Genomic DNA, 57277 nt, shown 5'->3' with positions numbered 1-57277 from the left:
CCGGCAGTTCGGTCAGGAAGCGCGACGGCGGGTTGTACGACGGCGCGCCCCACGCGCTGCGCATCTTCGCCAGCGTGACGTAGAGCCGCTCGCGGGCGCGGGTGATGCCCACGTAGGCCAGCCGGCGCTCCTCCTCCAGCTCCTTTGCGTCGCCGAGCGAGCGCATGTGCGGGAAGACGCCGTCCTCCAGGCCGGTGAGGAACACCGTGGGGAACTCCAGGCCCTTGGCGGTGTGCAGGGTCATCAGGGTGACCACGCCGCCGTCCTCGGCGTCGGTGGGGATCTGGTCGGAGTCGGCCACGAGCGAGACCCGCTCCAGGAAGTCGGCGAGCGTGCCCGAGCCGCCCTCCTGCGCCTGGGCCTGCTCGAACTCCAGTGCCACCGCCGCGAGTTCCTGAAGGTTCTCGATCCGGGTCTCGTCCTGCGGGTCGCTGGACGCCTGCAACTCGGCGAGGTAGCCGCTTTGTTCCAGGATCGCCTCCAGGACGGTCGCGGGACCCGCGCCGCCGTCCACCACCGCGGTGAGGTCGTCCAGGAGCCGGACGAATCCCTTGACCGCGTTGGCCGAGCGCTTGGCCAGGCCCGGCGCGTCGTCGGCGCGGCGCAGCGCCTGGGCGAACGGGATGCGGTCGCGGGTCGCGAGCACGTCCAGGCACGCTTCGGCCCGGTCGCCGATGCCGCGCTTGGGCACGTTCAGGATCCGACGCAGCGAGACGGTGTCGTCGGGGTTGGCCAGCAGGCGCAGGTAGGCGAGCACGTCGCGGACCTCGCGGCGCTCGTAGAAGCGCACGCCGCCGACGACCTTGTACGGCAGGCCGACCCGGATGAAGACTTCCTCGAAGACGCGGGACTGGGCGTTGGTCCGGTAGAACACCGCGACCTGTCCCGGCTTGGTGTGGCCCGCGTCGGTGAGGCGGTCCACCTCGTCGGCGACGAACTGCGCCTCGTCGTGCTCGTCGTCCGCGACGTAGCCGACGATGGGAGTGCCGGCGCCGGCGTCGGTCCACAGGTTCTTCGCGCGTCGGTTGCTGTTGCGCTCGATCACCGCGTTGGCCGCGCTCAGGATGGTCTGCGTGGAGCGGTAGTTCTGCTCCAGCAGGATCGTGGTGGCGTTCGGGTAGTCGGCCTCGAAGTCGAGGATGTTGCGGATGGTCGCGCCGCGGAACGCGTAGATCGACTGGTCCGCGTCGCCGACCACACACAACTCGGCCGGTTCGAGCCCGACGAGCCCGGCCTCGGCGGGGTTGACCAACTCGCCGTCCACCGTCAGGCGCGGGCCGCTGCCGGCCGCGCCGCCGACCAGTTCGCGCACCAGCGTGTACTGCGCGTGGTTGGTGTCCTGGTACTCGTCCACCAGCACGTGCCGGAAGCGTCGCCGGTAGTGCTCCGCGACGTCCGGGAACGCCTGGAGCAGGTGCACCGTGGTCATGATCAGGTCGTCGAAGTCGAGCGCGTTGGCCTGGCGCAGCCGCTCCTGGTACATCGTGTAGGCCTGCGCCAGTATGCGCTCGGACTCGTTGATCGCCTTGGCCGCGAAGTCCTCGTGGTCGATCAGTTCGTTCTTGAGGTTGGACACCTGCGCGTTGAACTTGCGCGGCGGGAACTTCTTCGGGTCCAGATCCAGGTCGCGGCAGACCATTGCCATCAGCCGCTGCTGGTCGGCCGAGTCGTAGATGGAGAACGAGGAGCTCATGCCGAGCTTCTTGTACTGCTGCCGCAGGATGCGTACGCAGGCCGAGTGGAAGGTGGATACCCACATCGCCTTGGTGCGCGGCCCGACCAGCGCCTCGACCCGCTCGCGCATCTCGGCGGCGGCCTTGTTGGTGAAGGTGATCGCCAGGATCTCGCCGGGGTGTACGTGGCGGGAGGCGAGCAGGTGGGCGATGCGGTGGGTCAGCACGCGGGTCTTGCCGGAGCCCGCGCCCGCCACGATGAGCAGCGGGGACCCCTCGTGCACGACCGCGGCGCGCTGTTGCGGGTTCATCCCGTCGAGCAGCCGGGCCGGGTCCACCACGGGGCGCGGGGCGCCGTTGCGGTAGTAGGCGTCGCGTGGCTCGGGCGGCGGTGCGTACTGCCCCTCGTACAGGTCGTCCGGATAGTCCTCCGGCAGGCCGTACACGTGGTTCTCGTCCGGCTCGGGCGGCAGCGGGATCTCGTCCGCGGAGCCGGCGGGGGACTTCTTGGCCGCGGTGTCGAAACCGGGCAGGGGGATGTCGTCGAAGAGGCTGCTCATCGTTCCCCGAGTCTAGGTGGGTGTCGGGCGGGTCGTGCCCGGGCCGTTGTCGCGGGCAGGGATCATTGCGCCGACAACCATCTTCGCCCCGTCGGACATCGGGTCGACCGTCAAGGGAGTACATCGTGCTGGACGATCGCGACGTGGAGCGGATCCTGGTGCTGGCCGCGCACCCGGACGACATCGACTTCGGGGCGGCGGGGACGGTCGCCACGTGGACCGAGGCGGGCATCGAGGTGAGCTACTGCCTGGTCACCGACGGGGACGCGGGCGGGTTCGATCCGGCGGTGCCCCGGTCGGAGATCGGCGGGATCCGGCGGGCCGAGCAGAGCGCGGCGGCGGCGCATGTGGGGGTGCGGCAGCTGTACTGGCTGGGGTATCCGGACGGGCGCGTGGCGGCCTCCATGGAACTGCGGCGCGACATCAGCCGGGTGATCCGACAGGTGCGCCCGCAGCGCATGGTGATCCCGAGTCCGGAGCGGGACTGGGCCCGGCTGGCGCCCAGCCACCCCGATCACCTGGAGGCCGGCGAGGCGGCGATGCGGGCGATCTATCCGGACGCGCGCAACCCGTTCGCCCACCCCGAGCTGCTGGAGGCGGAGGGGCTGAAGGAGTGGACGGTGCCGGAGACCTGGCTGTCGCCGACCGCGGCGCCGAACCACGCGGTGGACGTGACGGAGGTGTTCGAGCGCAAGATCGCGGCGCTGCTGTCGCACGAGAGCCAGACGGGCCATCTGCCGGAGCTGCGCGAGCACGTGGTGTCGATGCTGGAGGGCAACGCGGCGCGGTTCGAACTGGGCGCCGGGCGTATGGCCGAGGTGTTCCGGGTGGTGGACACCCGCTAGCGGCGGGACCGGCGGCTCAGGTCCACATCACGGCGATGGCGATGTTCGCCACGGTCAGCAGGCCGATCGCGCCGAGGACGCGTGCGGACACCCGGTCCGCGGCGCGGTTGCCCCACACCAGCAACAGGATGACCAGCAGGATCCCGAGCTTGGTGCCGATCTTGGCGGTGTCCACGTCGCGGTCCAGGCCGGACTGCACCACGCCCACCAGGGCCAGGCCGGTGACGAGCATGGTCAGCGCGCCGTGCGTCATCGCCGGCACGATCCGTACGTCGCCGGTACGCAGCGCGGACATCTGGGTGAGGAAGCCGCCGAGCAGGGCCGCGATGCCCACGATGTGCAGCACCAGCAGGATCTGCCGCAGAACGTCCACGTCGTACAACCCCTCGTCGATCATCGCCCCGGCGGGCATCCGGCCGGCGTTCTCGGCGCCCATGCCGGAGTCCCGCCGCCGTCCGGCAGCCTAGCCGGCGGCGATCCACGCCTCTCCATCGGTCGAATGCCATTAAAGATCGCCAAAAGGGATCAAGATCGACTTTAGGGAATTCGGGCGCTTTTCCCGTGATACGCGGAGATGGAAACGGTGACATTGGTAAAGTTTTGGCAATGTGAAGGCCGATGGTGATGGTCCTGACACGCGTGTGACTAGTGTTCTGCGGCAGGCGATCGGCTCGAGGTCGGCCACCCGGTCGACACGATCGCCTCCGCCGAATTCGGTGACGGGTTTCGGTGACGGTGGGCAACCACGGTCGTCGCGACGCGAAGCCGGAACCGGGGACCCTCGCAGTCCCTTGGGGTGAATCGGTGCTCCGGCACCGTAGGGCGCCTTCTTCCGCCCGAACCCGTCAGCTAACCCGGTAGGCGGCCGAGGAAGGAGACCCGCCACCAGTGGCGTCCCAACGTCGACCCGGGCAACACCGCAAGCCCAAGCCGCGTACCGCCGTGCGTACCGCCGCGACCGTGGTCACGGCCGCCGCGACGATGACCGGTGTGATGACCTTCGCCGGCACCGCGAGCGCGGACCCCGCGCAGTCGTTCCAGCAGACCAAGGACCGCGTCAACCAGCTGCACAGTGACGTGATCAAGGCCACCGACGCCGCCAACGGCGTCGAGGAGCAGATCGAGAAGCAGCAGGGCACCGCGAACCAGACCCAGGCCCGGATCACCGAGGAACAGGCCGCGCTGAACGCCCTGCGCGACCAGATCGGCGTCTTGGCGGCCAACCAGTACCGCAGCGGCGGCCTCCCGCCGTCCCTCTCGCTCGCGCTCAGCGGCGACCCCGAGGGATACCTGCAGAAGTCGCAGATGATGTCCCAGCTCGACGGCCAGCAGGCCGCCAAGCTGAAGCAGATCGCGGCGCAGGCCCGAGTTCTCCAGCAGGACCGCACCGAGGCCTCCTCGCAGCTCGCGGAACTGGAGAAGCTGCGCACCGACCTGAACAAGAACAAGACCGACATCCAGGCCAAGCTCACCGAGGCACAGCGCCTGCTGAACACGCTCACCGCGCAGCAGCAGAAGGAAGTCCTCGACTCGGACGAGCACGCGAACGACACGCGTGCCAACGACCGCAGTTCGCGGGACAAGCAGGACACCACGCCGACGACCAACGTGCCGGCCTCCGGCCGGGCCGCGGCGGCGATCGCGTTCGCGCGGTCCCAGATCGGCAAGCCGTACGTCTCCGGCGCCGAGGGCCCCGGCTCCTACGACTGCTCGGGCCTGACCCAGGCGTCCTGGAAGGCCGCGGGCGTGCGCCTGACCCGGACGACCTGGACCCAGGTCAACGACGGTCCGCGCGTCGCCAAGGGCTCGCTCCAGCCGGGCGACCTGGTGTTCTTCTACTCGGACAACCGGCACGTGGGCCTGTACATCGGCAACGGCAAGATCATCCACGCCCCGCGTCCCGGCAAGACCGTGACCGAGGCGCCGGTCGACTCGATGCCGTTCTACGCGGCCATCCGACCCGGCTAGGCCCGGCGGACCCCGTCACACGTACGAAGGCGCCCTCCCGTCGCGGGAGGGCGCCTTCGCGCGTGTCGCCGGTCGCCCGGCTCAGACCAGTCGCCGGTCCGTCGCCCAGCGGGTCAGCTCGTGCCGGTTGGACAACTGCAACTTGCGCAGCACGGCGGAGACATGGGTCTCCACCGTCTTGACCGAGATGACCAGTCGGCGGGCGATCTCCTTGTAGGCGTAGCCGCGCGCGATCAGCCGCAGCACCTCGCGCTCGCGCTGGGTGAGCCGGTCCAGGTCCTCGTCGATCGGCGGCACGTCGGTGGCCGCGAACGCGTCCAGTACGAAGCCCGCCAGGCGCGGCGAGAACACCGCGTCGCCCTCGCCGACCCGGCCGATCGCGCGGATCAGTTCGTCGCCGGTGATCGACTTGGTCACATAGCCCCGGGCGCCGCCCCGGATCACCCCGATCACGTCCTCCGCGGCGTCGGACACGGACAGCGCCAGGAAGCGCACCGCCGGGATCAGCGACGCGCACCGGCGCAACACCTCGACCCCGCCGCCGCCGGGCAGGTGCACGTCGAGCAGGACCACCTCGGGGCGGGTCTCGGTGACCACGGCCACCGCGCTCGCCACGTCGTCGGCCTCGCCGACCACCTCGACCGCCTCGCCGATCTCGGCACGCACGCCGGTGCGGAACATCCGGTGGTCGTCGACGAGGACCACCCGGGTGCGGGGCGTGCCCTCGACGGGTGCGCTACTCGTCTCGGTGGTGTTCACGTGTTCGTCCTTCCCACAGCGGACCGGCCGGCGTCGGCGCGGCGCATCTCCAGCTCGACCTCGGTGCCCTCGCCGGGTTCGCTGCGGATGTTCGCGGCGCCCCCGTTGCGGCGCATGCGCCCGAGCACGGACTCTCGCACACCCAGCCGGTCGGCGGGTACGGAGTCGGGGTCGAAACCGGGTCCGCGGTCGCGGACGAACACCGTGACCGTGTCCTCGTCGGCCTCGCCGAACACCGAGATCGCCGCGCCGCCCGCGTACTTCGCCGCGTTCACCATCGCCTCGCGCGCGGCGGCGATCAGTGCGGAGAGCCGGTCGTCGACCGGGCAGTCGCCCACGCACACGATCTCGATCGACACCCCGTGCGCGTCCTCCACCTCGGCGGCGACCCCGCGCAGTGCGGCGGCGAAGGTGCGGTCCGGCTCCTCGCCGTCGGGGCGGTACAACCAGGCCCGCAACTCGCGCTCCTGCGCCCGGGCCAGCCGGGCCACCTCGCGCGGGTCCTCCACCTGGCGCTGGATCAGGGTCAGCGTGTGCAGCACCGAGTCGTGCACGTGCGCGGCCACCTCCGCCCGCTCCTGGGCCCGGATGCGGGCCCGGCGCTCGGCGCCCAGCTCGCGGGTCTGCCGCAGCAGATACGGGCCGAAGATGACCAGTAGGCCGACCAGGAGCAGGCCCGCCCCGCGCATCGCGGCCAGCGCGTCGCCGATACCGCCGCGGCCGAGCGAGAAGAAGATCAGGCCCGCGACCACCAGCGTGGCGCCGATCAGGGCGCGCAGCCAACCCCCCACCCGGCTGCGCCCGTCCAGCGAGAACCAGCGCTGCCGCTGCGACTCGTCGGCCTGACGCCACAGCAGGATCACCCCGGGCCCGGCCACGAGCAGCGGCCACAACCAGTCGCCGGAACCGGTGTCGGTGTCGGTCCCGAGCCCGGTGAGCATGGTCGCCGCGATCAGCACGATGATCAGCGCGAGCGCTTGATGCCGCTCCCGGCCGCGCTCGCGGCTCGGCGGGGCGGCGTCGGTCACGCTCTGCGGTACGAAGATCCAAAAGGCCGCGTACAGGACCACGCCCAGGCCCGCGAAGAACGCGAGCGCGACGAAGGCGACGCGCAGCACCACCACCTCGACGCCGAGGTGCTCGGCCAGGCCGCGCGCGACGCCGCCGGCGAACCGGTGGGACGCGGCGCGGCGGAGCTTCGGCGTCGGGTACGCGGGCCGGTTCGGCGCGGCGGGGGGCGGATATACGGCGGTCACACGACCGATCGTCACACGCCGGCAAGTCCGGGCGCATCAGGGCCCGACCCTGATTCCCCCTCAGGGTCGGACCAGGGGTCGACCAGGGCGGAGCCCGATGGGAACGGGGCCGCGTGCACGCCACGATGGACCCATGAACGACGACATGAAACCCGGTGTCTCGGCCGGCGACCGGGCCGGCGACGTCCCGGGCGGCCCTCCGGGGTCGTCCGCGGCGCCCACGACGACGACCACTCGACCCCAGCTCCTGCGCAGCGTCGACGACCGCATGGTCTCCGGCGTGTGCGGCGGGCTCGGCGAGCATTTCGGCCTCGATCCGGTGATCTTCCGCATCGTCTTCGCGGTGCTGTCGCTCTTCGGCGGGGTGGGCGTACTGGTGTACAGCCTGGGCTGGCTGTTGATCCCGGCCCGTGGAGAGGAGCAGCCGGTGCTGCGCCGGGTGCTCTCCGGGAAGTTCGACCGCGGGGCGACGGCCGCCACCGTGGTCGCCGTGATGGGGGTCGCCTTGTTCTTCACGTACCTGGACTCGGGCTTCGGCCCGTCGGTCCCGCTGATGATGATCACCGCCGTGGTCCTGTTCATGGTCTGGACCGACACGAAACGCAGGTCCGAGGCCGCCGCGCGGACGGCGGGGGTCGCGGCGATGGCGAGCGCTCCCGCGCCGGTCGACACCGCCCCCGCCGGCGACACCGCGCCGGGACCGCCGATGTGGTGGCAGGTGCCCGGTGGCGGCTCGGCGCCGGAGGGTGGGCGGCCGCCCGCGAAGCCGGTCGCGGCCGAGCCGGGCAGGCCCGCGAAGCGTCCGCGCTCGTACGTGGCGCTGGCCACGCTGTCCGTGGCCACGATGGTCGGCGGCCTGCTGTGGGTGCTCAACCGCACCGACGCGGTCGACGTGACGTTCACCGTCGCGGTGGCCATCGTGCTCGGCGTCGTCGGTCTGGGTCTGCTCGCGGGTACCTGGTTCGGCCGGGCGCGGCTGCTGATCCTGCCCGCCCTCGCGCTCACCGCGCTGCTTGCCGGGCTGACCGCGATCACCGTGCCGCTGACCGGGCCGTGGGGGGAGCGCACGTACACCCCGACCTCGGTCGCGGCGCTGCCCGCGTCGTACCACCTCGGCGGCGGCGACATGGACCTGGACCTGCGCACCCTGGACCTGGGGCCGGCCCGCGCGGCGACGGTCAAGGCCACGGTGGGCGCCGGGCAGATCCAGGTGTGGGTGCCCAAGGACGTCAGGGTGGTGTTCAAGGGCCGCTCCGACGTCGGCGACGTGCGCACGATGAGCGGTCGCGACGACGGCTGGCGGCCGGACCGGAGCGAGACGCTGGAGCCGATCTCCCAGCCGGAGCGCGGCACGATCACGCTGGACCTGAAGGTCGGCGTGGGCCAGGTGGAACTGCTGTACGACGACCACGGACGGCTGCCGCGATGAACACGACACCGAGGAACGGCGTGACCCGGATGGAGGGCGAATCCCGATGAGGACGAACAGGCAGCGCTTCGACCCGATGGCCCTGATCGCGGGTGTGGTGTTCACCGGCATCGCGATCGCGTATCTGCTGCGGGCGGGCGGTCACGCGCTGATGAGCCCCGAATGGTCGCTGGCCACCGCGGCGATCGGGGTGGGCCTGGCGGGCCTCGCCGGGGCCCTGTGGTCGATGTTGCCGACCGGCCGCTCCGCTGCGCCCGCGCCCGCGCCGCCGGCCGGGTTCTTCGCGCCGGTGGCGCCGCCGGAGTCGGGCGACATGGCGTTCGTGGGCCGAGCCGGGCACGACGAACACGTCGGCGCACGCGGCGAGAACACCGGGACGAACCCGACCCCGAAAACCGGATCCGAGCCCGGGCCGGCAGTCGACCCCGGGGCCGCCACGGTGCCGGGGACGGACGTCGAGCCCGGCGCCAAGGCCGGAACCGCCTCCGTGACCGACGCCGAGACCAGGGCCGACCTCGGGACTGGCGCCGAGATCGGCCCCCGGTCCGGGACCGACGCCGAGTCCGACATCGCGGCCGGGGCCGCCCTCGGGACGGATATCGAGTCCAACGTCGAGACCGGCGTCGAGACCGGAACCGGCGTCGAGGCCACGTCCCGTGCCGGGGCCGGGAGCCGTGCCGAGGTCGAGGCGGAAAACGAGACAGAGATCATGGCCGTGATCGAAGCGCCGGCCGAGCCGGACTCACCGGCCGGATCCTCGGCCGCGCCGGCGGCTGCCTCCTCGGACGCATCCGACGACGACCCGGACGACACCCCGCCGGCCGTCGACCCGGCCAAGTAGCCGTCGCGGTTGGCCGATATGACGAGGGGGTGGGTGGGCTGTCAACCCACCCGCCCCCTCGCGCGTACGCGCCCCCGCGCCGCGCCGCGTCCGTGGGTGTGCTCAGCCGCGGTCGTGTGGGGTGTGCCACAGGTCCGGGTCGGGGCCCTTCGGGACGATTCCGGTCGGGTTGATCGCGTCGTGTGTGACGTAGTAGTGGCGCTTGATGTGGTCGAAGTCGACCGTGTCCCCGAAGCCTTCGGTCTGGAACAGGTCGCGGGCGTAGGCCCACAGGACCGGGTACTCGGTCAGCTTGCGCAGGTTGGTCTTGAAGTGGCCGTGGTAGACCGCGTCGAACCGGACCAGCGTGGTGAACAGCCGGATGTCCGCCTCGGTGATCGACTCGCCGACCAGGAAGCGTTGCCCGCCGAGCCGCTTCTCCAGCAGGTCCAGCCGGGCGAACAACGCGTCGAACGCCTCCTCGTAGGCGTCCTGCGAGGTGGCGAACCCGCACCGGTACACGCCGTTGTTCACGTCCCGGAACACGTCCGCGTTGATCGCGTCGATCTCCGCGCGCAGGTGCTCGGGGTACAGGTCGGGCGCGCCGGCCCGGTGCAGCGCGGTCCAGCGGGTGGAGAGGTCGAGGGTGATCTGCGGATAGTCGTTGGTGACCACGTGCCCGGTGGTCAGGTCGATGATCGCGGGTACGGTCACCCGACCGGCGTACGTGGGGTCACTGGCCCGATAGGCGTCGGCGAGGAACGCCAGCCCCGTCGCCGGGTCGCGTCCGTCGGGGTGGTTGGTGAACCGCCACCCGCGCTCGTCCCGGATCGGGTCCACCACGGACAGGCCCAGTGCGTCGTCGAGCCCGAGCAGCCGACGGACGATGATCGCCCGATGCGCCCACGGGCAGGCCAGGGACACCACCAGCTGATATCGCCCGCGCTCCGGCTCCGGCTGCCCGGTGAACCGGTTGGCCTGTCGCACGAATTCGCCACGGTTGCCGGTCTCGGCGGTGAACTGCGCCTCGGATGAGCTCATCCGTCCACGATAGGTCCCGGATCCGCGACGCGCGTCGGGCTCAGGTCGGGTCGAGGCCGTTCGCCCGCAGCCAGGGCAGCGGGTTGATCGGGGCGCCGCCGCCGGGGCGGACCTCGAAGTGCAGGTGGGGGCCGGTGCTGTTGCCGGTGTCGCCGCTGTAGGCGATCACGTCGCCCGCCTTGACCGGACCGGAGCGGATCTTGGCCCGGGTCAGGTGGCAGTACCAGGTCTCGGTGCCGTCCTTGCCGGTCAGGATCACCATGTTCCCGTACGCCGTGTTCACCTGCGTGCGCACCACGCCGTCCATCACCGCGAGCACCGGGGTGCCCAGGTCCACCGGGAAGTCGATGCCGGTGTGGGTGTGCGCCCAGCGCGAGCCCGAGGAGCCGAAATAGGCGCTGAGGCCCTTCTGGGCGACCGGGAGCACGTACTTGGGCCTGAGGGACTCCCGGCGCTTGCGCTCGGCTTCCTGGTCCTGCTGGGCCTGTTCCTGGCGCTCCTGGAGCGAGACCCGGGTCTGCGCGCGACTGGCGCGCTCGGCGAAGTCCTCGGCGCCGACCTGGAGATCCACCAGTTGTTTGTCCATCGGCGACATCAGCGGCAGGTCCTCGCCGCCGGCCACCGGGTCCGCGTCCTTGGTCTCGGCGCCCGCGGTGTGCAGGCCGCCGACCGCCGCGACGGCCATCGCCGCCGCGCCCATCACCGCGAGCGGGGCGCCGGCGGTGAGCGGGAACGCGCGTTTGCGCTTCACCCGGGCCTTGTCGGCGGACTCCTTGGCCTCCTTGGCCTCCTTGGCCTCCTTGGCGGCCTTGGCCTTCGGCTTCCCGGCCGACTCGACCCGCCGCTCGTCGCGCGCGTCGTCCGCGTCGGCCTCGGTGTCGGTGCGGGCCGGCACGCTGAGGTCATGGTCGTCGACATCGAACGCGGGCTCGACCGGCGCACGCGTGCCGCCGTCGTCGAACAGGTCCGTCGTCGAGCGATTGCCGCCCGACCACTTGTCGGCGTCGTCGCGCACCGGGACGGGGGAGTACCAGGTGTCGGACTCCCACGCGGCGGTGTCCGAAGCGGCGTACCACATACCGGTGTTCGAGCCGCCGTCCCACGCGGGGTCGACGTACGGGGCCGGCGCCGGATCCTGTACCGCGGTGTCGGTGACCGCCCAGGTCTGCGTCTGCGTGCCGTAGCCGGTGTCCTGGACCGCGGGGTAGCCGTAGGCGCCGGTCGCGGCATGGTCGCCGGAGGCGTCGTAGGACCCGGTGTAGCCGTCCGACGAGCCGTAGCCGTCGTGGCCCGGCGCCTGGACGTATCCCGAGGCGTCGTAGGCGGGTTGGTATCCCGAGGCGTCGTAGCCGCCCGAGGCTTGGCCCGTCGTGTCGTAGCCGACGGCGGAGTACTGCGTGCCGGAGTGGTCCACGGCGGCGTACCCGCCGGATGCGTAGTCGGCCGCGGCGGGGTAGCCGGTGCCGGTGTCGTATCCGTCGTACGAGGGTGCCGGTACACCCCAGCCACCCGATGCGTCGACCGCGGGCCAACCGCCGCTCGGGTCGGCCGAGTAGGCGTTCGCGCCGTACCCGTAGCCCTGGTCGTAGCCGCCGTGGGCCGGGTCGGACGAGCCGTAGGGGGAATACGCACCCTCGGTGTCCGACCCGTGGCGAGCCTGCTGCTCCGCACTCGGGTAGCGAACGTCCGTCACCTACGTCGCCTTACGTCTCGGGGGCCGGTCGGAAACGGACTGTAGCTCTCTTGACGTTCACAGGACAATCCTCGCGATCGGAACCGCAGGTCAGACGGCCGGGCGGGTGATGCGGTCCGCCTCGGCGGCACCCGTCCGGGCGGACGCCGTCGACCGCCGCCCGTGCGCCGACCGAGCGGGGGTTACGCTCCGGGCGAGGGCTTCGCTATGTACATGGAGGCAGTGATGGGTGTTCCCGGACCGATCAGGATCGTCGTGGCCAAGCCCGGGCTCGACGGACACGATCGTGGGGTCAAGGTGGTCGCGCGCGCACTGCGCGACGCGGGCTTCGAGGTGGTGTACACCGGGCTGCACCAGACCCCGGTGCAGATCGTCGAGACGGCCATCCAGGAGGACGCCGACGCGATCGGTCTGTCGGTGCTCTCCGGCGCGCACATGACGCTCTTCGCCAAGGTGATCGAACTGCTCAAGGAGCGCGAGGCCGAGGACATCCTGGTGTTCGGCGGCGGGATCATCCCGGAGGAGGACGTCCCCGAGCTGCGGCGGATCGGTGTCGCGGCGGTGTTCACCCCGGGCGCGCCGACCACCGACATCGTCGACTGGGTACGCGCACACGTGGCGACCACCGCCGCCTGACCGGGTACTTCGCTCGGATCCGGACATTCGGCCCGCCGCTCTCCGCGGGTTCGACGGGCTCGCACACACGTGTCGGTGCGGGCCCGTACCGTGGCCGTCATGCAGCAACGGTGGACCGCGGAACGGGTGTTGGCACTGGCCCCCGACGCCGCAGCACGCACGGCCGGGAGCGCCCTCGCGAGACCGGAGTCGTGGTCGGCCACCGGTGCCTCGACGGCCGCGGGCGGCCCGATCTGGGGGTCGGGCGGCGGCACGACGGCCTACCGCACGGTGGTCGATCCCGCCGGTCCCACGGGGCGATGTTCGTGTCCCGGACCGGGCTTTCCCTGCGTACACGCCCTCGGCCTGCTGCTCCTGTGGGCGAACGATCCGGCCGCGGTGCCGGTCGGGGCGAGCGTGCCCGACTGGGTCGACGCCCCGGCGGCCGGGCGGCGGGAGCGGGCCGGCCTGGCCGATCCCGCCGCGGCCCGACGGCGGGCCGAGCGGCGGGCGGCCGAAGTCGCCGAGGGCACCGAGCGGTTGCGCCGGTGGTTGGCCGATCGGGTGCACCAGGGCCTGGCGGGCACCGAGCGTGAGGGATACGCGATGTGGGACGGCATCGCGGAGCGTATGGTCGACGCCAAGGCTCCGGGCCTGGCCGCCCGGTTGCGCGCGGCGGGCGCGATACCCGCGTCCGGGGCGGAGGGCTGGCCGGGCCGACTGCTGGAGGACTACGCCGAGTTGTGGCTGCTCCTGCGCGCCCACGAACACGCCGACGACCTGGATCCGTCCCTGGTGTCCGGACTGCGGGCGCGCATCGGCTGGACCGTCGACGCGGAGGACGTGCTGCGGGCGGCGCGGGCCCAGGGCACCGCGGTGCACGATCGGTGGCTGGTGCTCGGCAGTCGGGACAGCGTCGACGGCGGACTGACCGAGCGGCGGATCTGGTTGCGCGGCACCGGGTCGGGCCGGCCCGCACTGGTGCTGGCCTTCGGGCCGCAGGGGCGCGCGCCGCAGTTGGCCCTGCCCGTGGGGCGCACCATCGAGGCCGACGCGGCCTTCCACGACGACGCGGTGCCGCTGCGGGTGGCACTGGGCGAGCGGACCGGTGAGCCGGCCGCCGGTGCGGAGCCGGCCGGCGTGGGGCCCGAGGAGGCGACCCTGGCCTATGCCGAGGCGCTGCGCCGCGAGCCCTGGCTGGAGGCGTGGCCGGTGGTGCTCGCCGACGTGGTCGCGGTGCCGGAGCCGATGGGGTGGCGGATCGCCGGCGCGGACGGGTTCTGGTTGCCGGTGGACCGGGCCCGGACCGGCGAACAGGCGCTGTGGCGGTTGTCCGCGATGTCCGGTGGCACGGGGCTGACCGTGTTCGGCGAGTACGGCGCGCGCGGATTCGTCCCGGTGACCGCGTGGCACGAGGGCCAAGCCGTGCCGCTGTAGTCGGACCGCGGTAGCCGGTCCGCTGTCGACGGCTCGCTGTAGCCGCCTTGCTGTCATCGGTCCGCCGCCAACCGGCCCGATCGGGCGGGAGGATCGACGCCGTCGCCGACCTTCGGCGGGCTGATCGCCATGAGTGGAAGGGGAGTTCGGATGCGGGTCGCGGATCCGGTGTGGGACGACCTGGTGTCGGCGGCACTGGTGGGCACCGGGCGGCGCAGGGCCGCGGAATGGCCCGCCGAGGGCGCGCTGGGCGAGTTGGCCGCGCGCGTGGACCGGACCGACGAGGCGGTGCGCCTGCTCGACTTGGCGGCGATCGTGATGGTGCATCGGCGGGCGGGCCGACGCGCCCCCGCGGGCGCGCCGCCGGAGCCGTGCGCAGAGGTGGACCCGCGACCGTCCGTGCCGGAGCCGGCCCGGGTGCGGTTGCGGATCCTGCTCGAAGGCGACGGGATGGACTTCCTGCCGGAATGGCTCGCCCTGGCCCGGACGGCCGGCCTGCGGGCGCCCGAGTCCGAACTGCCGGGCCTGTTGACCGCGGCCCGCTCGCGCACCGACCTGCGGCCGATCGTGGCCGAACTCGCCGGTCCGAGGGGGCGTTGGCTGGCCGGGCTCAACCCGGAGTGGGCCTGGCTGACCCGGATCGCGGCCGGGGATCCCGACGACCCGATCGATCTGTGGCGGCACGGCCGGTTCGGCGAACGGCTGGCCGCGTTCGCGGTGTTGCGGGCGGCGGACCCGGACGGCGCCAGGGAGTTGCTGGCCCGGACCTGGCGGGCCGAACCGGCCGAGGACCGCGCGGTGTTCGTCGACGCGCTGGCCACCGGGGCGACGGCGGGCGACGAGGCGTTCCTGGAGGCGGCGTTGGACGATCGGGCCAAGGTGGTCCGGGTGGCCGCGGCGCGACGCCTCGGCGCGCTGCCCGGATCGGCATTCGTGGCCCGGATGAGCGCACGGGGCCGGGCCTGCCTGCGGCCCGACGGCGCGGGGCGGATCCTGGTGGTGCCGCCGGGCGAGTGCGACGAGGCGATGGTGCGGGACGGCATCGACCGGTCCTCGCCGACCGGACGCGAGGACCACTCGTGGTGGCTGGGCGAGGTCGTCGCGGCCACGCCGCTGTCGGTGTGGCGGGAGGTGTTCGGGGCGAGCCCCGAGCAGATCGCGGCCCGTGCGCTGCCACGCCGGTTCGCCGAGGACGTCCGCGAGGGGTGGGCCCGCGCGGCGGTGCTCCAGCGCGACGTCGACTGGGCCCGGGCGCTGGCCGGCCGCGGTGCGCCCACCCGCCTGCTCACCGTGCTGCCGCCGGCCGAGTGCGCCGACCACGTGGCCCGCCACATCGCCGCGCACGGCCTGTCCGAGGCCCTGCAACTGCTCACCAACTGCCCGACCCCGTGGCCGCTCCCCCTGGGCGACGCGGTCCTGGACGCCTTCGCCGCGGCGGCCGAGTCCGGCGCGTACCCCTGGAGCTTCAGCGGCGCCCGAGACGTGGCCGGCCGCGGCCTGGACCCGTCACTGGTCACCCGCGTCGACACCCTCGCCCAAGGCGACGGCGAATGGCCCAAGGCCTTCCGCACCCTCGCCGAAACCCTCCGCTATCGCGCCCGGATGCGCCGGGAAATCCTTGACGGTGAGCCCCGTTCCGCTCAGTGAGCCAACGCGGCCACATTCACCACGACCGTGAACGGCACATCGAGTTTCACGGCGGCACGATGCACGCCGGTCGGGACATAGGTACGCGTCGCGGGATCGAGCCGGTGGACGTGGACGGTCGGGTCCCCCATGTCCTGCTCGACGCGCCAGAAGTATGGGATGCCGCTCCGTGCGTACAGCGCGGGCTTGATCCCTCGATCGCGTGCCAGTGTGTCGGGGGAGACCACTTCGACGACCAATCGCACGTCGGCCGGCTGAAACATGGTCGGATCCGGGTTGGTGGTGGAGTCGGTGCGCACGACCAACACATCCGCCTCCGGCCGGGATCGCGGCCCGACGCGTACCGTCATGCGACGGACCACGGTGAGCGCCGCCGGGGCCTGCGCGTCGAGGGATCGGAACAGGTGGCCGACCATCTCCGAATGGTGCAACGACTGCGGCGACCGCACGACGAGCATCCCGTCGAGCAGTTCCACCCGGGGCGGGGCGCCGGGCGGAAGCCGATCGAGATCCTGGGCCGTCCAACCACCTTCGGGCTCGATGGATGACCAGGGCAACGAAGGTCGAGAGCGCACCGGTGTCCTCCCCGCGTTGTCGATCAAACCTGCGACGATAGTGGACGTTCGACTCGGAGTGTCGGATCTCGTCGGATTCCACTCATCCGTGAGCGGCCGACGCGGATCGAATGCCGGAATCCACCAATATCGAAGGGAGATTTCCCAGCACAAGATCAGGGAGCAGGCATGCAATTGAAGGTTCGCGAACCCGTGACAATTCGTGGGCCCCTGCCACGAGAGGATCACCTTGTGAGTGACGAAGGCACCGAGACGGACCCACTGGCGAAGTGGCGCCTGGCTGCCCTGCGGATACTGCGTGCATCCGACGAGTTTCCCGAGGCTGTGCGCTGGGAGGCGTCACCGTCCGGCCTGGTCATGCAGGCGTCACCCGACTGGGAGCACGCCCGGATCGTCACGGGCCTGCGCCACCTGCTCGAACCGCTGCTGCCGGCCGAGGTCGTCGTGCTGGAAGGCGTTGCCTTTCTGGTGGGAATCGGCACCGAACGTACGCCCGACCTCGTCGTCGTCGATACCCGCAAGACAGCCGAATTTCGCGATGGGCACGCGACTTCCGCGTCCGGCGTCTGGATGTTCGTCGAGGTGACCTCGAACAGCACACGTCGTGTCGACCTGCGGGAAAAGCCCCATGAGTTCGCGCGGGCCGACGTGCCGGTGATGCTGACGGTCGACCGGCGGGAGCACGACGTCATCGTGCGCTTCGGGCCGGTCGACGGGCGTTACACCTTCACGGAACGGGTGAAGGCCGGGGCGACCGTGATGTTGCCCGAGCCGTTCGACGCGACCGTCGAGACCGGGTTTTTGCTCGATCACCTCTGACCCGTTCGGCGCGTCGGCGTGTCGGACCCGACCGGCAGACTTGTCCCTGTTCGGGTTTGTTCGAGCGCTGGGGGAGCCGTGGTGGGCGTGTCTGCCGAATCGGGTGCGCGGGTCGATCAGGGTGTGCTTCGGGCGCATGCCGAGGACGCGTTCGCCGGGGAGTTGGCCGCGCTCGCCGCCGCCGACGAGCGGCCCCGGCCGCCGCGGTGGAGGTTGTCGCCGTGGGCGGTGGCCACCTACCTGCTCGGCGGCACGTTGCCCGACGGCACGGTGATCTCGCCCAAGTACATCGGGCCGCGCCGGATCGTCGAGGTCGCCGTCACCACGCTGGCCACCGACCGCGCGCTGCTGCTGCTCGGCGTGCCGGGCACGGCCAAGACGTGGGTGTCGGAGCATCTGGCCGCCGCCGTGTGCGGTGACTCCACGCTGCTCGTCCAGGGCACCGCCGGCACCCCCGAGGAGGCCATCCGCTACGGCTGGAACTACGCCCGACTGCTCGCGCACGGGCCCAGTCGCGCGGCCATGGTGGCCGGCCCCGTGATGCGCGCGATGAGCCGCGGATTGCTCGCCCGGGTCGAGGAGTTGACCCGCATTCCGGCCGACGTGCAGGACTCGCTGATCACCATCTTGTCCGAGAAGACCCTGCCCGTACCGGAGTTGAACGACGAGGTGCAGGCGGTGCGCGGGTTCAACCTGATCGCCACCGCCAACGACCGCGACCGCGGGGTCAACGAACTCTCGTCGGCCCTGCGCCGCCGGTTCAACACCGTGGTGCTCCCGCTGCCCGCGACCGCCGACGCGGAGGTGGAGATCGTCAGCCGCCGGGTGGCCCAGCTCGGCTCGGGCCTGGAACTGCCGCCGGTGGCCGGTGCCGAGGCCGAACTGCGGCGTGTGGTCACGGTGTTCCGCGAACTGCGCGCCGGCCTCACCGAAGACGGACGGACCAGGCTGAAGACCCCGTCCGGGCCGCTGTCCACCGCCGAGGCGATCTCCGTGGTCACCGGCGGCCTCGCGCTCGCCGCGCACTTCGGCGACGGTGTGCTGCGCTCGGCCGACGTGGCGGCGGGGATCCTGGGCGCGGTGGTCAAGGACCCGGCCGCCGACACCCTGGTCTGGCGCGAATACCTGGAGACCGCGGTGCGCCCGCGCGCCGACTGGCAGGACTTCTACCGGGCCTGCCGCGACGCGGACCCGGCCTGATGGCGCGGCCCCCGGCCGCGCGACCGACCCTGCTCGGCGTGCGGCACCACGGCCCCGGCTCGGCCCGCGCGGTCGGCGCCGCGCTGGCCCGGCTGCGGCCCGACATCGTGCTGATCGAGGGTCCGCCCGAGGCCGACCCACTGCTGTCCTTCGCCGCCGAGCCGGGCCTGCGTCCGCCTGTCGCGCTGCTCGCGCACGCGGTCGACGATCCGGCGCAGGCCGGCTTTTGGCCGTACGCCGACTTCAGCCCCGAGTGGGTGGCCATCACCCACGCGAGCGGGCACGGCGTCCCGGTCCGGTTCATCGACCTGCCGGTCGCGGTGTCCTTCACCTTCGACCGGGCCCGCCGCGAGCGCGAGGGCGACGAGCCGGCCGAGCCCGTCCCGCCCCCGGTGGACCCGATCGCCGCGTTGGCCCGACTGGCCGGTCGGGACGACGCCGAGCACTGGTGGGAGGACGTGATCGAGCACCGCCCGCCCGCCGACGACCCGCTGCGGCCCTTTGCGGCGCTCGCCGAGGCGATGGCCGCGCTGCGCGAGGACGAGCGGCCCGCCGTCGACCCGGGCCCGAGCGCCGAGCCCGACATCGAACGACTGCGCGAGGCGTACATGCGCCAGTGCATCCGCTCCGCGCGCCGGGCCGGACACAGCCGGATCGCCGTGGTGTGCGGCGCCTGGCACGTGCCCGCGCTCGCCGACCCGCCCTCCGCCGCCGCCGACCGCGCGCTGCTCGCGCCGCACCGGGCAGCGGTCAAGGTCGAGACCACGTGGGTGCCGTGGACCCACCACCGCCTCGCGCAGAGCTCCGGCTACGGGGCCGGTGTCGCGTCCCCGGGCTGGTACCGGCACCTGTTCGACACCGCCGCCGAGCCCGACCCGCTGCCCCGCTGGTTCGTCCGGATCGCCACGCTGCTTCGCGAGGCGGGCCACCCGGTCTCCTCCGCGCATGTGATCGAGGCGACCCGGCACGCCGACGCGCTCGCCGCGCTGCGCGGACGACCGCTGGCCGGTCTGGACGAGACCCTCGAAGCGGTCCGCGCGGTGATGTGCGACGGCGTCACCGGGCCGCTCGCGCTGGTGCACGACGCTCTCGTGGTCGGCGACGTGATCGGCGAGGTGCCGCCGACGGTGCCCGCCGTACCGCTCCAGCGCGACCTCACCCGCGAGCAGCGCCGACTGCGGCTCCGGCCCGAGCCCGCCGCCCGCGAACTGGAACTCGACCTGCGCAAGGACTCGCATGCCGACCGCAGCCGACTGCTCAACCGGCTCGCCCTGCTCGACGTCCCGTGGGGCGTGCCGGTCCCGGGCCGGGAGAGCCGGGGCACCTTCCGCGAAACCTGGCGCCTGGACTGGCAGCCGGAGTTGGCGATCCGGGTGGCCGAGGCCGGCGTGTGGGGGACCACCGTGGTCGCCGCGGCCGAGGCGCGCGCGAGCGACCTGGCGATCCGGGCCGAATCGCTCGCCGACGTCACCGACGTCGCCGAACGCTGCCTGCGCGCCGACCTGCCCGACGCGCTGCCGGTGATCATGCGGGTGCTCGACCGGCGCGCCGCCCTGGACGCCGACGTCGGCCGACTCGCCGAAGCGCTGCCGGGACTGGTGCGGGCACTGCGCTACGGCGACGTCCGGGGCACCGACACCTCGGCGCTCGACACCGTCGTGGCCGGCCTGGTGGTCCGGATCTGCGTCGGGCTGCCCGCGGCCTGCGCCGGACTGGACCACGACGGCGCCGCCGCGATGCGCCGTCGCCTCGACGACGTGCACGCCGCCGTACAACTGCTGCCGGAGCGCCGACAGGACGAGTGGTACGCCACCCTGCGGCGGCTCGCCGACCGGGAGAACCTGCCCGGCCTGCTCACCGGACGGGCCACCCGCCTGCTGCTCGACCGGGGCCGCCTCGCGCCGGAGGACGCCGCGCCCCGCCTGGCCCGCGCCCTCACCCGGGGCGTCCCGCATCGCGAATCGGCGGCCTGGATCGAGGGATTCCTGGCCGGCGGCGGCATGCTGCTGATCCACGACGAAGGACTCCTCGACCTGGTCGACGCCTGGATCACCGGCACCCCCGACGACCTGTTCGTGGAGATCCTGCCGCTGCTGCGCCGCACCTTCGCCGGCTTCGCCGCGCCCGAGCGCCGGCTGCTCGGCGAGCGCATCCGCACCCCGGCGCGGGCCGCCGTCCCGATCGCCACCGCCGAGCACTTCGACGGCGCGCGCGCCGACGCCGTACTGCCACTGCTGGCCGGGATCCTGGGCCTGGCGCACCGGGAGGTGACCCCGTGACGAGCAAGGCCGACGACGAACGGCTGCGCCGCTGGCGCCTGATACTCGGCGGCGAACCCGACGGCACCGGCCACGGGCTCACCGGCGACGACGCCCGCATCGATCAGGCGCTGAGCGCGCTGTACCGCCCCGAGACCCAGGCCCCGCGCGGCAGCCGCCGGGCGACCGGGCCGCGCGCCGCCGGCCTCGGCGCCTCCGCGCCGTCGGTGGCCCGCTGGCTCGGCGACATCCGCGCCTACTTCCCGGCGGGCGTGGTGAGCATCCTCCAGCACGACGCGATCGAGCGGCTCGACCTGACCCGGCTGCTCCTGGAGCCGGAGATGCTGGCCGCCGTCGAACCCGACGTGCACCTGGTCGCCACCCTGCTCGCGCTCACCGCGCTGATGCCCGAGGCGACGAAGGAGGCCGCCCGCGCGGTGGTCCGCCGCGTCGTCGACGACCTGGAGCGCCGGGTCGCGCAACGCACCACGAGCCTGGTCCGAGGCGCGCTCGACCGCTCGACCCGGGTGCACCGCCCGCGCCCGCGGGACATCGACTGGAACGCCACGATCCGGGCCAACCTCGGTCACTACCAGCCCGAGCACCGCACGATCGTGCCGGAACGCCTGGTCGGCTACGGGCGTCGGCGGCACGGGGTGCACAAGGACGTGATCCTGTGCGTCGACCAGTCCGGCTCGATGGCGGCCTCGGTGGTCTACGCGTCGGTGTTCGGCGCCGTGCTCGGCTCGATGCACGCGCTGCGGACCTCCCTGGTGGTCTTCGACACGAGCGTGGTCGACCTGACCGACCGGCTGAGCGACCCGGTCGACGTACTCTTCGGCACCCGACTCGGCGGCGGCACCGACATCAACCGCGCGCTGACCTACTGCCAGTCGCTGATCACCCGGCCGACGGAGACGGTCGTCGTGCTGATCAGCGACCTGTACGAGGGCGGTGTGCGGGACGAGATGGTCCGCCGCGCGGCGAGCATGCAGGCCGCCGGCACCACCTTCGTCACCCTGCTGGCCCTGTCCGACGAGGGCGCCCCGGCCTACGACCACACCAACGCCGCGGCCCTGTCCGCGATCGGCAGTCCCGCCTTCGCCTGCACCCCCGACCTGTTCCCGGAGGTGATGGCCGCCGCGATCCAGGGCCTGCCCCTCCCGATCCCGAAGCCGTAGGAAGTCCGACCGTCCGTGCGCTCGGGCGTCGGGGTTTCGGCCGGGAGTGATCGGCAGCCGCGGCGTTCGGCGTGGCGTCGGCCACATTGCGTGGTCACTGTCCGTTTTGGTGTGTTCCCTGTGTCACGGTGGAACAGGCGCAAACAGGCGGATCTCGACGCGCGGTGCCGCCGTCGTCGAGAAGAGACCGGGAGTGGGACCCAGACCCTGATTCGGGCCTGGTACCCGTGCCCGATAGCCTGCAAGGCGGATCAGCTACGCGTGCGGACGCCGTCCACCGGAACCGGGGGCGAGCCTGCCGGACCTGCGCGACGACGGACGCGGCTGCGCATGTTCCGCATATCCGATCGCGATCACAAGGACGGACCCGCGTGGACCTGTTCGAGTACCAGGCGAGGGATCTCTTCGCTAAGCACGGTGTGCCGGTTCTGCCCGGTGAAGTCGTCTTCACGCCGGAGGAGGCACGAGCCGCCGCCGAGCGTATGGGCGGCAAGGCCGTTGTCAAGGCTCAGGTGAAGGTCGGTGGCCGCGGCAAGGCCGGCGGCGTGAAGCTGGCCTTCAGCACCGACGAGGTCGTCGAGAAGACCGAGCAGATCCTCGGCCTCGACATCAAGGGCCACATCGTCAAGAAGGTCATGCTGGCCGGGCTGGCCAAGCCGGTGGACGAGTACTACGTCTCGTTCCTGCTCGACCGCACCAACCGCACCTTCCTCGCGATGGCGTCCGTCGAGGGCGGCGTCGAGATCGAGGTCGTCGCCGAGGAGAACCCCGACGCGCTCGCCAAGATCCCGGTCGACGCGATCGAGGGCGTGACCGAGGCCAAGGCCCGCGAGATCGTCGAGGCGGCGAAGTTCCCGGCCGAGCTGCACGACCAGATCGTCGCGACCCTCAAGACGCTCTGGACGGTCTTCGTCGAAGAGGACGCCACGCTCGTCGAGGTGAACCCGCTGATCAAGTCCGAAGAGGGCAAGATCATCGCGCTGGACGGCAAGGTCTCGCTCGACGAGAACGCCGACTTCCGCCACCCCGACCACGAGGCGCTCGAGGACAAGGACGCGGCCGACCCGCTGGAGGCGGCGGCCAAGGCCAAGGGTCTGAACTACGTCAAGCTCGACGGTTCGGTCGGCATCATCGGCAACGGCGCGGGCCTGGTCATGTCCACGCTCGACGTGGTCGCGTACGCCGGGGAGAACCACGGCGGCGTCAAGCCCGCCAACTTCCTCGACATCGGCGGCGGCGCGTCCGCCGAGGTGATGGCGAACGGCCTGGAGATCATCCTGGGCGACGCCGACGTCAAGTCGGTCTTCGTCAACGTCTTCGGCGGCATCACCGCGTGTGACGCGGTCGCGAACGGCATCGTGCAGGCGCTCGAACTGCTGAAGCAGAAGGGCGAGGCGGTCACCAAGCCGCTCGTCGTGCGACTGGACGGCAACAACGCGGAGCTGGGTCGGCAGATCCTGACCGACGCGAACCACCCGCTGGTCCAGCAGGTGGACACCATGGATGGCGCGGCCGAGCGGGCCGCCGAGCTCGCTGCCGCGAAGTAAGGGAGACCGACCCAGCATGGCTATCTTCCTGACCAAGGACAGCAAGGTCATCGTCCAGGGCATGACCGGCTCCGAGGGGATGAAGCACACCCACCGGATGCTCGCCTCCGGGACGAACATCGTCGGTGGCGTGAACCCGCGCAAGGCCGGCACCACGGTCGACGTGGACGGCACCGAGGTACCGGTATTCGGCACCGTGGCCGAGGCCATGGAGGCCACCGGCGCCGACGTCACCGTGGTCTTCGTGCCGCCGAAGTTCACCAAGGACGCCGTGGTCGAGGCGATCGAGGCCGGCATCGGTCTCGCCGTGGTGATCACCGAGGGCGTGCCGGTGCACGACACCGCGCAGTTCTGGGCGCTCGCCGGCGCCAAGGGCAACAAGACCCGGATCATCGGCCCGAACTGTCCCGGCCTGATCACCCCCGGTCAGTCCAACGCGGGCATCATCCCGGCCAGCATCACCAAGCCGGGTCGGATCGGTCTGGTGTCCAAGTCGGGCACGCTGACCTACCAGATGATGTACGAGCTGGCCGACATCGGCTTCTCGACCGCCGTCGGCATCGGTGGCGACCCGATCATCGGCACCACGCACATCGACTGCCTCCAGGCGTTCCAGGACGACCCGGACACCGACGCGATCGTGATGATCGGCGAGATCGGCGGCGACGCCGAGGAGCGTGCCGCGGCCTACATCGCCGAGCACATCACCAAGCCGGTCGTCGGCTACGTCGCGGGCTTCACCGCCCCCGAGGGCAAGACCATGGGCCACGCCGGCGCCATCGTCTCGGGCTCCTCGGGCACCGCGCAGGCCAAGCAGGACGCGCTCGAGGCCGTCGGCGTCAAGGTCGGCAAGACGCCGTCCGAGACGGCGCGCCTGATGCGCGAGATCATGGCCGGCTGACCCACCCGGTCACCGACGACGCCCCGCACCCCGCCGTTTCCGGTGGGATGCGGGGCGTCGTGCCTTCCCCGGCCGGTCAGGGCGACGCCGGCCGGCGCAGCCCGTTGTTCACGCAACTCGTGTCGAGGACGAAGGCCCGCTCCGGGGCCAGCAGCCGGCCCGGCCCGGTCGCCGCGGCCCCCGTGCCCGCCCGCAGGTCGGCCGTGGTCCGGGCACCGGTGGGCGTCGCCGGTCGGAGCAGCGGCGCGAGCCGCTCCGGGGCGGCGGGGGCGGGCGTCACGCCGAGGGCCGGTTGCCCGTCCGCGGGCGGCGCGGGGGACGGCGGCGCAGGAGCCTCGGGCGTGGCCGGTGCCGCGGTCGGCGCCTCCGTGCGCTCCGCGGGCATCGGCGGCACCGGGCGGGCCACCCCCGGGCCGGTGAGCGGCCTTACCCGGTCGCCCGCGCGCGAGTCGCGTGAGGTGCCCGGGGTGAGCAGCCGGGGGAGCGCGGCCACGAAGAGCGCCAGGATCGCCGCGACCACCACGGTGACCAGCGTCGCGGTCCGCGCCCGGCTGCCCACGCGCGCGGCGTGGGCCCGGGGGACCTGCGGCGCGTGGCGGGCGGCCAGGTCGCGGGTGAGCGTGCTCAGGAACGCGTGTGCCTCGGCGCAGTTCGGCGACGGGCCGGTGATCGCCGGGATCCGGTCGGCGAGGTCCTCGTGGGCGTGTATCAGCCGGATCCGGGTCACCTCGGTGGTTGCCTCGGTCTCGGCCGCCACCTGCTCCGGGGACAACCCGAACAGGTGCCGCAGGACGAAGACCCGGCGCCGGTGCGCGGGCACCCGCTGGAGCGCGCGCAGGAGCGCGATGTCCTGCTCGCGCCGCGTGTCGTCGTCGGCGTGCGGAACCACCCGGGCGGTGCGGTCGGGGTGCGGTACGAGCCGCCACAGCGCCCGGCGGACCAGGAACCGGCGGCCCAGCGCGAGGTCGCCGGCGACCGTGCGTACGTAGGCGGCGTCGGCCGGGGTGTCCGCCGCGTCCGGCAGGTCGCGCCAGACCCGGGCGAAGGCGTGCCGGGTCACGTGCGCGGCTCGTGTGGGGCTCGCGGTCAACAAGAACGTGTAGCGCGCGATGTCGGGGGCGGTCGCCGCGACCAGGGCGTCGAACCCCGGGGCGCTCGCGCGCGGGACCGTGTGCTCGTCGTCGATGCCCATGAGGGGCTGAGGTACCCGAGGGTCGACCGAAAATGCATATTAAATGCTTGTGATCGAGCAAATGGGGTGTCTTGCCCCGCTCGGCAGGCATATGCGGCCCGGATCGCAGTCGCGCGGGCACCATGGGGATCGTGACCGAAATGCCGGAAACCGAGCGTGGCTCGTCGGCACCCTGGGCGGTGGTCCGAGCCGGCCCGTGGGCCGGCGTGGAGAGCCTGCTGGGGCGCCGCTCCGGGCCCTTCGAGCAGCCGCCCGCGCCGTCGAGCACGCCCCCCACCTCGCTCGACGAGACGGCGGAGCCGGCCCGAGCAGCCGACGCGGTACACACCCACGACACGCCGGCCCCGACACCTCGGCAACCCTCGGCGGCACCGGACACGGCGCACGCGCCTTCGGCGGCACCCGAGGCACCGGAAACGGCCTACGAACCCCCGGCGGCGCCCCCGCGCCCCGACGCCCCGCCCCCGGTCGTTCCGCCCAGGCCCGACCGCCCTCCGGACGTCCTCCCCGCGCTCGCCCCGGTCGAGACCCCCGACGCCTGCGAACCGCCGCCCGCCCGCCCCTGGGGCCCGCCCGCGCCCACCGGTTCGACGCTGCCCCCGTGGTCCACGCTGCCCGGCGCGGCGGCCCTGAGCGCCCTCGCCGCGCACCGTCCGGACACCGCCCGGATCGCCCAGGCGCTGGCCCGAGGCGTGGTGTCCGCGCTGCTCGTGGCCGCGGCCGGGCTCGGCACGGTCGCCCTGCTGATCCTGATCGTGGCCACCTGCGGCGTCGGCTCGGGCAGCTTCGACCACCCCCAGGCGCTGTTGCGCGTGGTCGGCGGGATCTGGCTCGCCGCGCATCACGTCGGCTTCGAGGTCGTGGAGACCAGCCACGCCGCCACCGGCTCCGTCGCGCCGATCGTGACCGTGGTGCCGCTGCGGCTCGCCCCGCTCGGCCTGACCGTCCCGCTGATCTGGCTGCTGTGTCGGATGGGCCGACGGCTCGCCGACGGCGTCGCCGGGACGGTGCTCGTGCTCGCGGCGCAGGTGCCGGTGTACACGGGCCTGATGTACGCGGTGGCCGCCGGTGTCGGCACCGCGAGCGTGCGGCCGGTCCAGGACACGGTCGCGGTCGCCGGGATCGGTGTCCTGGTGGCGGGTGTGCTGGGCGCGTTCGGCCCGATCCTGGTCCGGGTGCCCGCGGTCCGCGCGGGTCTGGCCTCGGCCGCGGTGCTCGCGGCGGGCGGGGCGCTGCTGGTCCTGGTCTGTCTGTTCGCCCACGCGGGGCAGATCCGCCTGGCCCTGAAGCTGACCACGAACGACGCGGTCGGCTTCGCGGCGCTGGCCGTGTTGTGTGCGGCCCTGGTGCCCAACGCGATCGTGTGGGCGGTGTGCTACGCGGCCGGCACCGGCTTCGTGCTGGGCGCGGCCACCACCATCGCGCCCACCGGCAGCACGTTCGGCACGCTGCCCACGCTGCCGCTGCTCGCCGCCCTGCCGGGCCCCGCGACGGTGCCCTCCACCGCATGGGCGCCCGCGGTGCTTCCGGTGCTCGCGGGCGTCGTGGCGGGCTGCTTCGCGGCCCGTGCCGAGCCGCCCCGGTCCTGGCTCCCGGTCACCGCGCACGCGGTCGGCGCCGGTGTGGGCGTCGGCCTGCTTGCCCTCGCCTCGACCCGCCTGGCCACCGGCACGGCCGGCCTGGCCAACCTCGCCGACCTGGGCCCGAACGTATGGCGCACCGCCGCCGCGCTCACCGTCGAGATCGCCCTGGTCGCCGCCCCCGCCGCCCTGGCCGCCACGTGGTGGCGCGGCCGGGAGCCCCGAAGAGGCCCGGCGGACCGGCCCGGCCCGGACGACGCGACGACCCCAGGGAGCCCAGGGAGCCCGGCAAACCCGCAGACCCCGGAAAGCCCGAAGGCCGCCCCCGCCACAGCGGAGACGGCCCTCGCCTCGTTCCATCCCGACCCGACCGACGCGGGAGCGCACCCGCTCCTCGAATCCGCGGAACCCCGAAACACAAAGCCCCGAAACTCCGAGCCCCGAAACTCCGAGCCCCGCAACTCCGAGCCTCGCAACTCCGAGCCCCGAGACTCCGACCCCCGAAGGGCCGAGCCCCGAACCCGGCAGGAGCCCTAGAACGTGCCGTCCACGACCCAGTGGTACCGGTCCGGCAGCTTGTCCAGGCAGCGCTGCTCGCCCGTCTTGGTGAGCGCGCTGTCCATGCAGTCGTAGTAGTCCTTGTTGACCGCCTCGAAGGTCCACACGCCCAGCACGTAGACCACCGCGATCGCGCCGGTGACCAAACCCGCGAGCGCGGCGCCCGAGCGGGCGCGGGCCGGCCGGCGCACGCGGGGCCGGTGGGCCGGGCCGCCGGGGGCGTGCCCCGGGTGTCGGGCGGTACCGCCCGGGCCCTCCTCGATCCGCGGCCCGGCGGTGGCCGGGGTGGTGCCGCGGACGGTGCGAATGCCGAGTGCCAGAGCGACCACACCCAGCACCACGCCGAGCACCAGGCCCAGGTCGGACGGGAAGAACAGGGCGAAGAACACCGCCCACACCCCCGCCCACAGCGCCAGGCGCGCGTTGCGGACCCGGACGTCCTTCGGGTCGGGCTGCTCGCGCGGCTCGCGCGGCGCCCGCTGCGGCCGGTCCTCGCGGCCCTGCCGGTTGCCTCCGTTGCCGTCCCCTCGCCCGTTGCCGGGCACGTTCCACGGGGCGGCCGGCGGGCGGTCGGGCGTACCCTCCGGCGGCGGGGCGTAGGGATCCCGCTCGTCGGTCTCGTTGCCGGTACTCATCCTCTGCCTGCCCTCGTCGTGCCGGATCGCGGGATTCCCTTCCCAGGATCGTACGTGTGCGGGGTGCACCGTAGCCGGGCGGCGGCGTCCGCGGGGCCCGGAGGCCCCCGTCGACCGCGGCCCGTGGGCCCGTCGACCGGATCACGCCGGCACCGCCGATGGCATCCCACCCCGCCGGTTCGGTACTGCCTACCCCCTGACGCTATCGTTGCCGACGTACGGGCGCCGCTCCGTGTTCCCGCCTCTTGTCGGGGAACGCCCGCCGGACCCGTGCGAGATCCCGGCGAGAGCCCGAATCCCTTGGGTGCCCCTCCCGCCCTTCCCTTCCGGAAAGAGCTTGAAAGCAGTGGCCGTTCACGCCCCGCGCACCCCCGGGCCGGCCCGGCTCGTCGTCCTCGTCTCCGGCTCCGGCACCAACCTGCAGGCCCTGCTCGACGCGTGCGCGGATCCCGCGTACGGGGCGCGCGTGGTGGCCGTGGGCGCCGACCGCGACAACATCGCGGGGCCGGCCCGCGCCGAACGCGCCGGTGTACCCACCTTCGTCGAACGGGTGTCCGACCACCCCACCCGGGCCGACTGGGACGCGGCGCTCGCCGCCGCGGTCGCCGCGTACGAGCCCGACCTGGTCGTCTCGGCCGGCTTCATGAAGATCCTGGGCCCGCGCTTTCTGGCCCGCTTCGAGGGACGCACCGTCAACACCCACCCCGCACTGCTGCCCTCGTTCCCCGGCGCGCACGGCGTCCGGGACGCGCTCGCGTACGGCGCCAAGGTGACCGGCTGCACGGTGCACCTCGTGGACGCCGGCGTGGACACCGGGCCGATCATCGCTCAGGGCGTCGTCGCGGTCGAGGACGGCGATCACGCCGACGGCGGCGAGGCGTTGCACGAGCGCATCAAGACTGTCGAGCGCACCCTGCTCGTCGAGGTCGTGGGCCGGCTGGCCCGCGAGGGCTACCGCATCGAAGGAAGAAAGGTCCGGATCCCCGCATGACTTCCGCCGCCCCCACCCCCACCCCCACCCCCGCCGACCAGGACGGGCTGCGCCCGATCCGTCGCGCGCTGATCAGCGTGTACGACAAGACCGGCCTGGAGGAGCTGGCCCGCGGCCTGCACGCCGCCGGGGTCGAACTGGTCTCCACCGGCTCCACCGCCGGCCGGATCGCCGCCGCGGGCGTGCCCGTGACCAAGGTCGAGGAGCTGACCGGCTTCCCCGAGTGCCTGGACGGCCGGGTCAAGACGCTGCACCCGCGTGTGCACGCCGGCATCCTCGCCGACCTGCGCCTGGAGTCGCACCGCGCGCAGCTCGACGAGCTGGAGATCCGGCCGTTCGACCTGGTCGTGGTCAACCTGTACCCGTTCACCGCGACCGTCGAGTCGGGCGCCACGCCGGACGAGTGTGTCGAGCAGATCGACATCGGCGGGCCCTCGATGGTGCGTGCCGCGGCCAAGAACCACCCGTCCGTGGCCGTGGTGACCAGCCCGGACCGCTACGCCGACGTGCTCGCCGCGATCGAGGCCGGCGGCTTCGACCTCGCGCAGCGCAAGCGGCTCGCGGGCGAGGCGTTCGGCCACACCGCCGCGTACGACGTCGCGGTCGCGTCCTGGTTCTCGAGCAGCTACGCCCCGGCCGACGACGAGGGCTTCCCGGCCTTCCTCGGCTCGGTGCGGCGCCGCGAGAACGTGCTCCGCTACGGCGAGAACCCGCATCAGGCCGCCGCGCTCTACGTGGATGGCACCGGCGGCCTGGCCGGCGCCGAGCAGCTGCACGGCAAGGAGATGTCCTACAACAACTACCAGGACACCGACGCGGCCCGCCGCGCCGCCTACGACCACGAGCAGCCGTGCGTGGCGATCATCAAGCACGCCAACCCGTGCGGCATCGCGATCGGCGAGACCGTCGCCGAGGCGCACCTGCGGGCGCACGCGAGCGACCCGCTGTCCGCCTTCGGCGGCGTGATCGCGGTCAACCGGCCGGTGAGCGTGGCGATGGCCGAGCAGGTCGCGGAGATCTTCACCGAGGTCATCGTGGCGCCGGGCTACGAGGACGGCGCGGTCGAGGTGCTGGCCCGGAAGAAGAACATCCGGGTGCTGCGTGCGCCCGAGGCGCCCGCCACGCCGGTCGAGTTCCGCCAGATCGACGGCGGGTTGCTGCTTCAGAACGCCGACCGCTACCAGGCGCCCGGCGACGACGCGGCCACCTGGACGCTGGCCACCGGCGAGCCGGCCGACGCCGAGACGCTGCGCGACCTGGTGTTCGCCTGGCGGGCGGTACGCGCGGTCAAGTCCAACGCGATCCTGCTCGCGACCGGCGGCGCGACCGTCGGGGTGGGCATGGGCCAGGTCAACCGGGTCGACTCGGCCCGGCTCGCGGTGCAGCGCGCCGGCGAGCGGGCGGCCGGCTCGGTGGGCGCGTCCGACGCGTTCTTCCCGTTCCCCGACGGCCTGGAGGTGCTGATCGAGGGCGGCGTCAAGGCGGTCGTGCAGCCGGGCGGCTCGGTCCGCGACGAGCAGGTGGTCGAGGCCGCGCGCGCGGCCGGCATCACCATGTACTTCACCGGGACCCGGCACTTCTTCCACTGATCCGGTCCGACCGACCGGCGGCCCCGGACACACGCGAGGCGCGACCCCGAACGGGGCCGCGCCTCGCGCGCGTCGGTGGGGGGTTCAGACCTTGACCACGACCGTCGAGCAGACCTTGTCGGCGAAGGTCTGCTTCTTGTCGTCCCACAGCGGCCACAACAAGCCGAGGAAACACGTGATGATGTCGAGGAAGTGCGAGATGGCGCGGACGATGGCCATCCCGAAGCCGGCCGGCATGCCGTCCCGCTCGCGCAACACCTTGATCCCGACCGCCTTCTTGCCGATCGTCTGACCGGTCTTGCCCTGGCGGTAGAGCTGGAAGAGACCGAACAGGAACGAGAGCACACCGCCGACGACCATCAGCACGATCGGCCCGGACCCACCGTCGTAGGTGGTCGTCTCGCTGCCGTCGAGGTTGCTGGTGGTCTCGGTCTTGTCCATGTACATCCCGAACCCGATGTAGTACGGGATCATCACCGGCAACATGACGAGCCAGTCCAGGAGCGCCCCACCGACGCGCCGACCCCAACTCGCGCAGTAGTCGCCGAGATTCTGCGGCGGCCCGTAGCCGTACGGCTGGGCGTAGCCGGCCTGCTGACCGTAATCGGGCTGGCCGTACGCCGGTTGGCCGTAGGCAGGCTGACCGTAACCGGGCTGTTGGCCATAGCCCGCGCCTTGGCCCTCGGCGCCGTACCCGGGCGGCGGGCCGTACGGACCCGGAGGTTGGGACATGTGGAACTCTCCCCTGAGAACGCGCGCACACCCGTGCGCGACGCCGGTGACCCCCGGGCATGTCGACGCGCGAGCGCCGTGTTCGAGCCCGGCGTCGCCCCCACGACCCGAGAGTCCATTGGAGGCGGCACCTTATACCGAAGTGGTTGGCGCCGGGTAGGTCCCCGCCGGTTCGGTGAGCGGGATCATGCGCGAGTGGGACTTGGCATTCCCGGCGAAACGTGCGTTGCATGGGAGCATGCAGGATCAGGCGACCCCGGGACCCCATCCGGAACGTGCACCCCTCGCGTTGCCGCCCGGGCCCTCGGCGGACCCGAACGGGCCGCCGACGTTGCCTCCGTTCCCGGCGGTGCATCCGCCGGAGCTGGGCCCGCAGAACCAGATCAGGCCGCTGGTCACGCTCACCGGGAAGGGTTTCACCTGGGCCGCCGGGATCCGCGCCGCGCTCGGCGTCGGCATCCCCTTCGCGATCGTCACCGCCACCCTCGGCCTCGGCGACGCCACCTTCGCCGCGCTCGGCGGCTACACCGTCCTGTACGCGGCCAAGGAGCCCTACGCGCGTCGCGGTATCACCCTCGCGCTGGTCGGCCTGGGCCTGGCCGTGTCGCTGATGCTGGGCTCGCTCGCGGCCGGCACGCCGCTGTTGTACGTCCCGGTGATCACCGTGGTGGCCGGCGTCGCCACCTTCCTGTGCGGCGCGCTCCAGGTGGACCGTCCCGGCGGGTACATGTTCACCCTGGTCTGCGCGATGGGCGCGTTCCTGCCGCACCAGCCCGACCGGGTGCTCGAACGCGGCGCCCTCGTGCTCGCGGGCGCCGCCGGGGCCTGGCTGGTGTCGATGTCCGGCTGGCTGGTGCGCCCGCGCCACCCCGAGCACCTGGCGCTCGCCGCCTGCTTCGAGGCGCTGGCCGACTTCTTCGCCGCGATCGGCGACCAGCCGAGCGACGCCGCCCGGCACCGCGCCTCCGAGACCGTGCACAGCGCGTGGGTGACCGTGCTGCGCGCCGACACCAGACACAACCGGCGCACCGGTGAGGCCCGCCGCCTGCGGGTGTTGTGCCGACGCGCGCTCGACCTGTTCCAGGCCGCCCAACTGCTCGCCGTCGAGCGGGACCGGCCGCTGCCGGCGGAGATCACCGAGACCGTGCGCGCCCTGGCCGGCGCCGTCGGGCGGCCCACCCTCGTCCCGGTGCTGCCCGCGGTGCTCGCCGACACCGAGACCGACGCCGAGCGCACGCTGCGCACCGCGCTGCGGGCCGCCGCCGCGGCGGCCGGGCAACCCGCGGTCAAGGAGGGCGAGATCATCCCCGGCCGGCGGCCCAGCGCCGGCGAGCGGCTGCGCGCCGCGTTCGACCGGTCATCGCTGGTGCCGCCGACCGCGCTGCGCACCGGCCTCGGCGTCGGCTCGGCTGCGCTCGTCGCCGCGCTGCTGCCGGTGGTGCACCCCGTGTGGGTGGCCATCGCGGCCGGTGCCGCGCTCCAGGGCGGCAATGTCGTGCTCGACTTCGGCCGGGTGCTGCAACGGGCGATCGGGACCCTGCTCGGCGTCGCGGTGATCGCGCTGTTCTTCCACGACCTGCGGCCCGACCAGTGGCTGGTGGTGATCGTCGTCGCCCTGCTGTTCGGCGCCACCCAGACGGTGATCGCCCGCAACCTCGCCGTGGGCGCCGCCTGTGTGACCCCCGTCGGCCTGTTCCTGGCCGCCGCCGGCAGCCCCGGCGCGCACGTGGGCGACCTGGCCGCCACCCGGATGATCGACACCGTGCTCGGCCTGACGGTCGGCTTGGTCGCGAGCCTGGTGTTGTGGCCGCGTGCCTCGGCCACCCGGCTGCCCCGGCAGCTGGGCCGGGCCATCCGCGCCGAGGCGATGTTGCTGCGCGCCACCGTCACCGGGCAGATCGTCGACGATCCGGCCTGGGGCAGTACCCGCCGGGCGGCGCGCCGCGAACTGATCGACCTGTGGAGCGTGTACGAGTCCGCGCTCGGCGAGATCACCGGCCGGCACCTGGACGCGGAACGCCTGTGGCCCGCCATCGTCACCGCCCAGCGGCTGGGCTACCGGCTGATGACCGCGCCCGAGACCTACCGCACGGATCCGCCCGAGCCGATCCCCGAGGACGACCTGGCCCGACTCGACGCCTACGTCGAGGAACTGGCCTCGGCCGCCGAGGAGCGCCGCCCCCCGACCCTGCCCGAACTCCCGGATCTGTGGGGGTATCCGGTATTGCGGCAACACCTCAAGCGGCTCGGCCGGGTGATCACCCGTGCGAACGAACCGGTGGCGGCCCGACCCCTGCCCGCGTTCGTCCGGCGGCGCATCCTGGCCCCGCCGGCGCGGCTGCTGTACGGGGTCCGCCGCACGGCCGGCCCGGATACGGGACAATCGCAACGACCGGCCCGGAACCGTGGACCAGGAGAGACAACTTGAAGGCGCAGATCCTCGACGGCAAGGCCACCGCCGCCGCCATCAAAGCCGAACTGGCCGTACGGGCCGAGGCCCTGAAGGCCCGCGGCATCACGCCGGGTCTGGGCACCGTGCTCGTGGGCGACGACCCCGGCAGCCACTCGTACGTGCGCGGCAAGCACCGCGACTGTGCCCAGGTCGGCATCGCGAGCATCCAGCGCAACCTGCCCGCCGACGCGACGCAGGACCAGGTCGAGGACGTGGTCCGCGAACTCAACGCGGACCCCGCCTGTACCGGCTACATCGTGCAGCTGCCGCTGCCCCGGCACCTGGACGCCAACCGGGTCCTGGAGCTGATGGACCCGGACAAGGACGCCGACGGCCTGCACCCGACCAACCTCGGCCGGCTGGTGCTCGGCCAGGAGGCGCCGCTGCCGTGCACGCCGCGCGGCATCGTGGAACTGCTGCGCCGGCACGACATCGAGATCAACGGCGCGGAGGTGTGCGTGATCGGCCGGGGGGTCACCGTCGGCCGCCCGATCGGCCTGCTGCTCACCCGCCGGACCGAGAACGCCACGGTGACCCTGTGCCACACCGGCACCAAGGAGCTGCCGTTCCACGTGCTCCAGGCCGACATCGTGATCGCCGCCGCCGGGGTGCCCGGACTGATCAGCGCCGACATGGTCAAGCCCGGCGCGGTGCTGCTCGACGTGGGCATCACCCGCACCGAGCACGGCCTGGTCGGCGACGTGCACCCGGAGGCGTACGAGAAGGCCGCGTGGGTCGCGCCGATGCCCGGCGGGGTGGGTCCGATGACCCGCGCGATGTTGCTCACCAACGTCGTCGAGGCCGCCGAGCGGCAGGTCACCGGTCTGTGACCCGGCCGCGACGGGCCCGGGGCCGCACCGCTTCGGGCCGGTCGCGGCATCGCTCGCCCTGTCGATGAGAGGTGGACGTGGTGGCAACGACTCGGGGGCGACGCAGGGACGGCAGGAGGAAGGATCCGGGCACCTTCCCGCCCGAGGGCGGCGGCTCGCCGACCGGCCCCGGGCGGCTGCGCGAGTGGCCCGCGACGGTGGTCTTCGGCTGCCTGTTCGCCGCGCTGCTGACCGCGGCGCTGAGCGGGTTCCGTCCCGCCGCGATGATGGTCGCCGGGACCTTCCTGGTCGCCGCGCTGTTGCGGGTGTTCGTGTCCGACGTGGGGGTGCTGGCGGTCCGCAGCCGGTTCACCGACGTGGCCATGATGCTGTTCTTCGGCGGCGCGGTCCTGCTCCTGGGGCTGAGCATCCCGGAACCGCTGGTCGACCTGCCGTGGGTGCCCAAGCGCACCGGCTAGGACCGGCCGTACCGGCGCGTCCGGGTCCGACCCGGGCGCGGCCGGGTCGGGTCTAATACAACCGGCGCGCCTCGGCGGCGATCTCGCTCGGGGTCATCCCGGCGGAGCGGGTGATCTCGGCTCGGCGGACCGCGGTGATCGCGTCGAACAGGGTTTCGCCCAGGGCCTCGCGCAGCACCGTGCTCGCCTCCAGGGCGGCCAGCGCCGCCGCGGGGGAGCCGGGCAGGCGCGGTACGTCGCCGGCCGTCGAGGGGTCGCCCGGCACCTCCACCGGCAGCCGCAGTCCGTCCTCGAGCCCGGCCAGACCGGCCGCGATCACCGTGCCGACCACCAGATACGGATTGGCGGTCGCGTCGAAACACTTGAGTTCGGCGTTCGCGGTGTGCTGCCGCTCGCCCGCCATCCCGGTGACCAGCCGCATCGCGGCCTCGCGGTTCTCCAGGCCCCAGCAGCGGTACACCCCCGCCCACTGGGCCGGGACCAGACGCAGATGACTGGCCGCGCCGGGCGCGCCGATCGCGAGTAGCGCGGGCAACTCGCGCAGCACACCGGCCAGGAACGCCTCGCCCTCGCGGGTCAGCCCCTGCGGCCCCTCACCCCCGTGGCACAGGTTCGTCCCGTCGCGCCACGGCGAGAAGTGCAGGTGCGCGCCGTTGCCCACCTCGCCGGGCACCACGCACGGGGCGAAGCTGACCGCGTGCCCGTGCCGGGCGGCCACCGCCCGGATCGTCTCGCGCACCAGGACCGTGGTGTCCGCCGCGCCGACCGGGTCCTCCGGGGCGACGGACACCTCCAGCTGGCCGGCCGCGTATTCCGGATGCACCTGCAACACGCGCACGTCCTGCGCGGCGAGCGCGCGGATCAGCTCGCGCAGCTGGGCGGACACCCGCACCACCCGGGTCATCCCGTACGCGGCCTTGTGGAAGGCGGGCACGAAGCGGCCGGCCGCGTCCTCGGTGCCGGTGACCCACTCGACCTCGAAGCCCATCCGCAGCGACAACCCGCGCAACCCGGCGCGGGCGGCCATCCGCCGGGCGAAGGTGCGCTGGCAGCCCGCGTACGGCACGCCGTCCTGGGTGTAGCGGTCGCCGGGCGCCCAGGCCCAGCCCGGCTGCGCGGCCAGCGGGCGCAGCGCCGTCAGGTCGGGGACCAGGCGCAGATCGCCCGCCGGACCGCCGACCAGGTTGCCCGCGGTGATCGAGTCGTCGGCGAGGAACACGTCGAACACGGGGGAGAAGCCCACGCCGTGCACGGCGACCGCGTCCAGGCGGGAGTACGGGACGGTCTTGACCCGGGTGATGCCCGCGTTGTCGACCCAGCCGAGCGCCACCGCGTCGATCGGGTCGACCGACGCGCCCTCGACCACAGGTGCGATCGGCGCGAGCGCGGGTTCCGGCACCGCCGCCGGGATCGACGCGACGCGGTCCGGTGACATGCACATCGGGATCACCCTTCGAGGCCGTGCGACTTCGATCCGTCACGAACCTACCGGCCGATTCCGCCGAAACGGAAACCGGCGAACCCGACGCACCCCGGCGGAGCGGGTGAGCCCGGATGCGCGGCCGGGGCGAACCTCACACCGGTGGGTGGCCGAGCCGCCCCGGAGGCGGGGGTAGTGTGGCCGCGAAAAGTATCTCGATGCCGAGCTACCGGCGGACTGCCATCGGCGTCGGATCCCGCCGCAGCAGAGGAGACCCGCGCGCAATGTCCCGTACCCCCGTCAACGTCACCGTCACGGGCGCGGCCGGTCAGATCGGCTACGCGCTGCTGTTCCGCATCGCCTCCGGTCACCTGCTCGGCCCCGACACCCCGGTCCGCCTGCGCCTCCTGGAGATTCCCCAGGCGGTCAAGGCCGCCGAGGGCACCGCGATGGAGCTCGACGACTGCGCGTTCCCGCTGCTCGCCGGGATCGACATCTTCGACAACCCGACCGACGGTTTCGCCGGCGCCAACGTGGCTCTGCTGGTCGGCGCCCGCCCCCGCACCAAGGGCATGGAGCGCGGCGACCTGCTGGCCGCCAACGGCGGCATCTTCAAGCCGCAGGGCGAGGCGATCAACGCCGGCGCGGCGGACGACATCAAGGTGCTCGTGGTCGGCAACCCGGCCAACACCAACGCGCTGATCGCGCAGCAGCACGCGCCCGATGTACCGGCCGAGCGCTTCACCGCGATGACCCGCCTGGACCACAACCGCGCGCTGACCCAGCTCGCGAAGAAGGCCGGCGTCGCGGTCACCGACATCGCGAAGCTGACCATCTGGGGCAACCACTCGGCCACCCAGTACCCGGACATCTTCCACGCGCAGATCGCCGGCAAGAACGCCGCCGAGGTGGTCGACGACCGCACCTGGCTCGCCGACACCTTCATCCCCACCGTTGCCAAGCGCGGCGCGGCGATCATCGAGGCGCGCGGCGCGTCCTCGGCGGCGTCCGCGGCCAACGCGGCGATCGACCACGTGCACACCTGGGTCAACGGCACCGCCGACGGCGACTGGACCTCGATGGGTGTCGTCTCGGACGGCTCCTACGGTGTGCCCGAGGGCCTGATCTCGTCCTTCCCGGTCGTCTGCAAGGACGGCAAGTGGGAGATCGTCCAGGGCCTGGACGTCAACGAGTTCTCCCGGGCGCGGATCGACGCCTCGGTGCAGGAGCTGGCCGAGGAGCGCGACGCGGTGCGCGAGCTGGGCCTGATCTGAGTCGGAGCCGGCGCCTTCGCGGCGCCGGCCTCACGCGGAATCGACCGGGGGCGGGCCGAACGGCCCGCCCCCGGTGTGTTCGGGGAGCCGGGCGCGCCCGGGCGCGGTCCGCGGCCCGAACAGCTCGGCCAGTGCGGCGACCAGGGCCTCCAGCGTGCCGGCGAAGGCGGCCGCGGTGGGCGCCGCATAGCCGACGACCAGCCCCGGCGGGTGCTCGGCGTACGGGGCCCGGTGGTACCAGCCCATGCGGTGCACCGCCACGCCGCGCCGGGCCAGCAGCGCGCGCGTCTCCTCCTCGCCCGGGCCGCCCTCGGGCAGTTCGAGCCGCACCTGCAGGCCCGCCGCGATGCCGCACACCCGTACGGCCGGCACCCGCCGGGCCAGCTCCGCGACGAGCCGGTCGCGGCGGTCGCGGTAGGCCAGGCGGGCGCGGCGCACGTGCCGGTCCAGGTCGCCGGCGGCGATGAACTCGGCCAGGGTGAGCTGGTCCAGCGTGCCCACCGTCAACTCGGGCCGGTCGCGGACCGCGAGCAGGTCGTCGAGCAGGTACGGCGGCACCACCAGCCAGCCGAGCCGCAGGCCCGGCGAGAGCATCTTGCTCGCGGTGCCCGCGTACACCACGTGCTCGGCGCCCAGACCCTGGAGCGCGCCGACCGGGTGGCGGTCGTAGCGGAACTCGCCGTCGTAGTCGTCCTCGATCACCACGCCACCGGTCTCCGAGGCCCAGCGCAGCGCCGCCGCGCGCCGGTCCGGGTGCAGCGGCACGCCCATCGGGGCCTGGTTGGCCGGGGTCAGCACGATCGCGTCCGCGTCGCCGGCGGTGTCGATCCGGGCACCCTGCCCGTCCACCCCGACGGCGCCGACCTCGACGCCGGTGCGGGCCACGATCTCGCGCAGGAACGGCAACCCCGGGTCCTCCATCGCGATCCGGCGCGCACCGCGGGCGGCCAGCGTGTGGCCGAGCAGGTACAGGCCCTGCGTGTAGCCCGCGCACACCACGATGCGATCCGGCCGGGTGCGCACGCCCCGGACCCGGCCGAGATAGTCGGCCAGGCGCTCGCGCAGTTCGATCCGGCCGCGCGGGTCGGCCTGCGGCCAGAACGCGTCGGGTCCGGCGGCGGCCAACGCGCGTCGCTGGGCCGCGGCCCAGCGGGCCCGCGGGAACGCGGACAGGTCCGGGCGTCCGGGCCGCAGGTCGAAGCGCGGGGCCGAGGCGCGCGCGTACACCGGCACCGGCACCGGGTCGGCCGGGCGTTCGGCGACCAGGGTGCCGGCGCCCCGGCGGGCGATCAGATAACCCTCGGCGACGAGTTGGGCGTACGCCTCGGCGACCGTGTTGCGGGCCATCGCCAGATCCACGGCCAGGGCGCGCGAGGAGGGCAGCCGGGTGCCGGGGGCGAGCCGGCCGTCCACGATCGCCGCGCGCAGCGCACGCTCCAGTCCGATCCGGCGACCGCGCACGGGGCCGGGTTCCAGGTACAGATCCACATCGCCGATGGCCCAGGAACTCCGCATGGGATTGGACCTTAATCGTGGTCCGATCCGTACGTACGGTCGTGGTCATGAGCATTCAGGAAGTGACCGAGGAAACCCCCGTCGCCGGCGACCCGGCCCGACTGCCCCTCAAGCCCCTGCACGGCGCCGCGTACAAGGCCGCCATCGCGCTGAGCAAGGCGGCGGCCGAGGGTCTGGACCCGATCGTCGCGGAGCTGATCAAGATCCGCGCGTCGCAGATCAACGGCTGCGCCTACTGCGTGGACATGCACACCAAGGACGCCCGCGAACTCGGCGAGACCGAGCAGCGTATGCACGCGATCCCGGTGTGGCGCGAGACGCCGTTCTTCACCGCCCGCGAGCGTGCGGTGCTGGCCCTGACCGAGGCGGTCACGCTGCTCACCGAGGGCCACGTGCCGACGCCGGTCTGGGACGAGGCGGCCAAGTACTTCGACGACGTGGAGATGGGCCAGATCGTCTGGTCGATCGCCGCGATCAACACCCTCAACCGGGTCGGCGTCGCCACCCGCGCATGGGTGGCGGGCTCGTACCGTCCCGACCTGGCTCGTTGACGGATCCCGCGCCGCGCCGCCCGGACCTGGCGCACTGACGGATCCCGCTCCGACCGCGGGGGCGGAGCGGGATCCGCGGAGTGTCCCCGGTCCGGTCAGGAGCGGGTCGGCGTCGCCGTTCCGCCGGTGTCGACCCAGGTCGGGATCGGCTCGCGCGCGGTGAGCCAGGGTTCCGGGATGTCGGCCAGGGCGGTGCGGGAGGCGACGACGCCCGCGGTGATCGCGCAGGTGGTGTCGACGTCGCCCATGCCGGTCGCGGTGTGCCACAGGGCCTCCGGGAGGGAGTCCTGGTGGTGGGCGGCGGTCCACAGGGCGAAGGGGACCGTGTCGGGGGCGCTGATCCGCGAGCCGTTGCCCAGTACGCCCGTCGCGTGCCGGACCGAGGCGTGGGCGGGCAGCCGGGAGGCCGCCCGCAGGCCCGCCGCCACGTCGCTCTTTGGCGTGTGTCCGGCCACCTCGACCAGGAACTCCACCGGATCCGGGGCCGCTTCGCCCCGCCCCCGAGTCGCCAGCGCCGCGGCGATCGCCACCGCGACCGCTCCCGCCACCGCCTCCGGATGCGCGTGCGTGGTCTCGGCGGACCGCTCCGCCGCGGCCGCCACCACCGCGAGCCCGTCGTCGGCGAACCACGCCCCCAGCGGCGCGACCCGCATCGCCGCGCCGTTGCCCCACGAGCCCTGGCCCTCGAACTGGCGGCGCGTCACCTCCCGCCACGGCTCGCCCTCGTGGATCGCGCGCAGCACGCCGTGCATCGACGGGCCGTAGCCGCGATACGGATCTGCCTCGTACGACGCGGCGAAATGCGCCGCGAGCGCGTCCTGGTCCACCGCGTCGCACAGGTGCAGGATGCGCAGCAGCGAGAGCGCCATCGCGGTGTCGTCGGTCCAGTACCAGAGGCGGGCCTGCGGGGCGATGCGGCCGGTCAGCCGCTCGGCGAGCTCGGCGCCCCGGTAGCCGAACCACTGCTCGCCGAAGGCGTCGCCGAGGGCCAAACCGTGCAGGGAGCGCGCCGCGTTCGCGACACGTCGGGTGCGGTCCATGCGCCCCACCCTGCCGGCCGGCGCGGCCCGGAGACCAAGGGATTACCGTGCCGGGACGCCGACTTCGCCGTCTCGGCACGCGGGTTCCGGCCCTTCTTGGTGCGGTACGGCCATAAGGTGGCCGCATCCTCTCGGAACATGACGGATATTGCTGATTCTTATCTCGACATCAAGAGGCTCGGCATCGAACGATTCGCTAGAATGACCTCATGAAAGACGAGGTCGACCGGCTTGTCGCGGCATGGAAGCGGGAGCGCCCCGACCTCGACGTCGAACCCCTCGAAGTACTGAGCCGGGTGACCCGACTGGCGCGGCACCTCGACCGTGCCCGGCGTACCGCCTTCTCCGCGCGCGACCTCGAACCGTGGGAATTCGACGTGCTCTCCGCGCTGCGCCGCGACGGCGCGCCGTATCAGCTCTCGCCCGGCCAGTTGCTCACCCAGACGCTGGTCACCTCCGGGACGATGACGAATCGTATCGACCGCCTCGCGGCCAAGGGCCTGGTGTTGCGCCTGCCCGACCCCGACGACCGGCGCGGGGTGCTGGTCCGGCTGACCGACGACGGCCGGGATCGGGTCGACGCGGCGATGGCCGAGTTGCTGGAACACGAACGGGCCATCCTGGCCGGCCTGACGGTCGATCAGCAGGCGGCGCTGGCCGGGTTGTTGCGTTCGATCGTCGCGCCGTTCGACAACCACGCCTGAAACAAACCTCTTTGACCATTTCATGGTCGGGATTCACTCTAAGTGATCAAATGTGTCAAGGACCCGTTGTGTGTCGGGAACGACGCCCTGTAGACAAGTCCCTGTTGGGAGCGAGACCGCAAGGGTTCGCCTCGGGGAACAGGAGCAGGGCATGACCTCCACCATTCACCCGGTTCGCAGTACGCGGCGCCGTCGGCCCACGCCCGCCGACCTCGCGGCACTGACCGGGCACGACTAGCCCGGGACGCGGGGGGTCGGGGGCTAGGAGCATCGTCCGGATCCGCGAAGGCGTCTTGGGGAAGTAACGCCGGAGCGGACGAGTGACGGTGATCCGGGGGGTGGAACGCTGGGGGCGTGGGGGTGGCGAGCACCGGGATGTGAGGTGGGGGAACGCGCGCAGGGGGACTCGAAGGCTGGGGGACGGGTGGGGAAACCCGGGGGTGGGACCGGGGCGGGATCGGGATGGGACCAGGGGCGGGGTCGGGGCGGGGACCAGGGGTGGGAAGACCGGGGTCGGGGGCGATTCGGGGAGAAGGGTGCTCGGGTACAGGCGGGGCGGCGGGGTGACGGATGACGATCCGTCACCCCGCCGCCCCACGTCCGCCCCGATCCACCGGAGACGAACCGCCTTCCGGTCGAGCGCACTTCGGCTCAGCCGCCCGCAGGCCCACCCGCCGCGCGGCCGTCCGTCTCCGCGGTGAACGTCACCGGCAGCCGCTGCAGGCCACGCATGATCAGCCCGCCGCGCCACCGCAGTTCGTCCGCCGGCAGCGCGAGCCGCACATCGGGTAGCCGGCGCAGCAGTGTGCCGATCGCGATCTGGCCCTCGAGCCGGGCCAGCGGTGCGCCGATGCAGTAGTGGATGCCGTGCCCGAAGGCCAGGTGCTGGTTGTCCGCGCGGGCCGGATCGAGCAGGTCGGGCGCGGGGAACCGGAGCGGGTCGCGGTCGGCCGCCGCGAGCACCACGAGCACCGGCTCGCCCGCCGGGATCCGGGTCCCGCCGATCTCCACCTCGGTGGTGCTGAACCGCCACGTGGCCACCTCGACCGGGCCGTCGTAGCGCAGCAGTTCCTCGATCGTGGGCGCGAGCAGTTCGGGATCGGCCCGGAGCGCGAGCCGTTCCCGGTCGTGCGTGAGCAGCGTCAGCAGCCCGTTGCCGATCAGGTTGACCGTGGTCTCGAAACCGGCGAACAGCAGGATGAAGGCCATCGCCGCGGCCTCGTCCTCGGTCAGGTGTTCGCCGTGGTCGCTCGCCCGGATCAGCCCCGAGATCAGGTCGTCGTCCGCGTCGGTGAGCGTCGCGCGTTTGCGGTGGATCAACTCGGCGAGATACGTACGCATGTGCCGCACCGCCCGGGCCACCCCGCCGCGCGGCCCCGAACCGTGCCGGATCATCATCCCGGCCCAGGTGCGGAAGTCCGCCTGATCCTCGTCCGGCACACCGAGCAGGTCGCAGATCGCGTAGATCGGCAGCGGGAACGCGAAGTCGTGGATCAGGTCGGCCTCGCCGGTCCGGGCGAAGTCGTCGAGCAGCCGGTCCGTCAGGGCCTGTACGCGCGGGCGGAACTCCTCGGCGCGGCGCGGCGTGAACGCCTTGGACACCAGGCGGCGCAGCCGGGTGTGGTCCGGCGGGTCGAGGTTGAGCAGATGTGCGCCCACCCCCGAGCGCTGCTCGCCGGGCACGCCGACCTTGCCCTGCTTCCAGGCCGCCTCCGACCGCCGCGGATCCTTGCTCAGCCGCTGATCGGCGAGCGCCTGCCGGGCGTCGGCGTATCGGGTGACCAACCACGCCTCGACCCCGCTGGGCAGCGTGGTGCGGTGGACCGGCGCGTACTCGCGCAGATGCGCGTACGCCGGATAGGGATCGGCGATGAACTCTCGGGTGAACAGCTCGGGCCCGGCCGGCACCGGATGCGCGGGGCAGCCCGCGGGGTCGTCCGTCACGTCCGCGACGTCCGTGTCGCGCGCAGCCCCTTGATCCCGAGCCAACCGATCGCGTTGCCCGCCGCGAACGAGACGATCGTCAGTGCCAGGTGGATCAGGAAGAACGCGGTCGGGCCGTCGTTCCAGGAGCGGTCGTCGGCCCAGATGTTCCTGAGGAAGTTCGGCCACAGGATCCAGCTCCAGACGCCGAACAACACCAGACAGGCGGATGTACCGCGGCCGATCCTCAACGTGAAGCACCCGTTTCCCGGTCAAAAGTTCAGCAAATTTGTCCCGGTTCAGTATGCGGCGGCGCGGTCGCCGAACCTCAGCCGGGGGCCGCCAGTACGCTCATCGCATGTCTTACTGGTTCCGGGCTTCTCGCAAGCCGGCCGTCGCGTGCGCGGGGGCGATCGCTTTCGTGTTGGGTTCCGCCTCGATGGCGCAGGCCGCCCCGGGCACGCCGGAGCCGCAGCCCCCCGCGTCGATGTCGGATGTGGGTGGCGCGCGCTTGGCCCAACCGGGTGTACAGAGCGACCTGCCGCCCGGGAGCCCGCCGCCGCCCGCCGTCGAGGGCTACTCGTGGGTGGTCGCCGACGCGGAGACCGGGAAGATCCTGGCGGCGAAGAACCCACACTGGAAGTTGCCGCCGGCCAGCACGCTGAAGATGTTGTTCGCGGACACGGTGCTGCCCAAGATCGACCGCAACACCACCCACCAGGTGGCGCCGGCCGAGCTGCGCAATCTCGGCGAGGGCAGCAGCCTGGTCGGGATAAAGGAGAACGAGACCTACAAGGTCGAGGACCTGTGGCGCGGGGTGTTCCTGCGTTCGGGCAACGACGCGGTGCATGTGCTGTGCGCGATGAACGGTGGCGTGGACACCACCGTGCGGCAGATGAACGAGCGGGCCAAGCAGCTTCAGGCGGGCGACACCAACGTGGTCTCGCCGGACGGCTACGACGCGCCGGGGCAGGTCTCCAGCGCGTACGACCTCGCGCTGTTCGCCCGTGAAGGGCTCAAGAACAACGACTTCCGCTCGTACGCGAGCACCAAGGTCGCCGACTTTCCCGGTGTCGCGGGGGCCAAGTTCCAGATCCAGAACACCAATACGATGCTGGGCCAGTATCCGGGCATGCTCGGTGTCAAGAACGGCTACACCACCAACGCCGGGAACACCTTCGTCGGCGGCGCGCAGCGCGGCGGGCATACGTTGCTCGTGAGCATCATGCACGTCGAGGGCAAGGGCAAGACGTACGAGGACACCGGGAAGCTGCTCGACTGGGGCTTCGCCGCGATGGCCCAGGCCAAGCCGGTCGGCATGCTGGTGGAGCCGTTGGCGGCGTCGGGGGACAAGAACGACAAGGGCACGAAGGCGGCCGACGGGAAGCCGGGCGACGCCAAGACCGCGAAGGCGTCGGCCGCCTCGGACGACGGCGGGTTCGACTGGGTGTTGTGGGCGGGGCTCGGGGTGCCGGCGGCGCTGGTGGTGGGCGGCGGCGTGCTGTTCGCCCTTCGGCGGCGCGAGGGGGGTTCGGGCGTGCGGTTCGAGGACGACATCCTGCCGTAGGGGTGGGGCGGCCTCAAACGCCGGCCGGGCTGCGGTGGTCGGCTTCGCCGACGTGCTGGGGTTCGCGGGTGGCCTCAAGCGCCGGCCGGGCTGAAGGGGTTGGCTTGGCCGACGTGTTGCGGTTCGCAGGTGGCCTCAAACGCCGGCCGGGCTGGGGTGGTTGGCTTTGCCGGCGTGCTGGGGTTCGCGGGTGGCCTCAAACGCCGGCCGGGCTGAAGGGGTTGGCTCTGCCGACGTGCTGCGGTTTGCAGGTGGCCTCAACGCCGGGTGGGCTGGGGTGTATGGCTTCGCCGACGTGCTGGGGTTCGCGGGTGGCCTCAAGCGCCGGCCGGGCTGGGGTGGTTGGTTTCGCCACGATTCTTGGCTTTTACCGATGGGCTCAAGTGCCGGCCGGGCTGGGGTGGTTGGTTTCGCCACGATGCTTGGCTTTTACCGATGGGCTCAAGCGCCGGGCGGGCTGAAGGGGTTGGCTTTGGCGATGTGTCGGGGTTCGCGGGTGGGCTCAAGTGCCGGGTGGGATGGGGTGGTTGGCTTTGGTGGTGTGCTGTGGTTTGTAGGTGGGCTCAGGTGTCGGTTGGTGGGTGGTTTCGGGTGAAGCGTTCCAGGAGGATGCCCAGGGTGGCTGTGCCGGCTACCGCCAAGGCGTAGGTGCGGATGGGGTGGGTGGGCTTGGGTTTGTATTTGGACAGGTCCAACGGGGGTTCTGCGGCGGCCTTTTCGGCGGCGGCCTCGATGTTGTCCGCGGCTTCCCCGGCCTCCTGGGCGTTGGCCGTCCAGGCCGCGCAGAACAGGAGCAGGCGGATCACGAAGTAGATCCACAGCAGCAGTGCCACCGGGACGCCGAACGCGCCGTACGCGCTCTTGCCCGCGACCCCCGCGATGTACGACGACACCAACAGCTTCAGCAACTCGAAGCCGACCGCCCCGATCAACGCACCCTTGATCGCGACCGAGCGGTGCATGGTCAGTCGCGGCATCCCCACGAGCAGGTACAGGAACAGCACCACGCTCGCGCCGACCGCGACAGCGAATGCGGCGATCTGCAGCAGGACCCGGCCGACCGGCTGGTGTTCGAGCCCGATCGAGTCGGAGACGTGCCGGATCACCACCGTCGCGAACGTGGACGCGCCGACCGACAACGCCAACGCGAGCCCCAGGCCGATCAGTACGCCGACGTCGGCGATCTTGCGCACGACGACGTTGCCCGGCTCCTCCTCCACATCCCAGATCGCCCGGATGGAGGAACGCGTCGCATCCACCCACCCCGTCCCGGACACCAGGAGCAGCGCGCCGCCGATCACCCCGACCGCGCCCGCGTTGCGCACCAGCGCGTCCAGGTCCAACTTGTCGGCGATACCGGGGATCTGCTCGGAGATCTTGTTCTGCATCCGGCGGACCTGGGAGGGGTCGAGTGCCGCGGCCACCACCGCCGCCGCGAGCGTGATCAACGGGAACAGCGACAGGAACCCGTAGTAGGTCACCGCGGCGGCGAGTCGATTGCCCTGTCGATCGCCATAGCGCGAATAGGCCCGCCAGGTGGGGCCGATGATCGGGATCCTCGCCAGCCGCTCCTTGATCGCCACGGATGACTGCTGCCCGCCCGACGCCCTGCCCACACGCGACTCCACTCTGTGACGTCCCGCGCGGCCGGGACGGCATCACACGGGCAGCGGACCTGGCAACGATTGGCCGAACGCGAAGTCACGTTGCGGGCGCCACACCCCGTCCGTGCCGTGCTCGTACAGGCTGAAGCCCCAGATCGGGAAGACCGCGTCGTAGTCGACGAGTTCCGCGAACGCCAGGTCGAGCATGTGATCGGGCAGGTGATGCGCGACGGTCACATGCGGGTGGTACGGGAAGTGCAACTCGCGCTCCAGCGGCCCGGATCGCACCGCGGCCTCGATCCGCTCGCACTCCGGGATGCCGCGCGCGACCTGGACGAATACCACCGGCGAGGTCGGTCGGAACGTACCGGTGCTGCGCAGGTGTATGTCGAACGGGGCCTCGCCGGCGGCGACCGCGCGCAGGTGCTCCTCGATCTCGGCCATCGCCTCGTCGGCCACCTCGGTCGGCGGCAGGAGGGTCACGTGGGTCGGGATGGCGTTCGCGAGCGGATCCCCGAACCCGGCGCGGCGAGCCTGCAACTCGCTGCCGTAGGGCTCGGGAATCGCGATCGACACTCCGATGGTGCGCTTGGCCATGTGCTGCGCCTCAGCCTCCCGACCGGCCGGTGACCGGGGGCAGGAAGCCGACTCGGTCGTAGGTCTCGGCGAGCGTCCGCGACGCCACCTCGCGGGCCTTGTCGGCGCCCCGGGCGAGAACGGCGTCCAGCTCGGCCGGGTCGTCCAGGTAGCCGCGCACCCGCTCCTGGAACGGGGTGACGAAATCGACCAGCACCTCGGCCACCTCCTTCTTCAGGTCGCCGTAGCCGCGACCCGCGAAGCGCTCCTCCAGCATGGGGATCGAGGTGCCGGAGAGCGCCGAGTGGATGGTGAGCAGATTGGACACCCCCGGCTTCTCCGTCTCGTCGAAGCGCACCTCGGTGCCGGTGTCGGTGACCGCGCTGCGGATCTTCTTCGCGCTCGCCTTGGGGTCGTCGAGCAGGTTGACGATGCCCTTGGGCGTCGAGGCGGACTTGCTCATCTTGATCGTCGGGTCCTGGAGGTCGACGATCTTGGCCGTCTCCTTGACGATGAACGGCTTGGGGACGGTGAACGTCTCGCCGAACGTCGAGTTGAACCGCTGCGCGATGTCGCGGGTCAGCTCCACGTGCTGGCGCTGGTCCTCGCCGACGGGGACCGCGTCGGCCTGGTAGAGCAGGATGTCGGCGACCTGGAGCACCGGGTAGGTGAACAGGCCGACGGTGGTGCGGTCGGTGCCCTGCTTGGCGGACTTGTCCTTGAACTGGGTCATCCGCGCGGCCTCGCCGAAGCCGGTCATGCAGTTCATCACCCACGCGAGCTGTGCGTGCTCGGGTACGTGGCTCTGCACGAACAGGGTGCAGCGGTCCGCGTCCAGACCGGCAGCGAGCAGCTCCGCGGCGGAGATCCGGGTGCGCTCGCGCAACTGCTTCGGGTCCTGCGGAACGGTGATCGCGTGCAGATCGACCACCATGTAGAAGGCATCGTGGCTGTCCTGGAACGGCACCCACTGCCGGATCGCGCCCAGGTAGTTACCCAGGTGGAACGAATCCGCGGTCGGCTGGATTCCGGACAGAACACGGGGACGCGTCGAGGCCATGCCGCCATTCTCTCAGGCGCGTGACGTGGTTCCGGTCAGGGGAGCCACGCGACGTCCGCGCGGGGCGCACAACAAAGCGGGTGAGCGCCCGGGGAAATGCGCAACGATCGTGCGGTATGGGACAACGCAGCCGCCTTTACGCCTCCGGTGGCGGCAACCTAGGCTGTCCAGGGCCGACACAGAGGGTCGCCGACCGCCTATCCACGGTGACGATCGGGTGCGGCCCCGGCCTGCCGCCGACTGCACGGCATCACCATCGGCAGGGTCGGACGGGCGTGGGCCGCGGAAATCCCGGGCGCGCGCCTGCCGCCGCCGTCCGCGAGAAGGGGATATCGCGTGCGCCTCACCTCGCGCTGCGGTCGATCGGGCCGTTCCGACCTGCGGTCGGAGCACATATCGCCCGGAGCCGAGCGGGCGCGGGTGTCCCGACAGCGGCGACGCGGCTTCGTCGCCCCGCGGGCGGCCGAACTGCGGCACTACGTGATGTGTCCGCCGGTCTATCTGGACGAGACGCCGCCGGCGACCGGGTTCACGGCGCGCACCACGACCGCGATGGGTCAGTGGGAGCGGTTGCGCGCGGTGTTGATCGGGCTCGGGCATCGGGTGAGCCTGGTGCCGGGCCGACCGGGGCTGCCCGACATGGTCTTCGCCTCGCGGGCGGCGACCGTGGTGGGCAGGCGGGTGCTCGGCGCACGGCCGCGGGCGGCGGCGCGGTCGGCCGCGACGCAGGCGTATCTGGAGTGGTTCGCCCGGCACGGCTTCCGCTCCGCGCTGGAGCCGGTGTTCGTCCACGAGGGCGAGAGCGACCTGATCCCGGTCGGCCCCCGGCTGTTGGCCGCGGTGGGGCCGTCGACCGAGGTGGCCGCGCATGCCGAGGCGCAGGCGTTCTTCGGCCTGCCCGTGGTCCCGCTGGAGTTGGCCGACCCGCGTTTTCCCCGACTCGGCTCGGCGCTGACCGTGCTGGGCGGGCACACCGCGGCCTACTACCCGGGGGCGTTCACCCCGACCGCGCTGCGCCGGCTGACCCGGGTGTTCCCGGAACGGATCGAGGTGGACGAGGCGGACGCGGTGGCGCTCGGCCTCGACGCGGTCTCCGACGGGCGCAGCGTGGTGATGGGCGACACGACACCCGCGCTCGCCGCCCGGTTGGCGGAGCGGGGATTCCGTACGATCGAGCTGGACATGTCCGCATTCGCGGCCCACGGCGCGAGCGTGCGCGGTTGCGTCCTGGAACTGCGCGCCGCCCGTTGATCCGCCGTCCCCGCGGGGTATCCCGTCCGTACCCACCCGGGTGACTTTCCTCCGTCTTGTCGTTGCTTGCGGGATTTCCTCGCCTTCGTACCGAACCTCCTCCCGGCATCTCCCGGTATCGCCGTTCTCCACTCTCGTAGCGATTCCACGGCTCTCCACCGTTGCGAAAGGACGTCATGAGCACGCAGCACACCCCCGTCCCCTCCTCCCCCGAGCACAAGTTTGGGGTCGGTCGCCCGGGCGGCCCCGGTGCCGAGAGCACCCGACTGATCGCGTTGGCCGAGGAGCACAGCGCGCACAACTACCACCCGCTGCCGATCGTGGTCGCCGAGGCGCACGGCGCCTGGATGACCGACGTCGAGGGCCGGCGCTACCTGGACATGCTGGCCGGGTATTCCGCGCTCAACTTCGGGCACGGCAACGCGCGCCTGATCGACGCCGCCAAGCGGCAGTTGGACCGGGTCACGCTGACCAGCCGGGCGTTCCACAACGACCGCTTCGCGCCGTTCTGCGAGCAGCTCGCGGAATTGGCGGGCATGGAGATGGTCCTGGTGATGAACACCGGCGCGGAGGCGGTGGAGACCGCTGTCAAGACCGCGCGCAAGTGGGGCTACGAGGTCAAGGGCGTGCCGGACGGGCGGGCCAGGATCATCGTGGCGGCGGGCAACTTCCACGGCCGCACCACCACGATCGTCAGCTTCTCCACCGACGAGGAGGCGCGCCGGCACTTCGGCCCGTACACCCCGGGCTTTGACGTCGTGCCCTACGGCGACGCGGCGGCGCTGCGCGCGGCGATCACCGACGACACGGTGGCGGTGCTGCTCGAGCCGATCCAGGGCGAGGCCGGTGTGCTGGTCCCGCCGCCCGGCTACCTGGCCGAGGTGCGCCGGGTCACCGCCGAGCGCGACGTGTTGTTCATCGCCGACGAGATCCAGTCCGGGCTGGGCCGCACGGGCCGCACGTTCGCGTGCGAGCACGAGGGTGTGGTGCCCGACATGTACATCCTGGGCAAGGCGCTCGGCGGTGGCATCCTGCCGATCTCGGCCGTGGTGTCGTCCCGTGCGGTGCTCGGTGTGTTCGCCCCCGGCGAGCACGGCTCCACGTTCGGCGGCAACCCGCTGGCCTGCGCGGTGGGCCTGGAGGTCCTGGAGATCCTGCGCTCCGGCGAGTTCCAGCAGCGCTCCGCCGACCTCGGCGACCACCTGCACCGCGAACTCGCCGCGCTGGTGGGCCACTCCGTGACCACGGTCCGCGGTCGCGGCCTGTGGGCGGGCGTCGACATCGACCCGGCACACGGCACCGCACGCGACGTCTCCCAGGCCCTGATGGACCGCGGCGTCCTGGTCAAGGACACCCACGGCCAAACGATCCGCATCGCCCCACCCCTGGTCATTTCCAAGGACGACCTGGAATGGTCCCTCGACCAACTGCGCGCGGTATTGGGCTGACCCCCCACCCCGCCCCCGACGGCCGCGGAGTCCCCGAAACTCCGCGGCCGTCACCGCGCCACAGGGCGCGACGCCGGCGCCGACCTCAATGCGACGTCGGGCCGTACAACGTGTCGAGGTCGACGAGTCGGATGTCGGGGTCGGCCGCGGCGGCGGCACGGGCCTTGTCGTTGAAGCCGGCGCCGCTGAAACAGAGGAGCCGAGTCTCGCTCGTGTCGTAGCGGCCGGCCTGCCGGACGAGGTCGCGAATGGCGCGGAGACGATCGATGTGCGCGATGCCGATCGTGTCGTTCCACTTGGCCTCGCCGATCGCGAGCAACGGTGGTCTGCCGCCGTCGGCGATGCCGATGACGGCGACGTCGACCTCGTGGCCGACCCGAGCCTTGGCGTCGTGCACGACACCGTGCCCGACCCGCGCGGGCAGGCCGCCGATCAGGTCGGGATCGGCATGGTGCAGGGTCCAGTCGCGACACACCTGCTCGTAGTGCGGCCCCAGGACGTTGCTCGCGAAGCGACGGCGACTGGCTTGCCAGACCCGACGGGCACTTCCGGGGCGTTCCAACTGGTCCCACACCGGTCGCATAATGGCGTGGTAAAAGGCGATCAGCGGCTCGGCGATGCGGTAGGTGGACCGGTTGTCGCGGAAGACGTCGGCGTCACGGTGGAGCAGTCCGGCGTCCTCGAGGACGTTGATCGGGTGCGAGATGTCGGTGGCCTTGCGTTCGAGGTAGCCGGCCACCCCGCCGCGGGTGCCGTTGCCGTCGGCGACGGCCGCCAGGACGGACCGGTACAGGCCGGTGTCCCGTAGATCGGGTTCCTCGGCGAGCAGGTAGCGGGCCTCGCGAAAGAGCGGCGTCTCGGGATTGAGCACCGTGCGCACGACCCAGTCGTCGAAGTCCTCGGGCCCGGTGGGCGAGTCGCCGCGCGCGAACTCGCGCCGATAGGCCGGAGTGCCTCCGACGATCGCGTTCACCTGCATGGCCAGTCGCGGATCGCTGATGTCCCAAAAGCGCGCGGCGAGCCGGTGGTCGAGTGGACGGATGATCAGTTCGAGGCCCGCACGACCACGCAACGGCGCGTTGCCGGACAGAAGTTTCCCCATGAACGACAGGGCCGATCCGCACAACAGCACTCGCGCTCGGGACGCGGTGCGTTGCTCCCGCAGAGGTCGAAATGCTTCCTGAAGTACGGAAGGCAACTCCGGATTGGCCCTGGCCAGATAGGGAAACTCGTCGATGACCACGGGCACGGGGCGCTCCGCGCCGAGGGCAAGGAGCACGTCGACGGCCTCGAACCAGTCGGCGAAGTGATACGGGCTCGCAGGTCGGACATGGGCGGTGAGAGCCGCGCCGATCCTGCGCAGGGATTCGACGTCGGTGGCCTCGGTCGCACCGAAGTAGAACCCGCCCGCCGCCCGACAGGCGGCGTCCAGAAGAAACGTCTTGCCCTGGCGGCGACGCCCGGAGACCACCCCGAGCGTGGCGCCCGGCTGCGTGTCCGTGATGAACCGACCCAGCGCCGACCACTCGTGATCGCGATCGAACATCTCGACGGGTTTGTCCACCGGTCCTCGCAGTTATAGAAGTACAGTTCTAAGAAGCGTACCTCTACAAGCATGGCTACGAATGGTATCGCCGGGGATACTGTTCGTAGCGACACCATCTTCGGCGGCACCCGATCTGCCGCACGGCAATCGCACGCACGAGACGGGGACCGCCCCAGGGGCGTCCCCGTCTCACATGCCGAAGACCCCGGATCGGGTCACGAGCTGCGGCGGCCGACCAGTCTCGGCTTCGGTTCGATGCCGGACAGGCCGTTCCAGGCCAGGTTGACCAGATGGGCCGCGACGTCGGCCTTCTTGGGGCGGCGGACGTCGAGCCACCACTGGCCGGTCAGGGCGACCATCCCGACCAGCATCTGGGCGTACATCGGGGCCAGCTTCGGGTCGTAGCCGCGCGACTTGAACTCCAGGCCGAGCACGTCCTCGACCTGCGAGGCGATGTCGCTGATCAGCGACGCGAAGGTGCCCGTCGACTGGGCCACCGGCGAGTCCCGGACCAGGATGCGAAAGCCGTCGGTGTTCTGGTCGATGTAGTCGAGGAGCGCGAAGGCGGCCTGCTCCAGCAGCTCCCGGGGGTGGCCGCCGGTCAGCGCGCCGGTCACCCCGTCGAGCAGCGCGCTCGTCTCGCGGTCCACGACGACCGCGTACAGCCCTTCCTTGCCGCCGAAGTGTTCGTAGACCACCGGCTTCGACACACCGGCCTTGTGTGCGATCTCCTCGACACTCGTCGCGTCGTAGCCACGCTCCGCGAACAGCGTTCGACCGATGTCGATCAACTGCTCCCGGCGCTCTTTTCCGGTCATGCGCACACGACCGCCGCCGCGCGGTGCACTCCGCCTGCTGGTCTCGGTCACTGCCCCATCATGCCGCGCGCCGTGCGGCGACCCGCTCCCGGTCCGGCCAACGCACGTCCCAGACCCAGCCCAGCTTCTCCATCCAGCGGATCGTGCGAGCGCTGCTGTCGAGCTGACCGCGCAGCACCCCGTGCCGAGCGCTGGTCTGGTCCGCGTGGTGCAGGTTGTGCCAGGACTCGCCCATCGACGGGATGGCCAGCCACCACACGTTGCCGGAACGGTCGCGCGACTTGAACGGACGCTCGCCCGCCGCGTGGCAGATCGAGTTGATCGACCACGTCACGTGGTGGAGCAGCGCGACCCGGACCAGGCCGGCCCAGAAGAACGCGGTCACCGCGCCCTGCCACGACCACGCCCACAGCCCGCCGACCAGCGCGGGAGCGCCCAGCGAGACCGCCACCCACAGCGGGAACTGGCGGGAGACGCGAATCATGTCGCGGTCCTTGAGCAGGTCGGGCGCGTACTTTTCCTGCGAGGTCTGCTCGACGTCGAACAGCCACCCCATGTGCGCCCACCACAGGCCCTTGGACAGCGCGCCGACGCCGGTGCCGTAGCGCCACGGCGAGTGCGGGTCGCCCTCCTTGTCGGAGAACTTGTGGTGCTTGCGGTGGTCGGCCACCCAGCGCACCAGCGGCCCCTGTACGGCCATGTTGCCCGCGATCGCCAGCGCGATCCGGACCGGGCGCTTGGCCTTGAACGACCCGTGGGTGAAGTAGCGGTGGAACCCGATGGTGATCCCGTGGCCGGTGATGGCGTACATCACCACCGCGAGCACCACGTCGCGCCAGGACAGCCCCCATCCCCAGGCGACCGGCACGGCTGCCACCAGCGCGAGGAACGGGACGCCGATGAAGAGCGCCAGCGCGATCTGCTCGGCGGCGTGCTTGCGCTCGCCGCCGAGCGTGCCGCGGGTGGCGGAGTCGGCGGACTTCCGCTCGGCTTCGAGCACGCCGGCGCCGGTGGAACCGGAGGAGGAAACGGTCATAGGGATTCCCTCGGATCGGGGACAGGCAACGCTACGGCGACGTAACCTACGGAGCCGTAAGTTCCGTCAGTATGGCAGGTCATGAGCGGAAAGCGAGGGGTCTGTACGCCTTCTCATTCTTGCCTTGCGCACCCCGAGGAGGACGTTTTCCAGGTGTGTCCGCGAGCATGCCGACGGCGCTTCGGCGATCTTGGGCCCGGTTTCCGGGGGGTTATTCGCGCACGGGATGCCGGGGGGCCGGCATAGTGGGTGCCGTGAAAACGGGATGAACCCGCTGCTCAGGCGGAATGCCCGATTCATTCCGCTATGGTGTAACTCGGCAGCACACGGGGTTTTGGTCCCCTTGGTCCAGGTTCAAATCCTGGTAGCGGAGCCCTTCGGTCGTGCAGGCCGCATCGGCGCGTGGAGGCTCCCGCCGACGGCGCTATCCTCATAGGGCCCGGTTTGTTCGGCTCGGCTTCGTCGTGCCGTCGTTTCGTATCTCCGAAGTCGGCCTTCGGAGTCGTCGGGCATCCCCCCGCCAGCGATGCCGAGGAGCCTTGCTCTGTGAGCCCCATCCGCCCGGCTGCCGTCGTCGTACTCGCTGCGGGTGAGGGCACCCGCATGCGCTCCAAGACCACTCCGAAGGTCCTGCACTCCCTGGCCGGTCGGGCCATGGTCGGACACGTGGTCGAGGCCGCCCGACGACTGGATCCCGAAGACCTGATCGTCGTCGTCGGCCACGGCCGCGACCAGGTCGCCGGCTACCTCTCCGTCCTGGACCCGGCCGCCAAGGTGGTCGTCCAAGAGGAACAGAACGGCACCGGCCACGCCGTGCGCGTCGCCCTGGACGGGCTCGCCGCGAGCAGCCGCGAACCCGACGGAGTGGTCCTGGTCACCTGCGGGGACACCCCGCTGCTGACCTCGGACAGCCTGGCCGCCCTGGTCGCCACCCACGAGAGCGAGGGCAACGCCGTCACCGTGCTCTCCGCGGTGGTGCCCGACCCGACCGGCTACGGCCGGATCGTCCGGGAGAACACCCCCGACGGGCGTGGCGCCGTCACCGCGATCGTCGAGCACAAGGACGCCACCGCCGCGCAGCGCGCGATCGCCGAGATCAACTCCGGCGTGTACGCGTTCGACGGCAAGTTGCTGCGCGAGGCGCTGGGCCAGATCACCCCGCACAACAGCCAGGGCGAGGAATACCTCACCGACACGCTGCACGTGCTGCGCGAGGCCGGACACCGGGTGGGCGCCGCGGCCGCCGTGGACCACCGGGAGATCCTGGGCGTCAACGACCGGGTCCAGCTCGCCCAGGCGCGGCGGGTGTTCAACGACCGCCTGATCGAGGCCGTGATGCGCGCCGGGGTCACCGTGATCGACCCCGCGACCACCTGGATCGACGTCGACGTGACGTTCGAGCCGGACGCGGTCGTGCACCCCAACACCCAGCTCCACGGCGTCACCAGCATCGCCGCCGAGGCCGTGGTGGGGCCCAACTGCACGCTGCGCGATACGGTCGTCGGGCCGAGGGCACACGTGTACAACGCCACGAGCGAGGGGGCCGAGATCGGCCCCGAGGCGACCGTGGGGCCATACACCTACCTGCGGCCCGGTACCCGCCTCGCCGCCAAGGCCAAGGCCGGCGGCTTCGTGGAGATGAAGAACGCCGTGGTCGGCGAGGGATCGAAGGTGCCGCATCTGACCTATGTCGGGGATGCGACCATCGGAGTGGGCACCAACATCGGCGCGGCCACGATCTTCGTGAACTACGACGGCGTGAACAAGCACCACACGGTGGTCGGCGACCACGTCCGCGTGGGCAGCGACACCATGCTGGTCGCCCCGATCGAGATCGGCGACGGTGCCTACACGGCCGCCGGATCGGCGATCACCGAAGATGTCCCACCCGGTGTGATGGCGGTGGCGCGGGGGCGCCAACGCAACATCGACGGGTGGGTCGCACGCAAACGCGCGGGTACGGCCTCGGCGCAGGCCGCCGAACGCGCGCTCGCGTCGAGCCAGGGCGACGCGGGTGACGTGCACACAACGGCCGGGCCGAACGACGGTTCTGCCGAGGCGAATGGCAAGGAGACGGTGCTGTGAGCGGGATCAAGGTGACGCCTGAGCGCAAGCTCATGCTCTTCACGGGCAGGGCCCACCCCGAACTTGCGAAGGAGGTGGCCTCGGAGCTCGGTGCGGACCTCGTTCCCACCAAGGCCTTCGAGTTCGCCAACGGGGAGATCTACGTACGGTTCGAGGACTCCGTACGAGGTGCCGACGCGTTCGTGATCCAGAGCCACACGGCTCCGATCAACACGTGGATCATGGAACAGCTGATCATGATCGACGCGCTCAAGCGGGCCTCCGCCAAGCGCATCACGGTCATCGTCCCGTTCTACGGCTACGCCCGTCAGGACAAGAAGCACCGCGGTCGCGAGCCGATCTCGGCGCGGCTGATGGCGGACCTGTTCAAGACCGCGGGTGCCGACCGACTGATGGCCGTGGACCTGCACACCTCGCAGATCCAGGGCTTCTTCGACGGCCCCGTGGACCACCTGTTCGCGCTGCCGCTGCTGGCCGACCACGTGGGCAAGCGGGTGGACCGCGAGCGGCTGACCGTGGTCTCCCCGGACGCCGGCCGGGTCCGGGTGGCCGACCAGTGGACGGACCGCCTCGGCGCCCCGCTGGCGATCATCCACAAGCGCCGCGACCCGAACATCG

48 protein-coding genes, 1 tRNA gene and 1 riboswitch (2 of these 50 cut by a window edge) are annotated in these 57277 nt (G+C 72.2%); of the genes, 28 read left to right on the top strand and 21 right to left on the bottom strand.

The genetic code is table 11. The features are described 5' to 3' along the window. Nucleotides 1-2233, bottom strand: partial view of a DNA helicase PcrA gene (gene pcrA, locus ACFXKZ_RS32920; protein WP_380005330.1) — the 5' portion only. Its footprint begins 284 nt before the window's first position; 2233 of the gene's 2517 nt are visible here — the first part of the coding sequence; the start codon lies at nt 2231-2233; the stop codon falls past the left edge of the window. 125 nt (nt 2234-2358) lie between these two features. Between pcrA and ACFXKZ_RS32915 the strand changes: the two genes are divergently transcribed. Continuing rightward, nucleotides 2359-3078: a PIG-L deacetylase family protein gene (locus ACFXKZ_RS32915; RefSeq protein WP_380005328.1), complete on the top strand. Its 720-nt coding sequence runs from the start codon at nt 2359-2361 to the stop codon at nt 3076-3078. Between the two features lie 16 nt (nt 3079-3094). Here ACFXKZ_RS32915 and ACFXKZ_RS32910 read toward each other — a convergent pair whose 3' ends face one another. Further along, nucleotides 3095-3451 (bottom strand): hypothetical protein, encoded by a 357-nt coding sequence (locus ACFXKZ_RS32910; protein ID WP_380005585.1) that lies wholly within the window; start codon nt 3449-3451, stop codon nt 3095-3097. A gap of 367 nt (nt 3452-3818) precedes the next feature. Further along, a riboswitch (cyclic di-AMP (ydaO/yuaA leader) is annotated at nt 3819-3957 on the top strand. A gap of 9 nt (nt 3958-3966) precedes the next feature. Here ACFXKZ_RS32910 and ACFXKZ_RS32905 point away from each other — a divergent pair. Further along, the gene (locus ACFXKZ_RS32905) at nt 3967-5046 is read left to right on the top strand and encodes an NlpC/P60 family protein (protein ID WP_380005326.1); all 1080 of its coding nucleotides are present in this window, start codon (nt 3967-3969) and stop codon (nt 5044-5046) included. 81 nt (nt 5047-5127) lie between these two features. Here ACFXKZ_RS32905 and ACFXKZ_RS32900 read toward each other — a convergent pair whose 3' ends face one another. Next, a complete protein-coding gene (locus tag ACFXKZ_RS32900) occupies nt 5128-5805 on the bottom strand; it encodes a LuxR C-terminal-related transcriptional regulator (protein ID WP_380005324.1) in 678 nt (225 codons plus the stop codon). Continuing rightward, nucleotides 5802-7061: a PspC domain-containing protein gene (locus tag ACFXKZ_RS32895; RefSeq protein ID WP_380005321.1), complete on the bottom strand. Its 1260-nt coding sequence runs from the start codon at nt 7059-7061 to the stop codon at nt 5802-5804. The genes ACFXKZ_RS32900 and ACFXKZ_RS32895 overlap by 4 nt, the downstream gene beginning before the upstream one ends. 133 nt (nt 7062-7194) lie before the next feature. On the opposite strand from ACFXKZ_RS32895, the gene ACFXKZ_RS32890 reads away from it, so the two are divergent. Both ACFXKZ_RS32890 and ACFXKZ_RS32885 read left to right on the top strand, forming a co-directional pair. After that, entirely contained in the window at nt 7195-8490 is a 1296-nt protein-coding gene (locus ACFXKZ_RS32890) for a PspC domain-containing protein (RefSeq protein ID WP_380005319.1), read from the top strand. Nucleotides 8491-8536: 46 nt separating this feature from the next. Continuing rightward, entirely contained in the window at nt 8537-9331 is a 795-nt protein-coding gene (locus tag ACFXKZ_RS32885) for a hypothetical protein (protein ID WP_380005317.1), read from the top strand. 102 nt (nt 9332-9433) lie between these two features. Here ACFXKZ_RS32885 and ACFXKZ_RS32880 read toward each other — a convergent pair whose 3' ends face one another. Together ACFXKZ_RS32880 and ACFXKZ_RS32875 are read right to left on the bottom strand one after the other, a co-directional pair. After that, the gene (locus ACFXKZ_RS32880) at nt 9434-10351 is read right to left on the bottom strand and encodes a glutathione S-transferase family protein (RefSeq protein WP_380005315.1); all 918 of its coding nucleotides are present in this window, start codon (nt 10349-10351) and stop codon (nt 9434-9436) included. Between the two features lie 40 nt (nt 10352-10391). Continuing rightward, entirely contained in the window at nt 10392-12044 is a 1653-nt protein-coding gene (locus tag ACFXKZ_RS32875) for a peptidoglycan DD-metalloendopeptidase family protein (protein ID WP_380005313.1), read from the bottom strand. A gap of 225 nt (nt 12045-12269) precedes the next feature. On the opposite strand from ACFXKZ_RS32875, the gene ACFXKZ_RS32870 reads away from it, so the two are divergent. The 3 genes from ACFXKZ_RS32870 to ACFXKZ_RS32860 all read left to right on the top strand — a co-directional run bounded on the left by ACFXKZ_RS32870 (nt 12270) and on the right by ACFXKZ_RS32860 (nt 15743). Further along, entirely contained in the window at nt 12270-12680 is a 411-nt protein-coding gene (locus tag ACFXKZ_RS32870; protein ID WP_078975670.1) for a cobalamin B12-binding domain-containing protein, read from the top strand. 99 nt (nt 12681-12779) lie between these two features. Continuing rightward, on the top strand, nt 12780-14096 hold the full coding sequence (locus ACFXKZ_RS32865; RefSeq protein WP_380005310.1) for an SWIM zinc finger family protein: 1317 nt from the start codon (nt 12780-12782) through the stop codon (nt 14094-14096). A gap of 150 nt (nt 14097-14246) precedes the next feature. After that, nucleotides 14247-15743 carry a DUF5691 domain-containing protein gene (locus ACFXKZ_RS32860; RefSeq protein ID WP_380005308.1) on the top strand — a complete coding sequence of 499 codons (1497 nt, stop codon included), beginning with the start codon at nt 14247-14249 and terminating at the stop codon, nt 15741-15743. On the opposite strand, the gene ACFXKZ_RS32855 is transcribed toward ACFXKZ_RS32860, so the two are convergent. Next, a complete protein-coding gene (locus ACFXKZ_RS32855; RefSeq protein ID WP_380005306.1) occupies nt 15737-16546 on the bottom strand; it encodes a Uma2 family endonuclease in 810 nt (269 codons plus the stop codon). The genes ACFXKZ_RS32860 and ACFXKZ_RS32855 overlap by 7 nt on opposite strands. A 3-nt stretch (nt 16547-16549) precedes the next feature. Here ACFXKZ_RS32855 and ACFXKZ_RS32850 point away from each other — a divergent pair, with 3 nt between their 5' ends. From ACFXKZ_RS32850 to sucD, 6 genes are all read left to right on the top strand, one after another. Next, nucleotides 16550-17137: a Uma2 family endonuclease gene (locus ACFXKZ_RS32850; RefSeq protein WP_380005304.1), complete on the top strand. Its 588-nt coding sequence runs from the start codon at nt 16550-16552 to the stop codon at nt 17135-17137. Between the two features lie 87 nt (nt 17138-17224). After that, entirely contained in the window at nt 17225-18337 is a 1113-nt protein-coding gene (locus ACFXKZ_RS32845; protein ID WP_380005302.1) for an AAA family ATPase, read from the top strand. After that, on the top strand, nt 18337-20616 hold the full coding sequence (locus ACFXKZ_RS32840) for a DUF5682 family protein (protein WP_380005300.1): 2280 nt from the start codon (nt 18337-18339) through the stop codon (nt 20614-20616). The genes ACFXKZ_RS32845 and ACFXKZ_RS32840 overlap by 1 nt, the downstream gene beginning before the upstream one ends. Next, the gene (locus ACFXKZ_RS32835; protein WP_380005298.1) at nt 20613-21776 is read left to right on the top strand and encodes a VWA domain-containing protein; all 1164 of its coding nucleotides are present in this window, start codon (nt 20613-20615) and stop codon (nt 21774-21776) included. The genes ACFXKZ_RS32840 and ACFXKZ_RS32835 overlap by 4 nt, the downstream gene beginning before the upstream one ends. Before the next feature lie 371 nt (nt 21777-22147). After that, on the top strand, nt 22148-23323 hold the full coding sequence (gene sucC, locus ACFXKZ_RS32830) for an ADP-forming succinate--CoA ligase subunit beta (protein WP_078975664.1): 1176 nt from the start codon (nt 22148-22150) through the stop codon (nt 23321-23323). Nucleotides 23324-23339: 16 nt separating this feature from the next. Further along, nucleotides 23340-24224: a succinate--CoA ligase subunit alpha gene (sucD, locus tag ACFXKZ_RS32825; protein WP_126637535.1), complete on the top strand. Its 885-nt coding sequence runs from the start codon at nt 23340-23342 to the stop codon at nt 24222-24224. 76 nt (nt 24225-24300) lie between these two features. On the opposite strand, the gene ACFXKZ_RS32820 is transcribed toward sucD, so the two are convergent. Then, nucleotides 24301-25416 carry an RNA polymerase sigma factor gene (locus ACFXKZ_RS32820; protein ID WP_380005295.1) on the bottom strand — a complete coding sequence of 372 codons (1116 nt, stop codon included), beginning with the start codon at nt 25414-25416 and terminating at the stop codon, nt 24301-24303. A gap of 140 nt (nt 25417-25556) precedes the next feature. On the opposite strand from ACFXKZ_RS32820, the gene ACFXKZ_RS32815 reads away from it, so the two are divergent. Further along, nucleotides 25557-27533, top strand: coding sequence for a DUF6350 family protein (locus ACFXKZ_RS32815; protein ID WP_380005583.1), 1977 nt, complete (start codon nt 25557-25559; stop codon nt 27531-27533). On the opposite strand, the gene ACFXKZ_RS32810 is transcribed toward ACFXKZ_RS32815, so the two are convergent. Further along, a complete protein-coding gene (locus tag ACFXKZ_RS32810) occupies nt 27530-28189 on the bottom strand; it encodes a hypothetical protein (protein ID WP_380005293.1) in 660 nt (219 codons plus the stop codon). The genes ACFXKZ_RS32815 and ACFXKZ_RS32810 overlap by 4 nt on opposite strands. Before the next feature lie 346 nt (nt 28190-28535). On the opposite strand from ACFXKZ_RS32810, the gene purN reads away from it, so the two are divergent. Further along, a complete protein-coding gene (gene purN / locus ACFXKZ_RS32805; protein WP_380005291.1) occupies nt 28536-29180 on the top strand; it encodes a phosphoribosylglycinamide formyltransferase in 645 nt (214 codons plus the stop codon). Then, nucleotides 29177-30769, top strand: coding sequence for a bifunctional phosphoribosylaminoimidazolecarboxamide formyltransferase/IMP cyclohydrolase (gene purH, locus ACFXKZ_RS32800; protein WP_380005289.1), 1593 nt, complete (start codon nt 29177-29179; stop codon nt 30767-30769). The genes purN and purH overlap by 4 nt, the downstream gene beginning before the upstream one ends. A gap of 84 nt (nt 30770-30853) precedes the next feature. On the opposite strand, the gene ACFXKZ_RS32795 is transcribed toward purH, so the two are convergent. Further along, on the bottom strand, nt 30854-31501 hold the full coding sequence (locus ACFXKZ_RS32795) for an RDD family protein (RefSeq protein ID WP_380005287.1): 648 nt from the start codon (nt 31499-31501) through the stop codon (nt 30854-30856). A gap of 238 nt (nt 31502-31739) precedes the next feature. Between ACFXKZ_RS32795 and ACFXKZ_RS32790 the strand changes: the two genes are divergently transcribed. From ACFXKZ_RS32790 to ACFXKZ_RS32780, 3 genes are all read left to right on the top strand, one after another. Then, complete coding sequence (locus ACFXKZ_RS32790; RefSeq protein WP_380005285.1) at nt 31740-33929, top strand: FUSC family protein; 2190 nt, start codon at nt 31740-31742, stop codon at nt 33927-33929. After that, the gene (locus tag ACFXKZ_RS32785) at nt 33926-34783 is read left to right on the top strand and encodes a bifunctional methylenetetrahydrofolate dehydrogenase/methenyltetrahydrofolate cyclohydrolase (protein ID WP_380005283.1); all 858 of its coding nucleotides are present in this window, start codon (nt 33926-33928) and stop codon (nt 34781-34783) included. The genes ACFXKZ_RS32790 and ACFXKZ_RS32785 overlap by 4 nt, the downstream gene beginning before the upstream one ends. A gap of 80 nt (nt 34784-34863) precedes the next feature. After that, nucleotides 34864-35241: a DUF3017 domain-containing protein gene (locus tag ACFXKZ_RS32780; protein ID WP_380005281.1), complete on the top strand. Its 378-nt coding sequence runs from the start codon at nt 34864-34866 to the stop codon at nt 35239-35241. 52 nt (nt 35242-35293) lie between these two features. Here ACFXKZ_RS32780 and ACFXKZ_RS32775 read toward each other — a convergent pair whose 3' ends face one another. Then, nucleotides 35294-36682 (bottom strand): glutamine synthetase, encoded by a 1389-nt coding sequence (locus ACFXKZ_RS32775; RefSeq protein WP_380005279.1) that lies wholly within the window; start codon nt 36680-36682, stop codon nt 35294-35296. 263 nt (nt 36683-36945) lie between these two features. On the opposite strand from ACFXKZ_RS32775, the gene ACFXKZ_RS32770 reads away from it, so the two are divergent. After that, complete coding sequence (locus tag ACFXKZ_RS32770; protein ID WP_380005277.1) at nt 36946-37935, top strand: malate dehydrogenase; 990 nt, start codon at nt 36946-36948, stop codon at nt 37933-37935. A 30-nt stretch (nt 37936-37965) separates the two neighbouring features. Here ACFXKZ_RS32770 and ACFXKZ_RS32765 read toward each other — a convergent pair whose 3' ends face one another. Then, nucleotides 37966-39450 carry a PLP-dependent aminotransferase family protein gene (locus ACFXKZ_RS32765; RefSeq protein ID WP_380005275.1) on the bottom strand — a complete coding sequence of 495 codons (1485 nt, stop codon included), beginning with the start codon at nt 39448-39450 and terminating at the stop codon, nt 37966-37968. 47 nt (nt 39451-39497) lie between these two features. Here ACFXKZ_RS32765 and ACFXKZ_RS32760 point away from each other — a divergent pair, with 47 nt between their 5' ends. Next, nucleotides 39498-40001 (top strand): carboxymuconolactone decarboxylase family protein, encoded by a 504-nt coding sequence (locus ACFXKZ_RS32760; RefSeq protein ID WP_380005273.1) that lies wholly within the window; start codon nt 39498-39500, stop codon nt 39999-40001. Nucleotides 40002-40096: 95 nt separating this feature from the next. Here the strand turns inward: ACFXKZ_RS32760 and ACFXKZ_RS32755 are convergent, their stop codons facing one another. Beyond that, nucleotides 40097-41041 (bottom strand): ADP-ribosylglycohydrolase family protein, encoded by a 945-nt coding sequence (locus tag ACFXKZ_RS32755; protein WP_380005270.1) that lies wholly within the window; start codon nt 41039-41041, stop codon nt 40097-40099. Between the two features lie 209 nt (nt 41042-41250). Here ACFXKZ_RS32755 and ACFXKZ_RS32750 point away from each other — a divergent pair, with 209 nt between their 5' ends. Next, entirely contained in the window at nt 41251-41745 is a 495-nt protein-coding gene (locus ACFXKZ_RS32750; RefSeq protein ID WP_380005268.1) for a MarR family winged helix-turn-helix transcriptional regulator, read from the top strand. Between the two features lie 651 nt (nt 41746-42396). Here ACFXKZ_RS32750 and ACFXKZ_RS32745 read toward each other — a convergent pair. Then, nucleotides 42397-43689: a cytochrome P450 gene (locus tag ACFXKZ_RS32745; RefSeq protein ID WP_380005266.1), complete on the bottom strand. Its 1293-nt coding sequence runs from the start codon at nt 43687-43689 to the stop codon at nt 42397-42399. After that, complete coding sequence (locus tag ACFXKZ_RS32740; protein WP_126637519.1) at nt 43686-43919, bottom strand: SCO4848 family membrane protein; 234 nt, start codon at nt 43917-43919, stop codon at nt 43686-43688. Before ACFXKZ_RS32740 ends, ACFXKZ_RS32745 begins: the two co-directional genes overlap by 4 nt. 107 nt (nt 43920-44026) lie before the next feature. On the opposite strand from ACFXKZ_RS32740, the gene ACFXKZ_RS32735 reads away from it, so the two are divergent. Next, complete coding sequence (locus tag ACFXKZ_RS32735) at nt 44027-45235, top strand: D-alanyl-D-alanine carboxypeptidase family protein (RefSeq protein ID WP_380005264.1); 1209 nt, start codon at nt 44027-44029, stop codon at nt 45233-45235. 563 nt (nt 45236-45798) lie between these two features. Here the strand turns inward: ACFXKZ_RS32735 and ACFXKZ_RS32730 are convergent. The 3 genes from ACFXKZ_RS32730 to trpS all read right to left on the bottom strand — a co-directional run bounded on the left by ACFXKZ_RS32730 (nt 45799) and on the right by trpS (nt 48475). Then, the gene (locus ACFXKZ_RS32730; protein WP_380005262.1) at nt 45799-46818 is read right to left on the bottom strand and encodes a YihY/virulence factor BrkB family protein; all 1020 of its coding nucleotides are present in this window, start codon (nt 46816-46818) and stop codon (nt 45799-45801) included. A 75-nt stretch (nt 46819-46893) separates the two neighbouring features. Then, on the bottom strand, nt 46894-47436 hold the full coding sequence (locus ACFXKZ_RS32725) for a 2'-5' RNA ligase family protein (protein ID WP_380005260.1): 543 nt from the start codon (nt 47434-47436) through the stop codon (nt 46894-46896). 10 nt (nt 47437-47446) lie between these two features. Beyond that, nucleotides 47447-48475: a tryptophan--tRNA ligase gene (gene trpS, locus ACFXKZ_RS32720; protein WP_380005258.1), complete on the bottom strand. Its 1029-nt coding sequence runs from the start codon at nt 48473-48475 to the stop codon at nt 47447-47449. A gap of 336 nt (nt 48476-48811) precedes the next feature. Here trpS and ACFXKZ_RS32715 point away from each other — a divergent pair, with 336 nt between their 5' ends. Both ACFXKZ_RS32715 and rocD read left to right on the top strand, forming a co-directional pair. Next, nucleotides 48812-49726, top strand: a complete 915-nt coding sequence (locus tag ACFXKZ_RS32715) for a dimethylarginine dimethylaminohydrolase family protein (RefSeq protein WP_380005256.1) — start codon at nt 48812-48814, stop codon at nt 49724-49726. A gap of 176 nt (nt 49727-49902) precedes the next feature. Beyond that, on the top strand, nt 49903-51174 hold the full coding sequence (rocD, locus tag ACFXKZ_RS32710) for an ornithine--oxo-acid transaminase (RefSeq protein ID WP_380005254.1): 1272 nt from the start codon (nt 49903-49905) through the stop codon (nt 51172-51174). An 85-nt stretch (nt 51175-51259) separates the two neighbouring features. Here rocD and ACFXKZ_RS32705 read toward each other — a convergent pair whose 3' ends face one another. From ACFXKZ_RS32705 to ACFXKZ_RS32695, 3 genes are all read right to left on the bottom strand, one after another. After that, nucleotides 51260-52738: an ATP-binding protein gene (locus ACFXKZ_RS32705; protein ID WP_380005252.1), complete on the bottom strand. Its 1479-nt coding sequence runs from the start codon at nt 52736-52738 to the stop codon at nt 51260-51262. A 197-nt stretch (nt 52739-52935) separates the two neighbouring features. Continuing rightward, on the bottom strand, nt 52936-53538 hold the full coding sequence (locus ACFXKZ_RS32700) for a TetR/AcrR family transcriptional regulator (protein WP_101897050.1): 603 nt from the start codon (nt 53536-53538) through the stop codon (nt 52936-52938). 58 nt (nt 53539-53596) lie between these two features. Then, nucleotides 53597-54574 (bottom strand): acyl-CoA desaturase, encoded by a 978-nt coding sequence (locus ACFXKZ_RS32695; protein WP_380005248.1) that lies wholly within the window; start codon nt 54572-54574, stop codon nt 53597-53599. Between the two features lie 300 nt (nt 54575-54874). Between ACFXKZ_RS32695 and ACFXKZ_RS32690 the strand changes: the two genes are divergently transcribed. The 3 genes from ACFXKZ_RS32690 to ACFXKZ_RS32680 form a co-directional block, all read left to right on the top strand. After that, nucleotides 54875-54947 (top strand) — tRNA-Gln (locus ACFXKZ_RS32690). Between the two features lie 173 nt (nt 54948-55120). Further along, entirely contained in the window at nt 55121-56659 is a 1539-nt protein-coding gene (gene glmU, locus ACFXKZ_RS32685; RefSeq protein WP_380005246.1) for a bifunctional UDP-N-acetylglucosamine diphosphorylase/glucosamine-1-phosphate N-acetyltransferase GlmU, read from the top strand. Further along, nucleotides 56656-57277 carry the 5' portion of a ribose-phosphate diphosphokinase gene (locus ACFXKZ_RS32680; protein ID WP_380005244.1) on the top strand. It continues 356 nt past the right edge of the window, so only the first 622 of its 978 coding nucleotides appear in the window; its start codon is at nt 56656-56658; the stop codon falls past the right edge of the window. The genes glmU and ACFXKZ_RS32680 overlap by 4 nt, the downstream gene beginning before the upstream one ends.

The sequence above is a fragment of the Embleya sp. NPDC059237 genome (assembly GCF_042754105.1).
Taxonomy (GTDB): Bacteria; Actinomycetota; Actinomycetes; order Streptomycetales; family Streptomycetaceae; genus Embleya.
The sequence above is the reverse complement of the archived record's forward strand: the minus strand, read 5'-3'. Positions and strand labels throughout refer to the sequence as shown.

Bases quoted from the DNA above. Each gene is read 5' to 3' on its own strand.
- ACFXKZ_RS32750 (WP_380005268.1), top strand. From the start codon at position 41,251: ATGAAAGACGAGGTCGACCGGCTTGTCGCGGCATGGAAGCGGGAGCGC.
- ACFXKZ_RS32755 (WP_380005270.1), bottom strand. From the start codon at position 41,041: ATGGACCGCACCCGACGTGTCGCGAACGCGGCGCGCTCCCTGCACGGT.
- ACFXKZ_RS32790 (WP_380005285.1), top strand. From the start codon at position 31,740: ATGCAGGATCAGGCGACCCCGGGACCCCATCCGGAACGTGCACCCCTC.
- purH (WP_380005289.1), top strand. From the start codon at position 29,177: ATGACTTCCGCCGCCCCCACCCCCACCCCCACCCCCGCCGACCAGGAC.
- ACFXKZ_RS32725 (WP_380005260.1), bottom strand. From the start codon at position 47,436: ATGGCCAAGCGCACCATCGGAGTGTCGATCGCGATTCCCGAGCCCTAC.
- ACFXKZ_RS32700 (WP_101897050.1), bottom strand. From the start codon at position 53,538: ATGACCGGAAAAGAGCGCCGGGAGCAGTTGATCGACATCGGTCGAACG.
- ACFXKZ_RS32820 (WP_380005295.1), bottom strand. From the start codon at position 25,416: ATGGGCATCGACGACGAGCACACGGTCCCGCGCGCGAGCGCCCCGGGG.
- ACFXKZ_RS32770 (WP_380005277.1), top strand. From the start codon at position 36,946: ATGTCCCGTACCCCCGTCAACGTCACCGTCACGGGCGCGGCCGGTCAG.
- ACFXKZ_RS32870 (WP_078975670.1), top strand. From the start codon at position 12,270: ATGGGTGTTCCCGGACCGATCAGGATCGTCGTGGCCAAGCCCGGGCTC.
- ACFXKZ_RS32885 (WP_380005317.1), top strand. From the start codon at position 8,537: ATGAGGACGAACAGGCAGCGCTTCGACCCGATGGCCCTGATCGCGGGT.
- ACFXKZ_RS32840 (WP_380005300.1), top strand. From the start codon at position 18,337: ATGGCGCGGCCCCCGGCCGCGCGACCGACCCTGCTCGGCGTGCGGCAC.
- ACFXKZ_RS32775 (WP_380005279.1), bottom strand. From the start codon at position 36,682: ATGTGCATGTCACCGGACCGCGTCGCGTCGATCCCGGCGGCGGTGCCG.
- sucD (WP_126637535.1), top strand. From the start codon at position 23,340: ATGGCTATCTTCCTGACCAAGGACAGCAAGGTCATCGTCCAGGGCATG.
- ACFXKZ_RS32760 (WP_380005273.1), top strand. From the start codon at position 39,498: ATGAGCATTCAGGAAGTGACCGAGGAAACCCCCGTCGCCGGCGACCCG.
- ACFXKZ_RS32865 (WP_380005310.1), top strand. From the start codon at position 12,780: ATGCAGCAACGGTGGACCGCGGAACGGGTGTTGGCACTGGCCCCCGAC.
- ACFXKZ_RS32890 (WP_380005319.1), top strand. From the start codon at position 7,195: ATGAACGACGACATGAAACCCGGTGTCTCGGCCGGCGACCGGGCCGGC.
- ACFXKZ_RS32880 (WP_380005315.1), bottom strand. From the start codon at position 10,351: ATGAGCTCATCCGAGGCGCAGTTCACCGCCGAGACCGGCAACCGTGGC.
- ACFXKZ_RS32735 (WP_380005264.1), top strand. From the start codon at position 44,027: ATGTCTTACTGGTTCCGGGCTTCTCGCAAGCCGGCCGTCGCGTGCGCG.
- ACFXKZ_RS32860 (WP_380005308.1), top strand. From the start codon at position 14,247: ATGCGGGTCGCGGATCCGGTGTGGGACGACCTGGTGTCGGCGGCACTG.
- rocD (WP_380005254.1), top strand. From the start codon at position 49,903: ATGAGCACGCAGCACACCCCCGTCCCCTCCTCCCCCGAGCACAAGTTT.
- ACFXKZ_RS32695 (WP_380005248.1), bottom strand. From the start codon at position 54,574: ATGACCGTTTCCTCCTCCGGTTCCACCGGCGCCGGCGTGCTCGAAGCC.
- ACFXKZ_RS32810 (WP_380005293.1), bottom strand. From the start codon at position 28,189: ATGAGTACCGGCAACGAGACCGACGAGCGGGATCCCTACGCCCCGCCG.
- ACFXKZ_RS32765 (WP_380005275.1), bottom strand. From the start codon at position 39,450: ATGCGGAGTTCCTGGGCCATCGGCGATGTGGATCTGTACCTGGAACCC.
- ACFXKZ_RS32795 (WP_380005287.1), bottom strand. From the start codon at position 31,501: ATGTCCCAACCTCCGGGTCCGTACGGCCCGCCGCCCGGGTACGGCGCC.
- ACFXKZ_RS32815 (WP_380005583.1), top strand. From the start codon at position 25,557: ATGCCGGAAACCGAGCGTGGCTCGTCGGCACCCTGGGCGGTGGTCCGA.
- trpS (WP_380005258.1), bottom strand. From the start codon at position 48,475: ATGGCCTCGACGCGTCCCCGTGTTCTGTCCGGAATCCAGCCGACCGCG.